Raw genomic sequence first — 57,671 nt, 5'->3', positions numbered from 1 at the left:
ATTGCAACCGGGTTCAGTTCAGCTGGGATGGATCATATCTTCCGGCTTCACCCAGGCGTCGAACTCCGCCTCGGTCAGGAAACCGAGCGCCAGGCCGGCGGCCTTCAGGGTGGTGCCTTCGGCGTGGGCCTTCTTGGCGATCTTGGCGGCCTTGTCGTAGCCGATGTGGGGGTTCAGCGCCGTCACCAGCATCAGGCTGTCGTGCAGTGACTTGGCGATGCGGTCCTCGTTCGCCGTGATGCCCACCACGCAATTGTCGGTGAAGCTGACGGCGGCATCGGCCAGCAGGCGGATGGACTGGGCCACGTTGTAGATGATGACAGGCTTGAAGACGTTCAGCTCGAAATGGCCCGTCGCACCCGCGATGGTGACGGTGGTGTGGTTGCCCATCACCTGGGCGCACACCATGGTCATGGCCTCGGACTGCGTCGGGTTGACCTTGCCCGGCATGATGGAACTGCCCGGCTCATTCTCCGGCAGGCTCAGTTCCCCGATGCCGCAGCGCGGGCCGGAGCCCAGCAGGCGGATGTCGTTGGCGATCTTCATCAACGACGCGGCCAGCGTGTTCAGCACGCCCGACACCTCCACCAGGCTGTCGTGGGTCGCCAGCGCCTCGAACTTGTTGGGGGCGGTGACGAAGGGCAGGCCGGTCAGGGCCGCCACCTCGGCCGCGAAGGCGACGTCGAAGCCCTTCCTGGCGTTCAGGCCGGTGCCCACCGCCGTGCCGCCTTGGGCCAGGCGCAGCAAGGCCGGCAGGGCCGCCTTCACCCGTTCCACCCCGTAGGCCAGCTGCTGGGCATAGCCGGAGAATTCCTGGCCCAGGGTCAGCGGTGTGGCGTCCTGCAGATGGGTCCGGCCGATCTTGACGATGCTCTTGAACGCGTCGGCCTTGGCCGCCAGGGCGTCGCGCAGATGTTCTAGCGCCGGAACCAGGGTGCCGTGCAGTTCCACCGCCGCCGCGATGTGCATGGCGGTGGGGAAGCTGTCGTTGGACGATTGGCCCCGGTTCACATGGTCGTTGGGATGGACGGGCTTCTTGCTGCCCATCTCCCCGCCCAGCAGCTCGATGGCGCGGTTGGAAATGACCTCGTTGGCGTTCATGTTGGTCTGGGTGCCAGAACCGGTCTGCCACACCACCAGGGGGAAGTGGTCGTCCAACTTGCCGGCCGCCACCTCCGCCGCAGCCTGGATGATGGCCCGGCCCAGGGCCTCATCCAATTCGCCCAGCTTCACATTGGCCTGGGCCGCCGCCTGCTTCTGGATGCCCAGCGCATGGACCAGGGCCGGCGGCATGCGCTCCCCCCCGATCTTGAAGTTGCCCAGCGATCGCTGGGTCTGGGCGCCCCAGTAGCGGCCGGCTGGCACCTCCAACGGGCCGAAGCTGTCGGTTTCGGTACGGGTTGCGGTCATGGCACATGCTCTCCAGGCTGGTGAGGGGCGGATGGTACCCCGCCCCCTTATGTCAGCGCTTGTCGAGGATGTTGCCTATGGCGCCGAACACACCCCCATCCTCCCGCGTTCCCACCAGCGAGGAGGCCAGCATGCGGCCGGCGAGGCGCGAGAACGGCAGGCTTTGCAGCCACACCTTGCCGGGGCCGCGCAGCCGGGCGAAGAACAGGCCTTCGCCGCCGAACAGCATGGATTTGATGCCGCCCACCTGTTCCACGTCGAAGTCGATGTCGGCGGTCATGGCGGCCAGGCAACCGGTGTCCACGTGCAGAACTTCCCCCGGCGCCAGGGTGCGTTCCACCAGGGTCCCGCCCATGTGGATGAAGACGGTGCCGTCGCCTTCCAGCTTCTGCATGATGAAGCCGTCGCCGCCGAACAGGCCGGTCAGGATGCGCCGCTGGAAATAGATGCCGATGGCCACACCCCGCGCCGCCGCCAGGAAGCTGTCCTTGTGGCAGATCAGGCGCCCGCCATAGTCCGCCAGCTTCAGGGCCGAGATGGTGCCGGGATAGGGGGCGGAGAAGGCCACCGTGCCGGGACCGGCGCCGCGCTGGGTGAAAACGGTGGTGAACAGGGTGGAACCGGAGAGCACACGCTTGCCCGCCCCCCACAGCTGGTCCAGCACGCTGCCACCATCGCGGACGGAGCCGTCACCGAAGATGGTGTTCATGTCGACGCTGGCATCCTTGTAGAGCAGGGCGCCCGCCTCGGCGATGGTGCTGTCGCCGGGGGCCAGCCTGACCTCCACATACTGCATCTCATGGCCGTGGATGGTGTATTCCAGGGGATTGGCCGGGCCCGGCGGCGGTGCCGCGGTGAAGGCCCCCCAGATACCCCCGCCGCCCGGCGGCGGGGGCGGCGGCGGGGGCGAAGAAGCGGCGCCGCCATAGAGATCGGCCACCTGCCCCACCGGCAGCCAGTCGGTAAAGCCTTCCCGCCAGCAATGCGCGCCCGGATTGGCGCGGGCGAAGTTCCGCGCCGCCGCGTCATCCAAGGGTCCCGCCTGCTGCTGACCATTGTGGAAGAACCATTCCGTCATAACCCCACCCTTCCCAATTCGGTTTCTTGCATTCCCTTTTGCCAAAGCCCTTTTATCAAAATCGCCTGCGCCGCGACAGTCCGGCCGGACTGGCACCCGCTCAGGTGGCACCTTCCGGACGGCGGGCCACGGGCATTGGCGAGCGCGGGCCGGGCCGCTATGGTGCCGTCCAGCCTTCCTTTTTTAAACGCCGGCTGCTGCCGAGGTGGGGGACGATGAGCATCTGGGGCAAGATCGTGGGCGGTGTCGCGGGTTTCGCCGTGGGCGGCCCGCTGGGCGCGCTGCTGGGCGTGGCGGCCGGACATGCCGCGGATTCCTGGGCCTCCCAGGCCACGACCGCGCCCCCCGGCCCCGATGGCCAGCCAGACCAGACCCGCACCATGGCCTTCACCATCGGTGTCATCATCCTGGGCGCCAAGATGGCCAAGGCCGATGGCGTGGTCGAGCGGGCGGAGGTCGACGCCTTCAAGCGGGTGTTCCACATCCCGCCGGAGGAGGCGCGCAACGTCGGCCGCATCTTCGATCTGGCCAAGCGCGACAGCGGCGGGTTCGAGCCGTATGCCCGCCAGCTGGCCGGCATGTTCCGCGACCGGCCGACGGTGCTGGAGGATCTGCTGGGCTGCCTGTTCCACATCGCGGCGTCCGATGGCCAGCTGCACCCGGCGGAGGTGGCCTACCTGGCCGGGGTAGCCCGGATCTTCGGCATTTCCGAGGCCACGTTCGAGGGCATCCGCCGCATCCACGGCGGCCATGCCGCCGGGTATGAGGACCCGCTGGACGACCCCTACGCCGTTCTGGGCGTGGCGCGTACCGCCAGCGATGCCGAAATCAAGCTGGCATGGCGCCAGGCCTTGCGCGACAACCATCCCGACACCGTCATGGCCCAGGGCCTGCCGGCGGAATTCGTGGACATCGCCACGGCCAAGACGGCGGCGCTCAACGCCGCCTATGACAAAATCCAAAGCCAGCGGGCCGTTCCGTCCGGCCCGTAACCCCTGCTCATCGCACTCATACCGCCGAGTTCATCGCTTCCATGGCACCCACCCCGCCTATCGTCGCCCTCAAGGGCGCCCAGATCACTCTCGGCGCCACCACCCTGTTCGAGAACGTGGACATCGCCATCGGCCGCGGCGACAAGGTCTGCCTGGTCGGTCGCAACGGCAGCGGCAAGTCCACCCTGCTGAAGGCCCTGGCCGGATTGGTCGACCTGGACAAGGGTGAGCGCTACATCCAGCCCGGCGCCCGCATCGGCTATCTGCACCAGGAACCGGACTTCAGCGGTCACGCCACGGTGGCGGACTTCGTCCGCGCCGGGCAGGTGGAGGACGCGCCCTACCGGGTGGAGGCCGTGCTGGATGAGTTGAGCCTGCCCGGCGACCGCGCCGCCGCCACCCTGTCGGGCGGCGAGGCCCGCCGCGCCGCCATCGCCCAGGCCCTGGTCAGCGACCCCGACGTCCTGCTGATGGACGAACCGACCAACCATCTGGACCTGCCCACCATCGAGTATCTGGAAAAGGCGCTGCAATCCTTCCGGGGCGGGCTGCTGCTGATCAGCCACGACCGCGCCTTCCTCAACACGCTGGCCCGCCGCACCCTGTGGCTGGACCGGGGCAGCATGCGGGAAACGGAACGGCCCTTCGCCGAGTACGAGGCGTGGCGGGATGAGGTGTTCGCCGCCGAGGACCTGGCTTTTTCCAAGCTGGACCGCAAGATCGCGGTGGAGATGAAGTGGCTGCGCGAGGGCATCAGCGCCCGGCGCACCCGCAACATGGGCCGCGTCCGCGCCCTGCACGGCCTGCGCAAGGAACGGTCGGACCGCAACCGCCAGGGCCAGGTGAAGCTGGCGGTGTCGGAGGCTGAAAGCTCCGGCCGTCTGGTGATCGAGGCGACGCACATCGCCAAGAGCTTCGCCAATCCGGAAGGGGGCCCGGAGGGGACGCGCAGCATCGTCCGCGACTTCTCCACCCGCATCCTGCGCGGCGACCGGGTGGGCCTGATCGGCCCCAATGGCGCCGGCAAGACCACCATCCTGAAGATGCTGATGGGCGAGATGGCGCCCGACAGCGGCACCATCCGCCTGGGCACCAACCTGGAAACGGTGGTGTTCGACCAGCGCCGGGCGCAGCTGGACCCCAACCAGAGCATCCGACAGGTGCTGCTGCCCTTCGGCGGTGACAGCGTGGTGGTGGGCGGCACGCCGCGCCATGTCGCCTCCTACATGCGCGACTTCCTGTTCGACCCCGGCATGCTGGAACAACCGACCCGCGCCCTGTCGGGTGGGGAGCGCAATCGCCTGCTGCTGGCCAAACTGTTCGCCCAGCCCAGCAACCTGATGGTGCTGGACGAACCGACCAACGATCTGGACATGGACACGCTGGACCTGCTGGAGGAGGTCCTGAGCGACTATCCCGGCACCCTGCTGCTGGTCAGCCACGACCGTGACTTCCTGGACCGGCTGGTCACCTCCACCATCGCGGTGGAAGGCGACGGCGTGGTGGAGGAGTACGCGGGCGGCTACAGCGACTATCTGGTCCAGCGTCCGGCCCGCGCGCCGGCCACCGCTCCGAAAGGCGATGCCGCCAGGGCGGCGGAAGTGCCCCAGGGGGGGAACAAGCCCAAGCGCAAGCTGGGCTACAAGGAACAGCGGGAACTGGACCAGCTGCCGGCGCTGATGGACAAGCTGGGCGACCAGGCGAAGAAGTTGGAGGCCAAACTGGCCGATGCCACGCTGTACACCCGCGATCCCGCCGCCTTCCAGAAGGCGTCCGCCGACCTGGACAAGGCCCACCAGGACCTGGCCGTCGCCGAAGAGCGCTGGCTGGAGCTGGAGGCCCTGAAAGAGGAACTGGAGAGTGGGGCTTGAGACCCCTTGATGTCCTGCGCGCCCTGATCGTCGTGGCCATCTGGGGCATCAATTTCTCCGTCTCCAAATTCGCGCTGCGGCAGTTCCATCCCGTCACCGCCATGGCCATCCGCTTCGCCTTGGTGGCCCTGGTGCTGGTGCCCTGGCGGCGGCTGCCCCGTACGCACGTGCGGCCGGTGCTGGCCTATTCCTTCGTGCTGGGCGGCCTGCACTTCCCCCTGGTGTTCAGCGGTTTGATGGGGTGCAGCGCGGCGGCGGCCTCCGTCGCCATCCAGTTGCAGGTGCCGTTCGCCTCGCTCATGGCGGCGGTGTTCTTCAAGGATAGGCTGGGCTGGCGCCGGGCGGCCGGCATGGCGGCAGCCATCGCCGGCGTCGGCATCATCGCCTATCACCCCGGCGGCGCGGACGATCCGGCGCATCTGGGCCTGGTGGTATTGGCGGCGGCGGCCTTCGCCTTTTCCAGCATCCAGCTGAAATGGATGCCGCCCATGGACCCCTACACCCTGAACGGCTACATGGCCCTGTTCGCCGTGCCGCAGTTGGTGGTGATGTCCGCCCTGCTGGAACAGGGGCAGTGGGCGGCCATCCTGTCGGCACCGCCGGCCGCCTGGGCCTCGATCCTGTTCATGGGCCTGGTCTCCACCATCCTGGCCTATGTGCTGTGGTTTCCGCTGGTCCAGCGCTATGCCGTCAACCAGACCATGCCCTTCATGCTGCTGGTGCCGGTGTTCGGCGTCGCCGGCGGCGTCATCCTGCTGGGCGAGACCTTGTCCTGGCACCTGATGGCGGGCACCCTGGTGACCATCGCCGGCGTGGGCGTGGTGCTGCTGCGCCGGCCCCGCCTGGTGACCGCCCGCACCGCCAGCTGATACCCCATGCCCCTGACCGTCCATCATCGCCCCTCGCCCAACCATGGCCCCCGTCCGGCGGGCGCCACCGTGGACATCCTGGTGCTGCACTACACCGGCATGGCGACGGCCCAGGCGGCGCTGGACCGCCTGTGCGACGAGGCCGCCCAGGTCAGCGCCCATTACCTGGTGGAGGAGGATGGCGCCGTCTGGCGGCTGGTGGATGAGCGGCGGCGCGCCTGGCATGCCGGCAGGGGCGCCTGGGGGGCCGCCCACGATGTCAACAGCCGCTCCATCGGCGTTGAGATCGTCAACCCTGGCCACGAGTTCGGCTACCACCCCTTCCCCGACGCGCAGATGCGCGCGGTGACGGAGCTATGCCAGGGCATCCTCCGCCGCTGGCCCATTCCGCCCGGCAACGTCATCGCCCATTCCGACCTGGCGCCTGATCGCAAACAGGACCCGGGGGAACTGTTCGACTGGCGCGGCTTGGCCATGGCGGGCGTGGGGCTCTGGCCCCGCGCCGCGGATGGTCCATCAGCCGACGGTCCGCCCGTAATGGCGTCGATGGTGACGGACTCGATGGTGGCAGCCTTGCTGTCCCGTCTTGGCTATAGCCTCGACGGGATGGATTTGGCCCTGCCTTTGAGGGCGTTCCAGCGCCATTGGCACCCTCAAGCCTTGGGGGAACCGGCGGATGGGGAGACCATCCGTCGGTTACGCGACCTGGTGGCGCAAGTCTCCGCTCCAAATCCCAGCGGTACACTTGCCCAGCCCGCCGAATAAAGCGACTGTAAGCGATGGCGGAGGTGAGGAAGGCCACGGATCAAGGCCCTTCCGCCCCTTGGAAATAGTGGGAGCCTAAAAGGCATGCCTGGCGTTAATCTCGACGGAGCCCCGCCGGCCGGGCCGACCCAGCCCAGGATGATTGGTCCGCGCGCGCTGTTGGCCGTGGCGCTGGTACTGACCTTGCTGGCCACGGGCGCTGCCGTCTGGCTGACCCACCTGCGCAATCTTGAACACGTCACGTCGCGGATGGCCGATGAGACATCCGAGCTGACCGGCGACCTGGGCCAACGGCTGACCACCTATCAATACGGTTTGCGAGGCGCGCGGGGCGCAGTCATCGTCGGTGGCGTGGACGACATGACACTGGCGTCCTTCCGCCGGTACATGGCCACCCGCGATCTTGAGCGGGAATTCCGCGGAGCGCTGGGCTTCGGCTTCATCCGCCGCGTGTCGCCGGCGGATGAGCAGGCGTTCGTCGCCGGCATGCGGCGGGACGGGCGCCCCGAATTCCAGGTCCGGCAACTGTCGCCCCACGATGATGAGCGCGCCATCATACAGTTCATCGAGCCAGAGGCCCCCAACGCGCAGGCGGTGGGCTTGGACATCGCCTCCGAAACGCATCGGCGCGCGGCGGCGGAAGCGGCGATGCGCACCGGCGAGCCCACCCTCACCGCCCCGTTGTCCCTGGTGCAGGCGACCGGCAGGCCGGCCAAGGGCTTCCTGCTGCTCATGCCCATCTACCGCCCCGAAATGCCTACCGGCACGCCGGAGGAACGGACCGTCGCGGCCATCGGCTGGTCCTACGCGCCGCTGATCATCGATGACGTTTTGGAAGACCTTGATCCGCTGGAGGCTGACTTGGCTTTCAGCATTCGCGACGTGACCGACACGCCCGACGGGCCGGCCTTCTATAACACCGGGGGTGACGTCGCTGACAGCGACCTAGCCCAGCCGATGGACCAACGGCTCAGCCTGTATGGCCGCCGATGGGTGGTGACGTTCCAGGCGCGCGAGTCGTTTCTTGAGAAGTCGAACCTGACCCCTCCCTGGTTGACCGGCATGGTGGTCGGCACCGTGGGCCTGCTTCTCTCCATCCTGCTGCATCTGTTCGTCGGGCACATCGGCCGGCGGCTGCAGGCGGGACAGGAAAAGGCCCGCCAGGCGGCGATGCTGGAAACCGAGGTGGCGCTCCGGACGGCCGAATTGCGGGAGCGGGAGGAACGGTTCAAGGCCCTGACCGAACTATCCAGCGACTGGTACTGGGAGGCCGACCGGGACGGGCGCTTCACCGCCATGTCCCAGGGGGTCACCCGCATCGGCCTGGCCCCCAAATCGCTCATCGGCAAAAGCCGGCGCGACTTGGCCGCCGACCCGGCCGACCCGGGTCTGCATGAGTATGAGGCCATGATCCGGCAGGGGCGGGCATTCCGCGATTTCGGCTATGAATTGATGGGCGATGACGGCCACCTTCGCCAGATCGTGGTCAGCGGCGTTCCCATCCAGGATGAGGCGGGGCGCTGTGTCGGTTTCCGCGGAACCGGCCGGGACGTTACCGAGCAGCTGCGGGCGGAACGCGCCCTGGTGGCCAGCCAGCGCTTCCTGAACACGGTGGCCGACAACATTCCCGGCATGGTCGCCTATTGGGACAAGGATCTGCGCTGCCGCTTCGCCAATCGGTATCACCTGGAATGGTTTGGCAAACGGCCGGACGAGATCATCGGCCACGGCATGCGTGAGATGATGGGCGAGGAGCTGTATGCCCTGGAAGAGGATGGGTTGCGCGGGGTCTTTCAAGGAAAGGCTCGGCAAATCCACCGCCGCCTGCTGAAGGCGGACGGGGAGGTGGGCCACGCCTGGGTGCACCAGATACCCGACATCGACGCCAACGGCGAGGTGATCGGCATGTTCGTGCTGGTGACCGATGTGACCCCCCTGAAACGGGTTGAGGAGGAATTGCGCACCTCCGCCACCCGCCTCGCCCTGGCGACCAAGGCCAGCGGCGTGGGCATCTGGGAATTTGACCTGGCCACCCGGCGGATGACCTGGGATGACCGGATGTACGAATTGTTCGACCTCCCCTCCTCAAACGGCGACATCCAGGCGGGTTGGCGGGCCCGTTGCCTGGAAGAGGACAGGGCCAAGGTCGAGGCCGCGTTCGCCCGGACCTTGCAGGATCACGTCGACCTGGATCTGGAATTCCGCATCCTCGATTCCCAGGGGGGCCTGCGCCACTTCAAGGGCGTGTCCGTGACCGACCGTGACCCCCAGGGCCAACCCGTCCGGATCATCGGCGTCGACTGGGACATCACCGCGACCCGTGACCGGGAGGCGGCCCTGGTGGCGGCCCAGGCCGCGGCCGAAAGCGCCAGCCGGGCCAAAAGCGATTTCCTGGCCAACATGAGCCATGAAATCCGCACCCCCATGAACGCCATCCTGGGGCTGACCCATCTGCTGCGACGGACGTCGCTGACGACCGAACAGCAAGATTTCGCCGCGAAGATCGCGCAATCGGGGCAAGGGCTGTTGGCCCTCATCAACGATATCCTGGACTTCTCCAAGGTGGAGGCCGGGCGGCTGGAGATCGAAGCCACCCCCTTCCAACTACCCGACCTGTTGAATTCCCTGGCGACCATCATGGCAGTCAACGCCGGCGACAAGAGCCTGGAACTGGTGATCAATCAGACGCCGGAAACGCCCAATTCCCTCGTCGGGGATCGCTTGCGCCTGCAACAGGTCCTGATCAACCTCACGGGCAACGCCATCAAGTTCACCGCCGCCGGCACCGTGACGTTGACGGTCGAACAGGCGGGAAGCACGCCGGAGGGCGTGCTGCTGCGCTTCACCGTCAAGGACAGCGGCATCGGCATCGCCCCCGAAATCCTGCCTTCCCTGTTCACCGCCTTCACCCAGGCCGACACCTCCACCACCCGGCGGTTCGGCGGCTCCGGATTGGGATTGGCCATCAGCAAACGCCTGGTGGAACTGATGGGCGGCCAGATCGGCGTGGACAGCGTGCCGGGAAAGGGCAGCACCTTCTGGTTCACCATCCCGTTCGGGCTGGGACCGGAGCCGCGCGCCGCCCGGTTGCCCAGCCTGCCGCTGGACATCCTGATCGCCGACGACAACGCCATCGCGCGCCAGGTCCTGGCCTCCATCGCCACGTCGCTGGGCTGGAGCGTCGAGGCGGTGACCGACGGGCGGGAAGCGCTGGAACGGGTCCGGCATCACAATGTGACGCACGTGCCGTTCGATGTGCTGCTGCTGGATTGGAAGATGCCGGACACGGACGGCCTGGCGGTGGCGCGGGCGGTGCGCCATCTGGAAACGGCGCCGCAGCCGCCCATCATCATCATGGTCACGGCCCATGACCAGGACGAGTTGCACCGTACCGCCAGCAAGACGTCGGTTGATGCCATTCTGGTGAAGCCGGTCACCGCCTCCACCCTTCATGACGCCGTCATGGAGGCGCGCGCCCGCCGCGCCCAGCCCCTGCCCCCGCTTGAGACCCCACGCCCGTCCCCCGCCGTTTCGGATCGGGGCAGGCTGCGGAACGTCCGGCTGCTGGTGGTGGAGGACAACCCCGTCAATCAGCAGGTGGCGCGCCTGACACTGCAGGCCGAGGGCGCGACCGTGACCCTGGCGGGCAATGGGCAAGAGGCGCTGGACATGCTGGCGACCGATGGCCGCGCCTTCGATCTGGTGCTCATGGACGTGCAGATGCCGGTGATGGACGGCTATGAGGCCACCACCCGCCTGCGCCAGGACCTGGGCCTGACCAGCCTGCCGGTGTTGGCCCTTACCGCCGGCGTGATGGCGGAGGAGCGGGTCCGGGCGCTGGCGGCGGGGATGAGCGACTTCATCGCCAAGCCTTTCGATTTGGATCAGATGCTGGAGACCATCCAGCGCCACCTGCCCGGCGGGGGCGGGGCGCGCTGACCGCGCCGATAATCCACGCCCATGCCCCATGCCAGGCTTGCATCACGGCGACCATGCGCCTAGGGTCGCCGCCTGCCAGACGGTCGGATGGCCGCCTTCCGGCAATGGTGAAAGCCGCCGGGGGGAGGAAAGTCCGGGCTCCACGGAAGAACGGTGCCAGGTAACGCCTGGCGGGGGCGACCCTAGGGAAAGTGCCACAGAAAGCAAACCGCCCGCCGCCCGCCTCTTCGGGGGATCGGGGGGCCGGCAAGGGTGAAAGGGTGCGGTAAGAGCGCACCGCGCCCCTGGCAACAGGGGCGGCATGGTAAACCCCACCGGGAGCAAGACCGAATAGGGGCGGCACGGCCGGGAAACCGGCCAAAGCATCTTCCGAGCCGCCGCCCGGGTAGGTCGCGCGAGGCGCCTGGCGACAGGCGTCCCAGATGAATGGCCATCCCACGGCCGCCGCCCCTTCACGGGGGGACGGGCCGCAGGACAGAACCCGGCTTACAGACCGTCTGGCAGATTTCCCGCCTGCGTCAGTGAAACTGATAAGCGGCACGAGATTTTGACTCGTGCCGCTATAGCCCGCGACTGCGGGCGCCGGAGCTTTCCGGGGAGCGGAGCGGACTGGAAAGCGAGGAAGCCAAGCGACCGGATGGTCGCGCCCGGCGATTGAGGGACGGCATTTGACCGGTCACGATCAAATGCCGTTGGTGTGAGGCGGCTCCGCCGTCACCGCCTTCAGGAAAAGCGGCACCAGCAGGGGGTCGAAATGCTGGCCCGCCTGATCCTCGAGATAGTCGACCACCTCATCCCGTGACCAGGGTCGCTTGTACGGGCGGGGGGACAGCAGCGCGTCATAGACGTCGGCCAGGGCGACGATGCGCCCCTCGATGGGAATGGCGGTCCCCGTCAGGCCACGGGGGTATCCCGTGCCATCCCATTTCTCGTGGTGGCAAAGGGCGATGCTGGCCGCCAGACGCATGAGGGAGGACCCGTTGGTACCGATGATGGCGGCACCGCGTTCCGGATGGGTCCGCATCAGCGCCATCTCCTCGGCGTCCAGCCGCCCGGGTTTCAACAGGACACGGTCGGGAATGCCGATCTTGCCGATGTCGTGCATCGGCGCCGCCAGCCCCATGGCACGGCAGGCATCGTCGCCCCAGCCCAACGCCCGGGCCAGCATTTCGGAGTAGTGGCCGATGCGGCGCACATGATCGCCGGTTTCCTGGTCCTTGTATTCGCCGGCGACACACAGCCGGTCCAGGATGGCGGCCTGGTCGACCAAGGCGATGTGGGTCCGCACCCGGGCCCGCAGCAACGGAGCCGAAACCGGCTTGGCGACGTAGTCGACCGCCCCCGCCTCGAAGCCCCTGGCCTCGTCATCAACGGCCCCCATGGCGGAGACGAAGATGACCGGGATATGGCCCAGTTCGGTATCCGCCTTCAGCCGCCGGCAAAGCTCATACCCGTCCATGTCCGGCATCATGATGTCCAGCAGGATGAGATCGGGCCGATGCCGCCGGGCCGCGGCCAGGGCCTCCTGCCCGTTCTTGGCGTAAACCAGCGCGTAGGTGTCGGACAGGATGTCGCGGAGGACCTGCAGGTTCACCGCCTCGTCATCCACCACCAGTATTTTCCACAACTTATGCATGACCAGGGCATCCTTGATCGGCGGCCGCCGCCTCGGTCCAGCGCGTGGCCAGTGTTTGGTCGAGGGTGGCGGCCACCGCGCGCGCCTGCGCGAATTCAAATTCCCCCACCAGCCGCCGAAAGCACCGCACGGCCAACTGATCCAGCCCGGCGGCGCCCAGCCGATCCAGTACCGGCTCGATGATGTCGGGATCGTCACTTTCCAGCGCGGTGCGCAGGGCGGCCAATTCTTGACGCACCGGCGCCGGAACCGTGACGGCGGTGGATAGGGGCTCGGGCGCCGCCATGGCCATCGGCGGCGACCCTGCCTTGTCGGGCACCAGCCGCAGCATCAGTTTGGCCAGCGTGTCGAAATTGATCGGCTTGGTGACATACGCGGTCATGCCGGCGGCAAGGCAGGCGTTGCGCTCGGCCGGTCCCTCGTCGGCGCTGAGCCCGATGATGGGCAGCCGGCTGCCGCCGCCCCCTTCCAAGTCGCGGATGCGGCGAGTCGCCTCCTTGCCATTCATCCGCGGCATCTGCACGTCCATGAGGACAAGGTCGAACCGTTGCCGGCGCACCAAGTCCACCGCGGCGGCGCCATCGACCGCGGTGGTGACCGCATGGCCCCGCCCCGTGAGATGGATGTTGGCCAATTCCCGATTTTCCGGCACGTCGTCCACAAGCAGGACGCTCAGCGGGTGGCATGCCGGGCCGGGGAGAGGCGCGGCACTGTCCGCCAGCTCCCGATATTCCTCCTCCCCGGCCAAGGATTGAAGGCTGTCGGCCGCGGCCGGCAGCCAAAGCTGGACACGGAAGGTGCTGCCCTGACCCAGCTGGCTTTCGACACGGACCGTGCCACCCATCAGTTCGGCCAATTCCTTGCAGATGGACACGCCCAGGCCGCTGCCGCTGAAACGACGGGTACGGCCACCATCCACCTGGAAGAAGCGGTCAAAAATGCGTTCCGCCTGATCAGCGGCCATGCCGATGCCCGTGTCCGCGACCACCAGTTCGACCATGCAGGCACCATCCACCGCGCCGGCGGACAGGATGACGCGCCCCGCCTCCGTGAACTTGATGGCGTTGCTCAGCAGGTTCTGGACGATCTGCCGTACGCGGGCGGGATCGCCGATGCGCGCCGGGGGAAGGTCGGGACCGAAATGTAGTTCCAGCGTCAGGCCCCTCTCCAACGCCTTGTCCCGCACCTGGTCCAGGCAGGCGCGCAACAGGTTGCGGAGATCGAAGACGACAGGCTCCAGCAGCAGGCTGCCGCTCTGCAGCCGGGACAGGTCCAGGATATCGTTCATCAACGCCAGCAGCGATGTCGCGGCCTTGTGCGCCATCCGCAGCTGTCGCCGAATATCCGCCGGGATATCGCGTTCCAGCACCAGCCCGACAAAGCCCAGGATCGCGTTCATGGGCGTGCGGATCTCATGGCTCATGTTGGCCAAGAAGCGGCTTTTGGCCTGGTTGGCCTCGTTGGCCTCCTTCAACGCCGCTTCCAACCGGCTATTGGCCGCCGCGATTTCCCGCGTGCGTTCCACGACCTGCGCCTCCAGGCTGCGGCGGTATCGCTGCAATTCATCCACGGCGCGTTTGCGGTCGCTGATGTCCCGGGCGATTTTCGAGGCGCCGACGACCCGCCCCGTGGCATCGCGTATGGGCGACACGGTCACGGAAACGTCGATATCGTGACCATCCTTGTGACGGCGCATCGTATCGAAATGGCCCACCGTCTCGCCACGGCGGATGCGCTCAAGAATGACGGCCTCATCGCCCCGCAACTCCGGCGGAAAGAGGGAAATGACGGGCAAGCCGATGACCTCGCTGGCCGTGTAACCGAACAGGTGCTCCGCCCCGGGGTTCCAGCTGGTGATGACCCCGTCCAGTGTCTTGCTGATGATGGCATCGTTGGAGGAGGTGACGATGGCCGCCAGGATGGCGCCGGCCCGTTGCGCCTCCTCCAGTTCGGCGACGCGGCGGCGTCCCTCTTCCGCCGACGCGGTGGCGGCGACGGCGGACCGCGTCGCCCGTTCCCGCGCCCGGTGGAGGCGGACAACGTATAAGGTGAGGGTGACGAGGAACCCCAGGAGCAGCAGGACGGCGGCCGTCGTCGCCGGCGCCCATATCTCCGCCAGGATCGCCGCCGCCGCCAGCAGGCCGGCGAAGGTCGGAAGCAAGGCCAGGGAACGGCATCGGGCCACGCGGCGCAGCATGCCGTCCAGGGCGGCAAGGAAGGTTTCTGCGTTCAATGAGACGGTCCGCCGCAATAGTCCAGGGTCGGGTCGGTTTCCCCCGCCCCGTCATACAGCGCCACTGCTTAATTTTATCTTGCGGCGCCGGCCCTGGGCGCCCGCCGATACTGGCGCAATGGAATAGGTCTGCTTCTCCCGTGGAACAACGGACGCTCAGGGGAAGGAGGCAGGCGGACGCGGCGGACCAGAACGGGACCCTGCGGCGCACACCGCGCAAGGCCTGGCCGCCACCGCGTCACCCGAGGCCGCCCCGGGATGGGATGGCATGGGAAAACGCGCCCCGAACGGCGTGACTCCGGCCCCTCCTGGGTGGGCATGGGATTCCCGGGCGGTTTTGGGCGGGCCATGGGAAATCATGGGAAAGTTCCGATAATCGCCCGCTTGCCGCTATATATGGCGGCCTATGACCTTTTGATCACCATATTTGGTGCCACTGCCTAGCCTGGCGAGTACTTGGGCATAAAACCGCAACCGAATAACAAGAATGGCATACCCAAAAGATTTCGCCGTCTTTTAACTAACGGTTGCCCCCACCCCACCCTTATCCACAGGATAGGTACCCCCTGCCCAAAGGCTATTAGATTCCGCAGGAATCCACGAATATATGGCCAGGGCACCTACCCGTTCGATTTAGACCGGGGCGAAAGAAGAAGCGTTGTCCACAACTGTGGAAAAGCGCCCTGTGGACAAGCATTGGCCCGTCGTCCCATTGACGCCCATACCATCCCATGTTACCCCATATGAACCCAAAAACAGGGCGCGCACGCCTGTCCGGTCTTACCCGGAGGTGCCGCGCATTCTGAGTTGGGGCTGGTGCCGGATCGGTGGGGCGCGGAGGCGCTGGAGACGCGGGGATCGATGGGCTTGTTCCTGTCCACATATGTGAACAAGGTCGACAAGAAGGGTCGGGTTTCAGTCCCGTCTTCCTTCCGCGGCGTCCTTGGTGGACAGACGGAACTGATCGTCTTCCGGTCCCTGCAGGCCAACGCCATTGACGCATGCAGCGTCGACTACATGGACCGCCTCTCCGAGGCGCTGGACAACCCCAACATGCCGGATGACATGCGTGACCTTATCGAGACCACGGTGTTCGGCGGCTCCGTCCGCCTTGCACTGGACCCGGAGGGTCGCATCGTCCTGCCGGAGGCGTTCATCGCCTTCGCCGGGATCACGGAGGGGGCCGCCTTCGTCGGGCGCCGCCACACCTTCCAGATCTGGGATCCCGACGCGTTGAGCGCCCATGAGGCCGCCAGCCGCGACCGCAGCCGCGCGCAGAACATCTCGCTCTCCACCATCCTGGCCCGCACCAATTCGGTGTTGGCGGCCGGTTCCAACGGCGGGGGGGCGCAATGAGCGACACGGATACCGCGACCAGCGCCCCGATCCACATCCCCGTCCTGCTGGCCGAAGTGCTGGACGCGCTGGCCGTGCGCGCCGGCGGCGTTTATGTCGACGGCACCTTCGGCGCCGGCGGCTACAGCCGCGCCATCCTCGAGGCGGCGGACTGCCAGGTGGTGGGTATCGACCGCGACCCCGCGGCGATCCAGCGGGCGGCGCCGCTGCTGGCCCGCTTCCCCGGTCGCCTGCGCATCATTGAGGGGCGGTTCGGCGACATGGCCGAGCTGCTGGCCGCCAACGGCATCGGCCCGGTGGACGGCGTGGCCCTGGACATCGGCGTCTCCTCCCCCCAGATCGACGACCCGTCGCGCGGCTTCTCCTTCCGCTTCGACGGCCCCCTGGACATGCGCATGAGCCTGAGCGGCCCCACCGCCGCCGACGTCGTCAATGAATATGCCGAGGCCGACATCGCCACCATCCTGTGGCGCCTGGGCGAGGAGCGCATGTCCCGCCGCGTGGCCCGCGCCATCGTCGCCGCCCGCGCCACCGCCCGAATCGAGACCACGGCGCAACTGGCCGACATCATCCGCAGCGTCGTGCCCCGGTCGAAGAAGGATGGCATCGACCCCGCCACCCGCAGCTTCCAGGGCCTGCGGCTGCATGTGAATGATGAGCTGGGCGAACTGGACCGGGGCTTGGCGGGTGCCGAGCGGGTGCTGGCGCCCGGCGGGCGGCTGGCTGTCGTCTCCTTCCATTCCCTGGAGGATCGGCGGGTCAAGGACTTCCTGCGCCAGCGCAGCGGATCGGAAGGCGCGCCCTCGCGCCACATGCCGGCGGCGCACGCCGGCCCGGCCCCCAGCCTGCGCCTTCTGGGTCGCGGGGGGGTCACCCCCGGCGAACCCGAACTTCGCCATAATCCGCGCGCCCGATCAGCCCGGTTGCGCGCCGCCGAACGCACCACCGCCCCCGCCTGGCCCATAGGAGAAGCAGCATGATAGGCAAGTCCACGCTCGTCTGGCTGTGCCTCGCCACCGTCGCCAGCGGCATCCTCTATCACACCAGCTACCGCGTTCAGGAAGAGCAGGAGCATCTGTCCTCGCTCAACCGCCAGATCCAGCAGGAGCGTCAGTCCATCCAGGTGCTGCGCGCCGAATGGGCCTACTTGAACGATCCCACCCGGCTGGAGCGGCTGGCGACCGAGCATTCCACCCTGCGCCCCACCAAGGCGGCACAGATGGTGGCGCTGGCGGCCATCCCGGACAGGCCCGAGGCGCCCGCCCAGGCGGTGCCTACTCCGGCGCCGTCCACACCGACGCCCGCGGCACCCGCCAGCCAGCCCGCGACCAAGCCGGCCCCGGCGCCTGAATCCACCTACGTGGCCAGCGCCGCCCCGGCGCGACCCCAAACCATGGTCGTGGCGCTGAAGGCGCCGGACGTGCAGACGGCCACCCCGGTCAAGGCCGGCGGCGGCAAGCCCGCCGCCACGCCAAAGGCGACCAAGCCGGTGGAGCGGCCGGCGGACCGGGTGGACAGCATCGGCGCCCTGATGGCCAGCCTGGACGCGGCCCCGCCGGTCAAGGGCAAGGTGACATTGGCATCCGTTGGCGCGTCCGCCACCGCCGGCCAGAAGAAGGCGCAGCCCATCCTGGTGGCGGAGCAGACCTTGAGCGCCAAGCTGGGAGCGGCCCGATGAGTGACGCGCCCTTTTCCCTGACCGGGTTCGACATCGCGGGCATGGAGCGCATCCAGGCCCCCCGATCGGAGGGCCGGGTGCGCCTGAACAACCCGGCCACGCACGCGCTGGAACAGGGTCGGTCGCGCCTTCTGGTGACGGCCGCCCTTTTCGCCTTGGCGCTGGGGGCCATCGGCGTCCGCCTGGCGGACACCATGGTGTTCCGCCGCGAGGTGGAAGCGCCGACCGCGGACAGCGCCACCGCCCGGCCGGCGCCCATCACCCGCGCCGAAATCACCGACCGCAACGGGGTGCTGCTGGCGACATCGCTGGCGACCGCGTCGGCCTACGCCGATCCCAAGCTGATGATCGACGTCGAGGACGCGGCGCGCAAGCTGGTGGCCACCCTGCCCGACCTGGACTACCGCCAAGTCCTGAAGGACCTGAAGGGTGACAAGCGCTTCGTCTGGATCAAGCGCAACCTGACGCCGCGGCAGGAGTTCGAGGTCAACAAGCTGGGCATCCCCGGCGTGTTCTTCCAGCAGGAGGAGCACCGCATCTATCCGCAGGGCAGCCTGACCGCCCACCTGATCGGCCTGACCGGCATCGACAACAACGGCCTGATGGGCATCGAACAGTCGTTCGACAAGCGGCTGCGCGAGAAGCCGGAACCGCTGCGCCTGTCCATCGACGTGCGCCTGCAGCACATCATGCGCAAGGAGATCACGCAGGCCATCCAGGACTTCAACGCCATCGGCGGCGCCGGCCTGATCATGGACGTGAAGACGGGCGAGCTGCTGTCCATGGTCAGCCTGCCCGACTTCGACCCCCAGAACCCCGGCGAGATGAACGACGAGTCGAAGTTCAACCGCGCCACGCTGGGCGTCTATGAGATGGGTTCCTGCTTCAAGATCCTGAACACCGCCATCGCGCTGGAATCCGGGACCGTGAAGCTGCACGAGAGCTTCGACACCAGCCATCCGCTGAAGATCGGCCGCTTCACCATCCATGATGACGAGCCGGTGAATTACTGGATGGACGTGGCCGACATCTTCCGCAAGTCGTCCAACATCGGCTCCGCCAAGATGGCGGAAAAATTCGGCATCGACGTCCAGCGCGAATATATGGGCCGTTTCGGCATGCTGAAGGCCCCGTCGCTGGAGATCCCCGAGGTGGGTGGCCCGCTGGTGCCCAACCCGTGGCGGCCCACCACCTTGCTGACCGTGGCGTTCGGCCATGGCCTGTCCGTGAGCCCGATACAGATGGCCACCAGCGTGGCCGCCGTGGTCGACGGCGGCATCATGCGCCCCGCCACCCTGCTGAAGCGCGACCCGGGCGCCGACATCCCCGAGACACGCGTGATCTCCCCCCAGACCTCCGCCACCCTGCGCAAGCTGATGCGCCTGGTGGTGACGGAGGGCACGGGCAAGACGGCGTTCGGCACCGGCGAACTGAAGGCCGCGGACACCCTGGACTATCTGGTGGGCGGCAAGACCGGTACCGCCGAAAAGGTCAGCGGCAAGGGATACGCGCGCAAGTCGCTGCGCTCCTCCTTCGTCGGCGCCTTCCCGATGACGGATCCCCGCTATGTGGTTTTCGTCATGGTGGATGAGCCGCATGGGAATAAGAAGAGCTTCGGCTTCGCCACCGCCGGGTGGGTCGCCGCCCCGGCGGTGCAACGCATCGTCTGGCAGGCCGCCCCCTTGCTGGGGGTGAAGCCGGTGGTTCGCAACGACCCCGAGGTGTTGCAGGCCATGGCCATCAATTAACCGCCCCCTTCCTTATCCATCCCAGAGATGGGGCACCTGACAAGGGTGGGGGTCGACCGATGCCGGAGCGCGCGCTATCAACGCCGCCCCGGCATCCCGTGTGAGAGGGACCCTTGCGTCTTACCGATCTGATGGCATCGCGCACCGAAATCGCCGTATCGGCGCTGGCCCTGGAACGGGACCCCGAGATCACCGGCCTGACCGCGGACAGCCGCGCCGTCAGGCCGGGCATGCTGTTCGCTGCCTTGCCGGGCAGCGCCCGCGACGGGCGCGACTTCATTGCCCAGGCAGTGGCCGCGGGCGCCGTGGCCATCCTGGCGCCCAAGGGCACCGCCCTGCCCCAAAGCTTGCCGCATCCCGTCACCCTGATCGAGGACGCCAATCCCCGGCGGCGCTTCGCCCTGTTGGCGGCGGCCTTCTACAAGCGGCAGCCGGCGACCATCGCCGCCGTCACCGGCACCAACGGCAAGACCTCCACCGCCCAGTTCACCCGCCAGATGTGGTCGCTGCAGGGGCACCAGGCCGGCGCCATGGGCACGCTGGGCCTGATCGCCCCTGGCTTCCCGCGTGAGGACAGCCTGACCACGCCCGACCCCGTGGCCCTGCACGGCACGCTGTCGCGCCTGGCCGACGGCGGCGTCACCCACCTGGCGATGGAAGCCAGCAGCCACGGCCTGGACCAGTTCCGCCTGGATGGCGTGCTGGTCACCGTGGGCGGCTTCACCAACCTGACCCGCGACCACCTGGACTACCACGGCACCATGGAGGCCTATTTCAAGGCCAAGGCCATGCTGTTCGACCGGGTGATGCCGCGCGGGGCCACGGCCGTGGTCAACGCCGACATCCCGGAATTCCAGGCCCTGGCCGACCTGGTGCGCGCCCGCAAGCAGACGCTGATCGGCTTTGGCGAGCAGGGACGCGACCTGGGCGTCAAGGCGCTGCGCCCCCTGCCCCACGGCCAGGCGCTGACGCTGGAGGTCATGGGTACCACCCATGACATCGTCCTGCCCCTGGTCGGCCGCTTCCAGGTGTGGAACGCGCTGTGCGCGCTGGGCATGGTCATCGGCAGCGGTGCCGAGCCGCAGGCCGCCTCCGGACTGCTGTCGCAGCTGGACGGGGTGCGCGGCCGGCTGGAACTGGTCGCCACCCTGGACAACGGCGCCGCCATCTATGTCGACTACGCCCACACCCCCGACGGGCTGGAGACGGTGCTGAACAGCCTGCGTCCCCATGCCGAGGGCCGCCTGTCCGTCGTCTTCGGCTGCGGCGGCGACCGTGACCGGGGCAAGCGCCCCATGATGGGTGCCATCGCCGCCCGCCTGGCCGACAGCGTCATCGTCACCGACGACAACCCCCGCACCGAGATCCCGGGCGCCATCCGGGCCGAGGTGATGGCCGGTTGCCCCGATGCCACGGAGGTGGACGACCGCGCCGCCGCCATCGCGCAGGCCATTGGCGCGCTGAAGGCCGGCGACGTGCTGGTCATCGCCGGCAAGGGCCATGAGCAGGGCCAGATCATTGGCAAGGAGGTGCGGCCCTTCGATGACGCCGCCGTCGCCCGCGGGGTGCTGGGCCTGCCCGGGGGAACATCATGACCGCGCCGATTCCCGAAAGGAAAGTGCTGTGGACGGCGGCCGATGCCGCCGCCGCCGCCAACGCCCGGACCCAGGGCCCCGACTGGGTCGCGACCGGCGTGTCCATCGACAGCCGCACGCTCAGCCCCGGCGACCTGTTCGTCGCCATCAAGGGCCCGAGCTTCGACGGCCACGGCTTCGTCGTCGGCGCGCTGGAGCGGGGGGCGGCCGCCTGCCTGGTGAGCCGAGTGCCGGACGGGGTGGGAACCGACGCCCCCCTGCTGATCGCCGACGACACGCTGGCCGGACTGGAGGATCTGGGCCGCGTGGCCCGGGTGAACACCGCCGCCAAGATCATCGCCGTCACCGGATCCGTCGGCAAGACCAGCACCAAGGAAATGCTGCGCGCCTGCCTGGCCGCCCAAGCCCCCACCTTCGCCACCGAAGGCAACCTGAACAACCACTGGGGCGTGCCCCTGTCGCTGTCGCGCATGCCGGCCGACGTGCGCTATGGCGTGTTCGAACTGGGCATGAACCACGCGGGCGAGATCGGCCCGCTGTCGCGCATGACGCGCCCGGACATCGCCATCATCACCACGGTGGAAGCCGTTCACCTGGAGTTCTTCGCCTCCGTCGAGGCCATCGCAGACGCCAAGGCCGAGATTTTCGAGGGCATGTCCCGCCAGGGCACGGCGGTGCTGAACCGCGACAATCCCCAATACGCCCGCCTGCTGGCGGCGGCCCGCACCCGGGGCATCGGCCATGTGCTGAGCTTCGGCGCCACCGCCGGGACCGATGCCCGGCTGATCGACCTGGACCTCTCCGACACCGGCTGCGACATCACCGCCGAGATCCAGGGCCAAGTGGTGCGCTACACCCTGGCCCTGCCTGGCCGGCACCAGGCCATGAACAGCCTGGCCGTGCTGCTGGCCGTCTCCGCCGCCGGCGGCGACGTCCAGGCCGCCGCCGTGACGCTGGCCACCCTGACCCCGGTCAAGGGCCGGGGCGTGCGCCAGGTGGTGGATTTGCCACCCAACGGCGCTCATGCCGGCGGCGGCGTCACCCTGATCGACGAAAGCTATAATGCCAGCCCCGTCTCGGTGGCCGCCTCCGCCGCCGTGCTGGGCCATACCCAGCCGGGTCCCGGCGGTCGCCGCGTGGCGGCCCTGGGCGACATGCTGGAGCTGGGCGCCGATTCCCCCAAGCTGCACGCCGGCTTGGCCGATGCGCTCATCGCCGCGCAGGTGGATCTGGTCTTCACCTGCGGCCCCAACATGCGCCACCTGTTCGACCAGTTGCCGGCCGCGCGCCGCGGCGCCCACGCCGCCACCAGCGCCGACCTGGCGCCGCTGGTGGCCGGGTCCGTGCGCGCCGGCGACGTCATCATGATCAAGGGGTCCGCCGGCAGCCGCATGGCCAAGGTGGTGGACGCCCTGCAGGCCCTGTCCCACCCGTCCCCCTCTACCCCCGCCGTCTCCGGGAGCTAAGATCCGTCTCATGCTGTTCAACCTGCTGTTCCCGCTGGCCGACGAATTCCAGCTGTTCAACCTGTTCCGGTACATCACCTTCCGGACGGGCGGAGCCATGCTGACGGCGCTGATCATCAGCTTCCTGATCGGCCCCGGCGTCATCCGCTGGCTGAAGTCCATGCAGGGGTCGGGGCAACCCATCCGCACCGACGGGCCGGAGACGCACCTGAAGAAGAAGGGCACGCCCACCATGGGCGGCCTGATGATCATGATCTCGGTCCTGATCTCCACCGTGCTGTGGGTGGACGTCACCAACGCTTACACCTGGATCGTCCTGCTGGTCACCGTTGGCTTCGGTCTGGTGGGCTTCGGCGACGACTTCCTGAAGCTGACCAAGCGCAACACCAAGGGCCTGTCCGGCCGCGGCAAGATGGTGGCCATGATCGCGGTCGCCGGCGTCGCCACCGCCTGGTACCTGCAGGTGGCGCAGAGCCCGCTGGACACCGGCCTGACCGTGCCCTTCCTGAAGGACGTGCTGATCCCCCTGGGCTACCTGTTCGGGCCCTGGGCCGTGTTCGTCATCGTCGGATCCAGCCATTCGGTCAACCTGACCGACGGCCTGGACGGCCTGGCCATCGTGCCCATCATGATCGCCGCCGCCAGCTTCGGCCTGATCGCCTATCTCTCGGGCAACGCCGTCTTCGCCAACTACCTGCAAATCCACCATGTGCCGGGCACGGGCGAACTCGCGGTGTTCTGCGGCGCGCTCGTGGGCGCCGGCCTGGGCTTCCTGTGGTTCAACGCGCCGCCGGCCATGGTGTTCATGGGCGACACCGGCTCGCTGGCCATGGGTGGCGCGCTGGGCACCGTCGCCGTGATCACCAAGCATGAGCTGGTGCTGGCCATCATCGGCGGCCTGTTCGTGCTGGAGACCGTGTCCGTCATCGTGCAGGTCGCCAGCTTCAAGATGACGGGCAAACGGGTGTTCCGCATGGCGCCCCTGCACCATCATTTCGAGAAGAAGGGCTGGTCGGAGCCGACCGTCGTCATCCGTTTCTGGATCATCGCCGTCATCCTGGCGCTGGCCGGCCTGTCCACCTTGAAGCTGCGTTAACCCCATGACCGCGCCCCGGCCCCTCCTCATCCCCCCCTACCAAGGCCGCCGCGTGGCGGTGATGGGCTTGGCGCGCTCAGGCCTGGCGGCGGCGCGCGTGCTGACCGCCAGCGGGGCGCAGGTCCTGGCCTGGGACGACGGCACCGGCGGGCAAAAGGCGGCGGAGGCCGCCGGCATCCCCCTGACCAACCTGCATGAGGCGGATTTGAGCGGCGTCGCCGCCCTGGTGCTGTCGCCCGGCATTCCCCACACCTTCCCCCGGGCCCATCCGGTGGCGGCGCGGGCCAAGGCCGCCGGCATCCCCATCATCGGCGACGTGGAATTGCTGCGCCAGGCCCGGCCGGACGCCGCCTACATCGGCATCACCGGCACCAACGGCAAGTCCACCACCACCGCCCTGACCGGGCACATCCTGGCCCATGCCGGCCGCACCATCGCCGTGGGCGGCAATCTGGGCATCCCGGTCCTGACCTTCCCGGCCTTGGGGGAGGGCGACGTCTATGTGCTGGAGATGTCCAGCTATCAGTTGGAACTGACGCCGTCCCTGGGTTTCGATGCCGCGGTGCTGCTGAACATCACCCCCGACCATCTGGACCGCCATGGCGGCATGGACGGCTACATCGCCGCCAAGCGCCTGATCTTCCAGCCCGGCGCCCGCGACGCTTCCAAACCCTTGCCCGTCGCCATCCTGGGCGTGGACGAACCCAACACCGCCGCCATGGCCGATAGCCTGGAGGCGCCAGCGGGGGACAGTATCGCACGCCGTGTCGTGCGCATCTCCGCCGAGCGCGCGGTGCCCGGCGGCATCCACGCCGCCGATGGCGTGCTGGTGGACGACACCGATGGACGGGCCCTGGCCGTGGTCGATCTGCGCGACTGCGCCGCCCTGCCGGGTCGCCACAACTGGCAGAACGCCTGCGCCGCCTACGCCGCCACCCGCGCGGTGGGCGTGGCGCCCGAGGTGATCGCCGAGGCGATGCGCACCTTCCCCGGCCTGGTTCATCGCCAGCAGACCATCGCCACCATCAACGGCATCCGCTTCGTCAACGACAGCAAGGCCACCAACGCCGACGCCGCGTCCAAGGCCCTGGGCTGCTACCAGGACATGTACTGGATCGTGGGCGGCAAGGCCAAGGAGGGCGGCCTCTCCGGACTGGAGCCCTTCATGGGTCGGGTGCACCACGCCTTCCTGATCGGGGAGGCGTCGGAGGAATTCGCCCCGTGGCTTGAGGGCAAGGTCAGCTACGGCCGCTATGGCACGTTGGACCAGGCGGTTCCCGCCGCCTACGCCATGGCGCAAGAAGCGGGTGGCGGCACGGTGCTGCTGTCGCCCGCCTGCGCCAGCTTTGACCAGTATCCCAACTTCGAGGTGCGCGGCGACGCCTTCGTCGGCATCGTCAGGGCCTTGCAGGAAAAGGACGGGACGCCATGATCACGCTGTCGCGTACCGACCAATCCGTGATCGGCCGCTGGTGGTGGACCGTCGACCGCTGGACCCTGGCCACCGTCTTCCTCATCGCCACCATCGGCGTGGTGCTGATCCAGGCGGCCAGCCCGCCGGTGGCCGAGCGCATCGGCCTGGATAACTTCCACTTCATCCAGCATCACGTGATGATGCTGATCCCCACCCTGATCATCATGGTGGGGGTGTCGCTGCTGTCGCCCAAGGGTGTCAGGCGCATGGCCATGATCATGTTCCTGCTGTCCCTGGCGGGGGTCGCGCTGACCCTGGTGTCGGGTGTGCAGATCAAGGGCGCCACCCGCTGGATCCATCTGCCGGGCCTGTCGGTGCAGCCGTCGGAATTCATCAAGCCCGCCTTCGCCGTAGTGGCCGCCTGGCTGTTCGCCCAGGCCCGGCACACCAGCAACGTCATCTATTTCGGCGTCTGCATCGTCTTCTACCTGATGATCGTGGCCCTGCTGCTGATGCAGCCCGACCTGGGCATGACCTTCGTGGTCAGCGCCGTGTGGTTCGGCCAGTTCTTCATCGCCGGCCTGCCCATCCTGCTGGTGGCGGTGCTGGTGGTCTGCGGCCTGTCAGGCCTGGTGGGGGCCTATCTGCTGTTCCCGCACGTGCAAAGCCGCGTCAACCGCTTCCTGGACCCGGCCGCCGGCGACAACTACCAGGTCCAGCGCGCGCTGGACGCCTTCCAGCACGGCGGCTTGTGGGGTACCGGCCCCGGCCAGGGCACGGTCAAGATGACCATCCCCGACGCCCATGCCGACTTCATCTTCGCCGTGGCGGGGGAAGAACTGGGCATGCTGTGGTGCCTGTTCATCGTGCTGCTGTTCGGCGTCGTGGTCATGCGCAGCTTCGCCCGCGCCTATGGGGAGCAGAGCCTGTTCGTCATGCTGGGCGCCGCCGGCCTGGCCATGCAGTTCGGCCTGCAGGCCTGCATCAACATGGCGTCCAGCCTGCACATGATGCCGACCAAGGGCATGACCCTGCCCTTCATCTCCTACGGCGGTTCGTCGCTCATCGCGCTGGGCATCGGCGTCGGCATGCTGCTGGCCCTGACCCGCAAGCGCTTCGGCCAGGGGGATCTGCCATGAGCCGCTCCGCGCAAGGAACCATCGTCCTGGCGGCCGGCGGCACCGGCGGCCATCTTTTCCCGGCGGAGGCGCTGGCCCGCGCGCTGCGCGCCCGGGACCTGCCGGTGGCGCTGGTGACCGACACCCGGGGCCAGGCCTTCGGCGAGGGCCTGACCGACATCCCCGTGCATCGGGTCAGCGCCGGCACGCCCGGCCGCAGCCTCATTTCCAAGGCCCGCACGGTGCTGACACTGCTGGCTGGATCCATGCAGGCCCGCCGCATCCTGAAGGACATGAAGCCCGCCGTGGTGGTGGGATTCGGCGGCTACCCTTCCGTGCCCACCGTGTTCGCGGCCCAGCGCCTGGGTATTCCCGTGGTGTTGCATGAGCAGAACGCGGTGATGGGCCGGGCCAACAAGCTGTTGGCGGGCGGCGCCCGGCTGATCGCGACCTCCTTCCCCGCTGTCGCCGGCCTGCCCCGCCACGTGGCGAGTGTGCGCACGGGCAACCCCGTCCGCCCCGCCATCCTGGCCCTGGCCGACCGTCCCTACACCCCGCCCGGCGGCACTCTGTCCATCCTGGTGACCGGCGGCAGCCAGGGCGCCTCCGTCTTCAGCACCATCCTGCCCGCCGCCGTCGCCCGCCTGTCGCCGGAACACCGCCTGCGCCTGCGCATCAAACAGCAGGCCCGGCCCGAAACGATGGAGCAGGCGCGCGAAGGCTATGCCGGCCTGGGCGTGGAGGTGGAACTGGCCCCCTTCTTCCGTGACATGGCCGGCCGGCTGGACGCTTGCCACCTGGCGATTTGTCGTTCCGGTGCCGGAACGGTGGCGGAATTGGCCGTGGCCGGCCGTCCCGCCATCCTGGTGCCCTATCCCCAGGCCATGGACGACCACCAAACCGCCAACGCCAAGGCGCTGGTGGACGCGGGCGGCGCGTGGCTGATGCCCCACGCCCAATTCACCGCCGAGGCCCTGGCGGAGCGACTGGCCGCCTTCCTGGAGGACCCCGCCCCGCTGGCCCTGGCGGCGGCCGGCGCCCGGTCCTTCGCCATCCCCGACGCGGCCGAGCGCCTGGCCGACGCCGTGCTGGACGCCGCGAGCGGTGCCGTCCCCTTGGGGAGGGCCGCATGAGCCACATGTCTTGGCCCCGTATGACGAGCTTCCCAGACGCCCTGACCTTCCCCTATGGTCCGGCCGCCGCGGACGGGGTCCGCGCGCAATCCCCCTATCGCAGCGGAGACGGCCAATGAGGGCGATGCCCCTGTCCATCGGCACCATTCATTTCGTGGGCATCGGCGGCATCGGCATGTCCGGCATCGCCGAGGTGCTGCATAACCTGGGATACTCCGTCCAGGGCAGCGACCTGGCGGACAATTACAACGTCAAGCGCCTGCGCGATCTGGGCATTCCCGTGTCCATCGGCCAGCGGGCGGAAAACCTGGGCGAGGCGGCGGTCGTCTGCATCTCCTCCGCCGTGAAGCGCGACAACCCCGAGGTCATGGCCGCCCGCGCGGCGCTGGTGCCGGTGGTGCGGCGCGCCGAAATGCTGGCGGAACTGATGCGCCTGAAATGGTCGGTGGCCATCGCCGGCACCCACGGCAAGACCACCACCACCTCGCTGGTCTCGGCCTTGCTGGACGGCGCCGGCTTCGACCCCACCATCATCAACGGCGGCATCATCAACGCGCTCGGCACCAACGCCAAGCTGGGCTCCGGCGACTGGATGGTGGTCGAGGCGGATGAAAGCGACGGCACCTTCACCAAGCTGCCGGCCACCATCGCCGTCGTCACCAACATCGATCCCGAGCATCTGGATTTCTACGGCACCTTCGACCGGGCGCGCGAGGCTTTCGACCAGTTCGTGCAGAACATCCCGTTCTACGGCTTCGCCGCCCTGTGCATCGACCATCCCGAGGTCCAGGCCCTGATCAGCCGGGTGGACCGCCGCATCGTCACCTACGGCTTCAACCCCCAGGCCGATTTGCGCGCCACCAACCTGCAGACCACGGTGCAGGGCGCCTTCTACGACGTGGTCGTGTCCGACCGCGTGGTGGGGGAGGAACGGACCATCACCGGCCTGCACCTGCCCATGTATGGGCTGCACAATGTCCAGAACTCGCTGGCCGCCATCGCCGTCGCCCTCAACATGGGCATCAACGATGAGAGCATCCGCCAGAGCCTGGCCAAGTTCAGCGGCGTGAAGCGGCGCTTCACCAAGACGGGCGAGTCCAACGGCATCGCCGTCATCGACGACTATGGCCACCACCCGGTGGAGATCGCGGCCGTGCTGAGTGCGGCCCGCACCGCCGGAACCGGCCGCACCATCGCCGTGGTGCAGCCCCATCGCTACACCCGGTTGCAGAGCCTGTTCGAGGAGTTCTGCACCTGCTTCAACGACGCCGACGCCGTCATCGTCGCCGACGTCTATGCCGCCGGTGAAACACCGATCGCCGGCGTCAGCAAGGAGGCGCTGGTGGATGGCCTGCGCACCCACGGCCACCGCCACGCGCTGCCCCTGCCCTCGCCCGAGGCGCTGCCCTCCATGATCCGCGACATGGCGCGGCCGGGTGACTTGGTGGTCTGCCTAGGCGCCGGCAACATCACCACCTGGGCCAACGCCCTGCCGGCGGAGCTGGACCGCCTGTTCGGCACCGCCAATCCGGGAGGGAACGCCCGATGATGGCGGAGCGGCGCCGGCATGAGGGGACGGAGGGCCCGGGCGAGACCCGGGGCGCCGCCCTGCTGCGCCGCCTGCCGGAGGTACGCGGCCGGCTGACTCCGGACGCCGCCCTGGGGCCCCTGACCTGGTTTCGCGTGGGCGGCCCCGCCGACGTGCTGTTCCGCCCGGCCGACGAGGATGACCTGGCCCGGTTCCTGGCCGCCTGCCCCGCCGATGTGCCGGTGACCGTCATCGGTGTCGCCAGCAACCTGCTGGTCCGCGATGGCGGCGTGCGCGGCGTCGTCGTCCGCCTGGGTGGTGCTTTCGCCCAGGTGGCGGTGGAGGGTGAGCGGGTCCGCGCCGGCGCCGGCGCCCTGGACCTGACCGTGGCCCAAACGGCGCAGGCCGCCGGCCTGTCGGGCCTGGAGTTCCTGTCCGGCATCCCCGGCACCATCGGCGGCGCCATCCGCATGAACGGCGGCGCCTATGGCGGGGAGACGGTGGAGGTGATCGAGGACGCCGTGGGTATCGACCGCCAGGGCCGTCGCCGCACCTACAGCCGGGATGATCTGCACCTGACCTATCGCCACTGCGGCGTGCCGGAAGATGTGATCTTCACCACGGCCACCCTGGTGGGCCGGCCGGGCGACAAGGCCGCCATCCAGGCCCGCATGGACGAGATCGCGGCCGCCCGGGCGGCCAGCCAGCCGGTGCGGGCCCGCACCGGGGGGTCCACCTTCGCCAACCCGCCGGGCGAGAAGGCCTGGGCCCTGGTGGACAAGGCCGGCTGCCGCGGCCTGGTGGTCGGCGGCGCCCAGATGTCCGAGAAGCACGCCAATTTCATGCTGAACCTGGGCGACGCCACCGCCGCCGACATCGAGGCGTTGGGCGAGGAAGTGCGCCGCCGGGTTTTTGAGATGTCCGGCATCCCGTTGCGCTGGGAAATCCGCCGCATCGGGGAGCCGGTTTGAGTGAGTCGGGGTACCCGCGAATCAGTCCTGGCGCGACACCGCGACCACCCGGACGCCGAGTCGTTTTCCGACCCGTCCGGACGACATAGGGAAGGACTATGGGTAGTTATACCCTGGTTGCAGCGGCCTGGACATTTCAACGCTATAGCTAGCGGTTTTTAAAAAGAGGCGCCTGAAAACTTACAAAATCTTGCGTTTCCCAGCGGTTCTGCAAAGGTGGGCTATCCTCTAGGGATTGTGTCACCATGGCTGGAACCGATTCAGCCAATAGGGAGCGGTTTGATGAGTGGTCACCAGCCTAAGCATGTCACCGTCCTGATGGGCGGGTGGTCTGCCGAGCGCGAGGTGTCGCTTGTCAGCGGCGCGTCCATCGTGACCGCGCTGGAGTCCAAAGGCTATGTCGTGCGCGCGGTGGATGTGCAGCGCGACCTGGCCGGCCTGCTCGCGGCGCTGACGCCCAAGCCCGACGTCATTTTCAACGCCCTGCACGGCCGCGGCGGCGAGGACGGCCTGATCCAGGGCGTCCTGGAATATCTGGGCGTGCCCTACACCCATTCCGGGGTCATGGCCTCCGCCGTGGCCATGGACAAGGCCATGACCAAGCGGGTGCTGAGCACCGTGGGCATGCCCATCGCCGACGGCGTCATCGCGACGCGCGAGCAGGTTCTGGCCGGCCACGTCATGGAACCGCCCTACGTCATCAAGCCGGTGGACGAGGGCTCCAGCGTCGGCGTCCGCATCGTGCGCCCCGGGGCCAACGGCCCGGCCATCGCCGCCGAGCATTGGGTCTATGGCGACACCGTGATGGTGGAAAAGTTTATCCCCGGCCGCGAGCTGACCGTGGGCGTGGTGGGCGACCGCGCCCTGACCGTGACCGAGATCGTGGCCAGCACGGAATTCTTCGACTACACGGCCAAGTACACCGAAGGCCACGCGGTACACGTCTGCCCGGCCCGGATTCCGGCCGAGGTGGCGGAGGAAGCCAAGCGCCTGGCCCTGCTGGCCCATCAGACGCTGGGCTGCAGCGGCGTCAGCCGCAGCGACTTCCGCTGGGACGACAGCAAGCACGGCAGCGCCGGCCTCTGCTTCCTGGAGACCAACACCCAGCCCGGCTTCACCCCCCTGTCGTTGCTGCCGGAACAGGCGGCCCATGTGGGTCTCAGTTATGCCGACCTGTGCGGCTGGATCGTGGAGCACGCCGCATGCCACGGGTGACCCATCCCTCCAGCCCCGGGCTATTCCCCGAGGGCGACACCCCGCGTAGCCGCATCGCGTATGAGACGCGGCGGACGACGCAGCGTGCCGCCCAGGCGGCCAACCGCCGCCGCGCCACCCCGCGGTGGCTGCGGTTCCTGGGCCGCCGGGCCACCATCCTCGCGCCGCTGGCCCTGGTCGGCGGCCTTGTGCTTTGGGGTTGGGCCAGCGGCAAGCTGACGGCCGCCGGCAACGCGATGAACGCCGCTTTCCTGGACGTCACATCCCGGGGCGGCCTGCAGATCCAGGAAGTGCTGGTCAAGGGCCGCAAGGAGACGGACGGCGCCCAGGTGCTGGCAGCCCTTGGCGTGGAGCGCGGGTCGCCCATCCTGGGCTTCGACCCACACGCCGCCCGCAAGCAGCTGGAGCAGATCCCCTGGATCGCCAACGCCCGGATCGAGCGCCGCCTGCCGGACACGCTGTACGTCGTGCTGACCGAACGCCAGCCCATCGCCATCTGGCAGCATGAGCAGAAGCTGGCGCTGGTGGATGCCGAGGGCACGGTGCTGACCGACCATAACCTGGACCACTTCCCCAACCTGCCCATCCTGGTGGGCGACGGGGCGCCGAAGCAAGGCCACACCCTGCTGGCGGCGTTGGCGGCCGAACCCACCATCCAGGCGCGCGTCGACGCCGCCGTGCTGGTCGGCGGCCGCCGCTGGGACCTGCATCTGAAGGGCGGCACCGAAGTGCGCCTGCCGGAATTGAATTTCGAGGCGGCCCTGCATCAGCTGGCCGCCCTGGAGGCATCGGACAAGGTGCTGGACCGCGACGTGGTCGCCATCGACCTGCGCGTGCCGGACCGGCTGGTGGTCCAGACCTCGGCCACCGCGGCGGCGGCTCGGGCGGACAAGGGCAAACGCCCGCCGGCGAAGAAGAACTGAGGGCGGACCAGACCATGGCATTCACCGTAACCGGCCGGTCCAAGCCCAAGCGCGTCGCGCGTGGCGGAACCATCGCCGCCCTGGACGTGGGCAGCAGCAAGGTCGTCTGCTTCATCGCCCGGGTGGAGGAGCCCGGCTCCATCCGCGTGGTGGGCATCGGCCACCAGGTGTCGCGCGGCGTGCGCGCCGGCGCCATCGTGGACATGGAGGCGGCGGAGACCGCCATCGGCACCGCCGTGCACGCGGCCGAGACCATGGCGGGCGAGCAGATCCGCGAGGTGCTGGTGGGCCTGTCCGGCGGCCAGCCGGAAAGCCAGACCCTGACGGTGGAGACGGGCATCTCAGGCTCGGAGATCACCGACGCCGATTTGCGCCGGGCGCTGGCCCATGCCCGCAACCTGAACGTCTCCGCCGATGCCGAACTGATCCATTCCATCCCCGTGGGCTACACGGTGGATGGATCCAGCGGCATCCGCGACCCCCGCGGCATGGTGGGCGAGAAGCTGGGCGTGCGCCTGCATGTGGTGACGGCCGCGGCCGGCCCGGTGCGCAACCTGAATTCCTGCGTCGGCCGCTGCCATCTAGGTGTGGAAGGCTTCGTCATGTCCCCCTTCGCCGCGGGCCTGTCCTGCCTGGTGGAGGACGAAATGGATCTGGGCGTCACCCTGATCGACATGGGCGGCGGCACCACCAGCATATCCGTCTTCTTCGACGGCAAGATGGTGTGGACCGACAGCGTGCCCATCGGCGGCAGCCACGTCACCAGCGACATCGCCCGTGGCCTGACCACGCCCTTGGCGCATGCGGAGCGGCTGAAAACCTTGTACGGCAGCGCCCTGCCCGCCCCCTCCGATGAGCGTGAGATCATCGACGTGCCGCAAATCGGGGAGGAGGATCGGGCCCAGGCCCACCATGTGCCCAAGTCCCTGCTGGTCGGCATCATCCAGCCCCGGTTGGAAGAGGTGTTCGAGTTCGTGCGCGGCCGCCTGGACGCATCGGGCTTCGCCAAGCTGGCGGGCCGCCGCGTGGTGCTGACCGGCGGCGCCAGCCAGCTTCCCGGCATGCGCGAGCTGGCCCAGCAGGTGCTGGACAAGCAGATCCGCCTGGGCCGGCCGCTGCGCATCGGCGGCCTGGCGGAATCCGTGGGCGGTCCGGCCTTCTCCGCCGCCGCCGGCCTGCTGGCCTATGCCGTGCAGCAACACGCCGAGGCCCCCGCCTTGGCCCCCCTGATCGAACCCGCCGGCTCCGGCTGGTGGGGCCGCATGGGCAACTGGCTGAGGGACAACCTATGACCCCCGACCACGCCCCGGCCACGCGACAGAATTTCCGGCCACCGCCATCCGGCACCCCCGACAGGGGCCGATGTACCGGCCACCGAAGTATTGGCTCAAGACCGCCGAAACCGACCCACGACCTAACCGCACCGTATTCCGGACGCTCCGCAGAGGGGACAACGCCATGACCATCAAAGTCACCATTCCGCCGGTGGAAGTGCTGACCCGCCCGCGCATCACCGTGTTCGGTGTCGGCGGCGCCGGCGGCAACGCCGTCAACAACATGATCCGCTCCAACCTGGAAGGGGTGGAGTTCGTGGTCGCCAACACCGACGCGCAGGCGTTGACCGGCAGCGAGGCCACCAAGCGCCTGCAGCTGGGCAGCACCATCACCCGCGGCCTGGGCGCCGGTTCGCGCCCCGACGTGGGCCGCGCCGCCGCCGAGGAGCAGCTGGAGGAGATCCTCTCCCACCTCGAAGGCACCAACATGTGCTTCATCACCGCCGGCATGGGCGGTGGCACGGGCACGGGCGCGGCCCCGGTGATCGCGCGCGCCGCGCGGGAACAGGGCATCCTGACCGTGGGCGTGGTGACCAAGCCCTTCCACTTCGAAGGCGCGCACCGCATGCGCATCGCGGAGCAGGGCATCAACGAGTTGGCCAGCTACGTCGACACGCTGATCATCATCCCCAACCAGAACCTGTTCCGGGTGGCGAATGAGAAGACCACGTTCGCCGACGCCTTCAAGATGGCCGACGACGTGCTGCATTCCGGCGTGCGCGGCGTCACCGACCTCATGGTCATGCCGGGCCTGATCAACCTGGACTTCGCCGACATCCGCACCGTGATGACGGAGATGGGCAAGGCCATGATGGGCACGGGCGAGGCCACGGGCGACCGCCGGGCCGTGGAGGCCGCCGAGGCCGCCATCAGCAACCCGCTGCTGGACGACGTGTCGATGAAGGGCGCCCGCGGCGTCCTGATCAACATCACCGGCGGCTACGACATGACCCTGTTCGAGGTCGATGAGGCGGCCAACCGTATCCGCGACGAGGTCGACCCGGACGCCAACATCATCTTCGGCTCCACCTTCGATGCCCAGCTGGACGGCAAGATGCGGGTGTCCGTGGTCGCCACTGGCATCGAGACCCTGGCCGGCCAGCAGCCGCGCCAGCCGGTCGCCCCCCAGCTGCAAGTGGTCAGCGGCACCGCCGTCCGCCGCGCGGCCGCGCCAGCCACCCCGTCGGTCAGCACGCCGGTGCGTCCCGCCGCGGGCGCCAGCTACCACGCGGCGCTGACGCCCGCCCCCATGGCGCCGGCCCCCACCGCGACGGCGCATGCCGCGCCGGTTCCGGCCGTGACCACGCCGGCACCAGCCCCCATGGCGGCCCCGCAAATGGCGGTGCCGACGCCTGCGGCCTTCACCCCGGTGGCGGAGCACGCCCCGGCGGCCCCAGCGGTTGAGGCGACGCATGAGCACGCCCCCGAGCCCGCGCCGCGGACCGAGGTGCCGATGCGCGCGCCGGCCCCGGGCACCCTGCGTGGCGAGCGTGGCGGTGCCGGCTTCATCCCACCGCGTCCCGCCGATGGCGGCCCGCGTCTGGGCGCGCCCAATCCGGATCGCTACACGCCGCCGCAGGCTGAGCCGCGCAAGAAGGGCATCTTCCAGCGCATGTTCGGTTTCGGCGGTGAGGACCAGGCGCCGGCCCCCCAGCCGCAGATGGCCCCGCGTCAACCGGCCCCGACGGCGCATTACGCCCCGCAGCCCGCCCCGCAAGTCTCCCAGCCGGTGCAGCAGCATGCCGCCCCGGCGGTGACGCCACAGGGCGCGCAGCACCAGGCACCGCGTCAGCCCACCCCGTCGGTGCATCCGGAGCCCGGCCTGGGCCGTGCCCCGGGCGAGGACAGCTCGCTGGATATCCCCGCCTTCCTCCGCCGCCAGGCGAACTGATGGGCGCGAATTGATGCACCCCATGTGACCCGCGTCACTGCATCGCATCATGTGAAGGGCCGCTTCCCGCAGGAAAGCGGCCCTTTTCATTTGCGGCGGCATCAAGGCGAAATTGCATTTGTGCTCAAGTAGATACGCATAGCGTGACGTAACATTCCGTAACAAAGAGTGATTTGAAGGCTGGGCGTCCACTTGTTACTTAGGCAGCATGACGTTTGGCTTTGGATGCACCGCAACACGCGGTTGACATCCCGGGACGGAGGTCGGAACCGAGGCGACAAGGCGGCAGGGTCAAAATTGACCGCAAGCCGAACCGGTCGCCGGACGTGGATGGCAAGGCCTGTGGTCGTCAAAGACCGCTTCCCCGACACCCGCCCCGTCCGAACCCAAAGTCCCCAGGTGGCCCACCCCTGGGGCGCACGTGATGCAGGAAGGGCCCGCGCCTGACCGTATCACGGCAGAATAAGGAAGTTGGACCCGTGTACGCCGATCGTGAACCCACCACCGCCGCCCGCCAGCAGACGCTGAAGGCCCCCATCAATTGCACCGGTGTCGGCCTGCATTCCGGCCTGCCCGTTGCCATGACGATGCGCCCGGCCCCGGTGAACAGCGGCATCATCTTCCGGCGGCTGGATCTGCTGCGCGGTGGGGCCACGGAGGCCCAGGCGGCCGTTCCGGCCCGCTGGGACGCGGTGGTTGACACCCGGCTGTGCACGGTGGTGTCCAACGCCACCGGCGCCACGGTGGGGACGGTGGAACATGTGATGTCGGCGCTGCGCGGTTGCGGCATCGACAACCTGTTCATCGACCTGGACGGTGCCGAGGTTCCCATCATGGACGGGAGCGCCGCCCCCTTCGTGTTCCTGATCGAATGCGCCGGCATCGCCCAGCAGGACGCCGCCCGCCGGGTCATCCGGGTGCTGCGTCCCGTGTCGGTGGTGGAGGGCGAGAAGGTCGCCACCCTGACGCCGTCGTCGGGCTCCAGCTTCGCCTTCGAGATCGACTTCGCCAGCGCCGCCGTGCGCCGCCAGGAAGGTTTCGTCCGCCTGGAAGCCGACAGCTTCAAGGATGAGGTGGCCGAGGCCCGCACCTTCGGTTTCCTGCAGGAAGTGGACATGCTGCGCCGGGCCGGCCTGGCGCGCGGCGGTTCCATGGATAACGCCATCGTCATCGACGGCGACCGTGTCCTGAACGAGGGCGGCCTGCGCTTCGACGACGAATTCGTGCGCCACAAGATCCTGGACGCCGTGGGCGACCTGTACATGGCGGGCCTCGCCATCGTCGGCCACTACTCGGGCATCCGCTCCGGCCACGCCCTCAACAACAAGCTGCTGCACGCCCTGTTCGCCGACCCCTCCGCCTATGAGATTGTCGAGGAAGTGGACGCCGCCTTCGTCCCCCAGGCTTGGGGACGGCCCCGGTTGGTCGCCACCGCCTGAGGCATCTTATTGACCCAACACCGCCGCATCCGTCCGGCCAACAAGCACAAAAGACCGAACACAACACGAATAACTGAGCCTCAAACGAAAAGGCCTTCTTCCCCATCCGGGAAGAAGGCCTTTTCCGTCTCCGGGCGTGGCGTCCGGCGGACTTGTCCGGCAGGGCCGGCACCTCACAGCATGGCGTTCAGGCACAGTGCCACGATGGCGGCGACGGACAACATGCCAGCCGTCTCGACCAGGGCCGAAAGACGGGCGGTGAAGCTGAAGGACATGGCGGTCTGGGTGGCGGTGGTCATGATGGTTCCCCTTGGTCGGATTGGATGATCGCTGGTCAGGCGATGGTCGGTGGATTGGATGCGCGGGTCGGTTCGCGGGAGGGTCACAGCATGGCGTTGACGCTGGCGGCGATCAGCAGGGCCACAGCCAGCATGGCCCCCGTTTCGACGGCGGCGATGGACGGCAACAGCTTGAAAAAGCGGAACGACGCGGTGCGAGTGGAAGCGGCGAAGGCGGTCATTTTCATCTCCGTCAGGATGATTGGTCGGTGTTGCCCCCTTATCAGCAAGGCCCGTGCCAACCGCTGAAACGGCGGAAATCCTGGGGTTCCAACCGAAGCCATCTGCCCGCACATGCTCCTCGCACCATGAAATCGCCATTTTTGTCATTCAGTATAAAAACTGGCGATTCTTGTTCGTGCGCTTCCGGACACTGTTCGTTTTTGAACAGCCAGCCGTCCATTCCCGGACGCCCGGCATCACGCACCGCAGGCTGGAAAAGCGAAAGGCCTTCCGCCCAGATGGGGGGAAGGCCTTTTCCGTTGCGCCGGAGGGCTGATCAGCGCGCCGGTTCCGGGCCGGGCGCGCGCCGTCTTCGGACATCCTCACAGCATGGCGTTGATGCACAGGGCCACGACGGCGGCGACACCCAGCATGCCGGCGGTCTCGACCAAGGCGGTGACGCGGGCCAACAGGTTGGGGGTCGTGGTCCGGGTGGCGGTTACGGTGGTCATGGTTGCTGTCCCTGGTTTCTGAAATGGATCGTTGGTCGGGCGGTGGTCTTGGGCGCGCAGGGCGCGACTTTAGAACATGGCGCCGATGCTGATCGCGATCAGCAGGGCGACGGCCACCATGGCACAGGCCTCAACCGTGTCGGTGCTGGGCAAGCCCTTGAAGAAACGGAAGGAAGCGGTACGGGGGGCGGCGGTGTAGGCGGTCATTCGCATCTCCATCGGAAGGTGGTTGGTTGTCGTGCCCCCTATCAGCAAGGGGTGTGCCAACCGCCCAAAGCCGCGGAAATCGACCGGTCCCCGTCACGGGCTCATGAGTCGTTGACGAAATCACGCCACTAAATGACCCGATCCACCACAATTGGCGAATATGGCGACCGCTTGGGCGTTCGACATCGCCCACTGTCCGTTTACGGACAGTGACCCCGTTCATAGGCGATCGGCGCGGATCAGCCGCCGAACCAGACCTTGGTGTCGAGGTAACGCGACGCCAGGAAGCGATAGAGGCGGCTGACCTCGAACATCGCCTCATCCTTGGCCGGGTCGAGGGATTTCCACCGCTGGGGAATGTCCTCCCAGGCCATGGTCTCGAAATGCAGGGCGTCGCGGTGCCGGCGCAGCATGGCCACGGTGCCGTCGAACTGCTTCAGGGCGGCCACCGCCTCGCCCGTTCCCGCCTCCACCTCATCGAACCAGCTGCGGTACTTGTCCACCGGCACCTTCAGCAGGGACTGGATGCGGCGGAGCTGATGATCCAGTTCCCGATCGCCCCGCGCCAGTTTCTGCATTTCCCGCAGCTTGCGGCCGATATCGAACACCGGCTTGAAGTACTCCCGCAGCGCCTCAAGGAAGGCCAGCTCGTTGGCCAGCATCTCGACGCGGTCCACCACCTCATGCTTGCGCTCGGTCGGCAGCCCCACGATGGCCGCGATCTCCGCCGCCTGTTCGCGCATGCGGCGCTTGGCGTCCTCGCTTTCATCCAGGGAGGAGGCGTCGCCACGCGCGCCGGCGATGGCCTTCAGCAAGGAACCGCCGATCTTGAGGAATGCCATGTCGCGATGGCGGGACTCGATGGACCATGACGCCGTGCCGTCCAGGATTTCAGACGGGATGCGGTCACCATTCCTGATGATGCGCACGAACTTCAGGCTCTGCGCGATCATCCCCAACAACTGCCCATCGCCGCTGTCCGGGGGGACGGAGAACATCTGCGACACCTGGCGCAAGGGGATGGCGCCCCGCGCGTCACCCAGGTCGATCTGCAACACGGCCTCGCCATGGCTGAGCGTGAAAAAGGAATTGGGCAAGCACAACGCCGGATGCGTGAAGCTGAATTCGGTGATATTGGGCTTGGCCGTCTTGTCGAGCATGGCGATGGGGTTGATAAGCGTTCTGTCGCAGGGGGCGTCCCAAGCTAGCGGTCAGCCTATGGCACATCCACCCCGAACGCGGTCGCCTGTCGATGCAAAAATGCCCCGCCAGGCCGCACCCTATCCCCCCGTGTAGGGTGGGGACACGGGGGCACTGATCGCCCCATGGTACCGCATTTCAAAATATTTCGCTGTTTGATCGACAATGTGCCGCTTGGCGATGGGCGGCATGACCGTGCTATAACACGCCGTCGCGCATCCCGCCGCCTATTCCGCCCCGAGAAGATGCCCTTGTCCTTCCCCCGCATTGCCTTGTCGCCCCGCCGCCTCCGCATCCTGGCCCCGCTCGCGCTTGTCGCGGTAGCGGCTTGCTCCAGCGATGAGAAGGAAGCGCCTTACATCGAACGCCCGGTGGAGCAGATCTACTCCGAGGCTGGCAACGCCATCGATCGCGGCGAATACCAGAAAGCGGCCCTGCTGTTTGGCGCCGTGGAGCAGCAGCACCCCTACTCCACCTGGGCCATGCGCGCCGAGCTGATGGCCGCCTACGCCTATTACCAGGCCAACAAGTATGATGAGGCCGTCGGTTCGCTGGACCGCTTCATCAGCCTGCACCCCGGCAACCCCAACGTCGCCTACGCCTATTATCTGAAGGGCCTCTGCTATTATGAGCAGATCTCCGACGTGCGGCGCGACCAGACCCCGACGGTGCAGTCGCTGAAGGCCCTGGAAGAGGTCATCCGCCGCTTCCCCGCCAGCCCCTACGCCCGTGACGCCAAGCTGAAGATCGACCTGACCCGCGACCATCTGGCGGGCAAGGAAATGGACATCGGCCGCTATTACCAGAGCGTGGGCCTGAACCTGGCGGCCATGAAGCGCTTCCGCCAGGTGGTGGACCAGTATCAGAGCACCAGCCATACGCCCGAGGCCCTGCACCGCCTGGTGGAGGTCTATCTGTCGCTGGGCATGCTGGAAGAGGCGCGCAAGGCCGCCGCCGTGCTGGGTTACAACTACCCGGGCAGCGACTGGTACCAGAACACCTACGACCTGATGAAGGACGCGCCCAAGCCGCGCGTCATTCCGGTGAACCTGTCCGCCAAGGCCCCGGCCGACGCGGCAGCACCCGCCCCCGGGACCGCCACCGGAGCCCCGACCACGCCCGCCGACGGCCAGCCCACCGGCGCCAAGCCCGCCGACCAGAAGCCGGCGGACCAGAAAGCCGAGAAGCCGCGCCAGGAAGGCAAGGACCGTGGCTTCTTGGGTTGGCTTTTCGGTGATTAAGCCCTAGAAAATCCTATCCCGACAGCGGGGCTCCGGATCGGTGACAGACCAGTCCGGGGCCCTTCTTGTCTGACAGTTCCGTCTGAAGGCTCGCAAACCGGGTGAGTGCCATGCTGGCGTCCCTCTCGATCCGTGACGTGGTCCTGATCGAACGGCTGAATCTGTCGTTCGGCCCAGGCTTGTGCGTGCTGACCGGCGAAACCGGCGCCGGCAAGTCCATCCTGCTCGACGCGCTGGGGTTGGCCCTGGGCGGTCGGGGCGACAGCGGCCTGGTGCGCCACGGCGCCGACCAGGCGACCGTGGTGGCTGAATTCGATCTGGGCGGGTTCGGTGGCGCCAAGGGCGGCGCCTCCCACCCCGCCCTGGCCCTCCTGCGGGAGCAGGACCTGGACGCCGACACCACGCTGGTCCTGCGCCGCACCGTCACCGCCGATGGCCGCTCCCGCGCCTTCATCAACGATCAGCCGGTGGGCGTGGCCCTGCTGCGCCGCGTCGGCGAGACGCTGGTGGAGGTGCATGGCCAATTCGACACCCACGGCCTGCTGAATCCCCTGACCCACCGCGACCTGCTGGACGGCTACGCCGGCCTGGCGGCGAAGCGCGCCCATGTCGCCGGGCTCTACCGCGCCTGGCAGTCGGCGGAAACGGCCAGGCGGGATGCTGATCGCGAGGCCGCCCGAGCCCGCGAGGAAGAGGACTATGTCCGCCACGCGCTGTCCGAACTGGACGTGCTGGACCCCAAGGACGATGAGGAAGAGGCGCTGGCCGAGCGCCGCGCCGTCATGATGCACCGGGAGAAGCTGGTGGAGGCCTTGACCGGCGCCGCCGGCGAGATCGCGGGTGAGCGCGGGGCCGAGCGCGCCCTGGCCAACGCCCTGCGCCATCTGACCCGGGTGGCGGACAAGGCCGCCGGCCAGTTGGACCCGCTGATCGCCACCCTGGACCAGGCCGCCGCCGAGATCGGCGAGGCCGCCCGCGCCCTGCAGATCATGGCCGGCGACATGGACCATGACGGCGCCACCCTGGAAAAGCTGGAGGAGCGGCTGTTCGCGCTGCGCGCCTGCGCGCGCAAGCATGGCATCAGCGTGGCCGGCCTCGCCACCCTGCGCGCCGACTTCGCCCGCCGCCTGTCGCTGATCGAGGACCAGGGCGATCTGCTGACCCGCCTGGCCAAAGAGGCGCTGGAGGCAAAACAGGCATACGCCTCGGCGGCCAGCGCCCTCACCCAGGATCGCCGCGCGGCGGCCGGCAAGCTGGACAAGGCGGTCATGGCGGAACTGGCGCCGCTGAAGCTGGAAAAGGCCCGCTTCGTCACCGCCGTCGATGGCGTGGCCGAGGCTGACTGGGGCCCCAGCGGCAGCGACCGCGTCGCCTTCACCGTCGCCACCAACCCCGGCGCCCCGCCGGGCCCGCTGGCCAAGATCGCGTCGGGCGGTGAACTCGCCCGCTTCATGCTGGCGCTGAAGGTCATCCTCGCCCAGGTCGGCACCGTGCCCACCCTGGTGTTCGACGAGGTCGACACCGGCATCGGCGGCGCCGTGGCCGACGCGGTGGGCGAACGCCTGGCCCGCCTGGGCGCCGGCCTGCAGGTGCTGGTGGTCACCCACAGCCCGCAGGTGGCGGCCCGCGGCCGGCATCACCTGAACGTGCGCAAGCGCGTGGCCGCCGGCAAGACCACCACCGACGTGGTCATCCTGTCGCCCGAGGAACGGCGGGAGGAGATCGCCCGCATGCTGTCCGGCGCCGAGATCACCGCCGCCGCCCGTGCCGCCGCGTCCGAACTGATGGCCGCCGGCTGAACGCCGGCGCGCTTGTCCCCTTCCCGTCTTCCCCCGAGTCCCTCCCCATGGCATCCCCCACGGCTATCGACGCCCTGACCCTCGAAGACGCGCGGACGGAACACGCCCGCCTGGTGGCCGAGATCACCCACCACCGCGCCCTCTATTATCAGAAGGACGCGCCGGAGATTTCCGACGCCGACTACGACGCGCTGGAAAAGCGCCTGTTGGCCATAGAGGGTCGTTTCCCGGATCTGGCCAGCGCCGCCAGCCCCACCGCCACGGTGGGGGCGGCACCGGCGGCGGGCTTCGGCAAGGTGACCCACAAGGTGCCCATGCTGTCGCTGGGCAACGCCTTCGAAGACGAGGATGTGACCGACTTCGTCGCCAGCATCCGCCGTTTCCTGCTGTTGGACGAGGCGGCGCCGCTGGACTTCGTGGCCGAGCCCAAGATCGATGGCCTGTCCCTGTCCATCCGCTATGAAGCCGGCCACCTGGTGCAGGCGGCCACCCGTGGCGATGGCGCGGAGGGCGAGGATGTGACGGCCAACATCCGCACCATCCGGGACATCCCCAACACCTTGACCGGGACGGCCCCCGCCGTGCTGGAGGTGCGGGGCGAGGTCTATATGCGCCGCGAGGATTTCCTGGCCCTGAACAAGGCCCAGGCGGAGAAGGGCGAGAAGGTCTTCGCCAACCCGCGCAACGCCGCCGCCGGCAGCTTGCGCCAGCTGGACGCCAGCATCACGGCCGGCCGGCCGCTGCGCTTCTTCGCCTATACCTGGGGGGAGTTGTCGGAACCGCTGGGCGCCACCCAGTCGGAAAGCCGACAGCGCCTGGCCGAACTGGGCTTCACCCTCAGTGAGCCGTCGCGCCTGTGCCACACGGCTGAGGATTTGCTGGAGTTTTACCGCGACATTGGCGCCCAGCGGGCCACCCTGCCCTTCGACATCGACGGCGTGGTCTACAAGGTCGACCGGCTGGATTTGCAGGAGCGCCTGGGTTTCCGCACCCGCACGCCGCGCTGGGCCACGGCGCACAAATATCCGGCCGAACAGGCCCAGACCATCCTGAAGGCCATCAGCATCCAGGTGGGCCGCACCGGCGCCCTGACGCCGGTGGCGGAGCTGGAGCCCATCACCGTGGGCGGCGTGGTCGTCTCCCGCGCCACCCTGCATAACGAAGACGAGATCCGGCGCAAGGACGTGCGGGTGGGCGACACCGTCATCGTCCAGCGCGCCGGCGACGTCATCCCGCAGATCGTGACCTCGGTGGCGGCCTTGCGCCCGGCCGACGCCCTGCCCTTCGAATTCCCCACCCACTGCCCCGCCTGCGGCAGCCTGGCGGTGCGCTCAACCGCCGAGAAGGCCGATTTGGCGGCGGAGACCGCCGCCGTGGAAGGGGCGCCGGACGGCACGGCCGACGGCGAGGCGGCCCCGGCAGCGTCAACGGATGCCGAACCCGATGGCGTGGTGCGGCGCTGCACCGGCGGCCTGATCTGCCCGGCCCAGGCGGTGGAACGCCTGATCCATTTCGCCAGCCGCCTGGCCTTCGACATCGAGGGCCTGGGCATCGAGCGCATGCAGCTGTTCTTCCGCCAGGGGCGTATCCGCGAACCCGCCGACATCTTCACCCTGGAGAAGCGCGAGGCCGAGCGGCTGGACCGCATCGTCACCATGACCGGTTTCGGCAAGAAGTCGGTGGAGAAGCTGTTCGCCGCCATCGAGGCCCGGCGCACCATCGGGCTGGACCGCCTGATCTACGCCCTCGGCATCCGTCAGGTGGGGGAGGCCACGGCCAAGCTGCTGGCCCGCCACTATCTGACGGTCGGGCACTGGCGCGACGCCATGGCCAAGGCGGCGGAAGAACGCGCCGCCCAGCCGGCGGAGCGGAAGCCCGACCTGGTGGGCGAGGCCTATGCGGAGCTGTGCGCCATCGAACAGATCGGCGTGGGCGTGGCCGACGACATGATGGCCTTCTTCCGGGAGGAGCATAACCGCGCCGTGCTGGACCGCCTGCTGGCCCAGATCACCGTGGAAACCTATCAGCGGCCCACCACCACCGGCTCCCCCGTCGTCGGCAAGACGGTGGTCTTCACCGGCACGCTGGAAACCATGGGCCGCAGCGAGGCCAAGGCCAAGGCGGAGAGCCTGGGCGCCAAGGTCGCGGGCTCCGTCAGCGCCAAGACCGACTATGTCGTCATCGGTGCCGACGCCGGCTCCAAGGCGACCAAGGCGCGCGAGCTGGGCGTCACCATCCTGACGGAACAGGAATGGGTGGACCTGATCAGCGGCAAAGCCCCGGCCCAGGAAGGATGGTCAAATCACCCACCCAATGGCGTTAACGGCGATTAAATCGCGGACGCTGTTGGATGCCTCAGGGCCCGGTCCAGGGTTTCCGCGGCCCTTGGAACTGGCACATCCCTTGCGATAGCGGCGGCAACCGGTCCGGCGTCAACGGACCGGAGCTTCCCGGACCGTCGTCAGCGTCGGTCCCCGCCTCATCGTCAGGGAGACCCCCGCCCATGCTCCGCCTGCCCCACCGTCTGGCAACCTTGTCCGTCGCTCCGCTGGCCACGGCGCCACTGGCCGCCGCCTTCATCGCCATGTTCTCGCTCCCCCTGGCCGCCACCCCGGCCCATGCCGCCACCGTCGGCCCGCAGACCCTGCACGGCCGCACGCTGGAGTTGGAGGGTCTGGTGGCCAATGTCGAGATCACGGTCTCGTCCTCGGCCAAGGAAATCACCGTCTCCGCCAATGGCACCGACGATCAGGTGAACCGCCTGTCCTTCCATACCGAAGGCGACAAGGCCAAGGTGGAACAGGAACATCGCCACCACGAGCATTACAGCGACCGGGACTTCATGACGGTCACGATCACCTTGCCCGCCGGCACTGGCCTGGCGGTGAGCGACTTCGTCGGTGACTTGACCGCGGGCGACCTGAACGCCGACCTGGCGGTGGACGATCTGCACTCCGGCTCCATCACCGTGGGCCGGGTGCAGGCGGCGTCCCTGGACGTGACCGGCAGCGGCAACATCGCTGTGGGCGACATCGCCAAGGCGACGTCGGTGGAAATCAATGGCTCTGGCAAGGTGCGCACCGGCAAGACCACCGGCGAGGTGTCGCTGGAAATCAGCGGGTCCGGCAACGTCGACATGGCCTCGGTCAACGGCTCCGTCTCGGCTGAAATCCACGGCAGCGGCAACGTCACCATCCATGCCGGCAAGGCCGACCCGCTGTCGGTGGACATCTCCGGTTCGGGCGACTTCACCATGGATGGAGTCGCCGCCAACCAATCCATCAGCCAGCACGGCTCCGGCCAGGTGCACGTTCGCAACCCCGGCCACTGAGCCCCCGGAAGAAAGGTGGAAGCGGCGCGGGGGCCGCCCCCGCCTTCAGAAGGCCCGCCGGTCATCCGGCGGGCTTTCGTCTTCGGCGCCAAGGGCATAAGGTCGGAGCCCGAACACGACACCACCCGGGAATGTGCTGATGAAATACCTTCACACCATGGTCCGCGTCACCGACCTGGACGCCTCGCTGGACTTCTATGTCAACAAGCTGGGGCTGGAACTGGTGCGCCGGCGCGACTATGAGAAGGGTCGCTTCACCCTGGTCTACCTGGCCGCCCCCGGCAGCCCGGAAGCGGAGGTGGAGCTGACCTGGAACTGGGATCCGGAGGTTTATACCGGGGGCCGTAACTTCGGCCACCTGGCCTTCGCCGTGGACGACATCTACGCCACGTGTCAGCGGCTGATGGACGCCGGCGTGACCATCAACCGGCCACCGCGCGACGGGCACATGGCCTTCGTCCGCTCCCCCGATCAGATCTCCATCGAGCTGCTGCAGGCGGGCGACGCCCTGCCCCCGAAGGAGCCCTGGGCCTCCATGCCCAATACCGGTAGCTGGTGACGGGACGGCGGCATGGGATCAATCCCGTGCCGCCACCAGCCCCAAGCGGCGTCGCCGGACCTTTCCGGCGAACACCGTGGAAGGGCACACATACGGTTGCGGGCCCAGCCAGTTCATTCTATCCCTACCCCATGCTGCTGCTGATCGTCCTGGCTGTGATGGGGGGTGGCCTGGTCCTGGCGCTGGTCGCCTGGCTGGCCACGCGCGGCCCATCGGAACACGAAATATTCCGGCGATTCGACGCGCTGGAAGGCTTCACCATCACGGAACGCCACGCTTACGAGGGGTCGGGTATCGCCGCCGACGAGGCGCGCGGCCGGGTGGCCGTCATCGGCAAGGGCCTGGAGAAGCACCCCCCCGTGCTGCTGGCGGCCAAGGATCTGGTGGCCTGGCGCTACCAGGCCAAGGACCAGCGCTTCGAAATGACCGTGAAGTCGCGCCGCCACGCCCAACCTTTCCTCATCCTCTTTCGCAAGCGGGCCACGGCCGATGAATGGCTCAAGATTTTCCGCAACATCGTGGAAGGGCGCTGACCGGCGCCCCCTCCTCCTGCGCCCAGGCCGCCTCTACGGAAGTGCGAGACTCCGGCCCCCCATACGTCTTAAGGTCACTATTGGCGTCTTCGGATGCCGCTGACTTGAACTGCCCGTGACTTGAAGGTTGGCATGACGCCCCCACCATCCTCCGAGGCACCCACGTCCCCCCGGACCCTGGCACAATTGGGGGCGGCATCCCCATACGCGGGCGGCGGCGCCCCGACTGCCTCAGGCGGGCAGGCGACCGACACCGGCGCGGCCCCCGGCGGGCCCGGGGAGGACAAGACACCGGCGGCGAAAAAGGTGCAGCTGCCGCTGCGCAAGCGCCTGTCCTACAAACAGGCGCGCAACACCGCCCTACTGACCCTGGCGCTGGGACTGATCCTCAACACCGCCCAGATCACCTATGACCTGTTCAACGTCGAACAGCAGACCGACCAGCTGGTGCGGCAGGTGCTGAGCACGGCGCGGCAGCCGGCGGCGGAGGCCGCCTACGCCTTCGATCAGGCGCTGGCCGAACGGGTGCTCACCGGGCTGTTCGAATACCGTCCCCTGTACCATGCCGTGATCTACGAGGATTTCGGCAACCAGCTGGCCGCCAAGGACAGACCCGAAACGGAAGGCGGCCTGAAATGGCTGGCGGAGATCCTGCTGCCGCAGGAAAAGACCTTCGCCATCCAGCTGGTCATCGAACGCCATCACCAGAACGTGGGCATGCTGAAGGTCAGCGTCGACCGCTACCTGATCGCGCTGGATTTCTTCCGCCGCTCCGCCATCGTCCTGGGCGTGGGCCTGGTGTGGACGGTGGCGTTGGCCTTGATCCTGGTGGTGGTCTTCTACATCTCCCTGTCCAAGCCCTTCCTGCGACTGACGCGCGGCATCGCGGCGGTGGACGCCCGACGCCCGGCGGAGTTGCTGCTGAGCGTGCCGCCCCAGCACGCGGGGGACGAGCTGGGCCTGCTGGCCAGCACCACCAACGACCTGCTGCTGGAATTCGACCGCGCCCTGGTGGAGCGCGAACGGGTTGAGGCCCGCCTGCGTGAACGCGAGGCCCACCTGTCCGGCATCATGGACAACGTGGCCGACGGCATCATCACCTTGGATGAGGATCTGCGCGTCGCCACCATGAACCGCGCCGCCCATCAACTGTTCGGCTATGAGCCCGGGCAGGCGGCGGGCCAGCCCTTCGTCAGCTTCATCGCCGACAACGACTGGCCGCGGGTCTCGACCGAGCTGATGGCCAGCCTGCGCCGCCAGGGCGGCACCTACGGCGGGGAGCAACGGTCGGAAGTACAGGGCCGGCGGCGCGACGGTACCGGCTTCGCCATCGCCTTCGGTGTCAGTCAAATGCGCCTGGGCACACGCCGCACCGCCATTTGCGTCATCCAGGACATCACCCAACGCAAACGGGCGGAACGCGCCGTGCGGGAGAGCGAGGAGCGGCTGAAACAGGCCGTCAGCGCCACGCGCTCGGGCGTGTTCGACAGCGACTTCGTTACCGGGCTGACGTGGTGGAGCCCGGAATTCCTGGAGATGCTGGGCTATCCCGGGGGCGCCAGCCCCTGGCATGACAAGCCGCTGGAGGCCCTGCTGCATCCCGACGATGCCGCCGCCACCCTGGGCACCATCGAGCGCTATCTGTCCGGCGACACCGGCGACTATCTGAGCATGTTCCGCCTGCGCAAAAGCGACGGCAGCTGGTTGTGGATCGAGGCGCGCGGCCTGGCCATCCGGGACGAGCGGGGCCGACCCTCGCGCTTCACCGGCACCATGACCGACGTGACGGACCGCAAGCGCTTCGAGGAGCAGCTGCTGTACGTCAGTACCCATGATCCGCTGACCGGCCTCGCGAACCGCACCCTGCTGCAGGACCGCCTGCAGCATGCCGTCGCCCACGGCGCCCGCAAAGGCACCTCGGTCGCCGTTCTGGTCATGGATCTGGATCGGTTCAAGCTGGTGAACGACAGCCTGGGCAGCCAGGTGGGTGACAAACTGCTGCGCGCCCTGGGCCAGCGCCTGGTGTCCTGCGTGCGCGCCGCCGACACGGTGGGCCGCATGGGGGCGGACGAGTTCATGGTGATCGCGGAGGACCTGCCGGAGCCCCAGGTGGCCGCCCGCATCGCCGAGGCCATCCTGGTGGGCCTGACCCGGCCCTTCGCCATCGACGGTCAGCAGCTGTTCATCACCACCTCCATCGGCATCAGCCTGTTCCCCGGCGACGCCAGCGACACCGACGCCCTGCTGCGCGACGCGGCCACCGCCATGGACAATGCCAAGGCCGCGGGCGGCAACAGCTACCAGTTCTTCACGCCCCGCATGAACGAGGAGGCGGTGGCGCGGCTGTCGATGGAGCACGCGCTGCGCGAGGCGCTGGATCTTAACCAGTTCACCCTGCACTACCAGCCCAAGATCGACCTGGTGACCCTGGAACCGGTGGGCACGGAAGCCCTGATCCGTTGGCAGCATCCGGAAATGGGGCCCGTCTCCCCTGCCAGCTTTATCCCGATGGCGGAGGAAAACGGCCTGATCGTGCCCATCGGGGAATGGGTGATGCGCACGGCGCTGGCGCAGATCCGCAGCTGGCAGGAGCAAGGGCTGCAACCCCTGCCGGTGGCCGTCAACGTCTCCGTCCGGCAGGTCTCTTCCGGCCAATTCGCCGAGCGGGTGCGCCAGCTGTTGCAGGAGTACGGCGTGGGGCCGGAGTTCCTGGAGCTGGAGATCACCGAGACGGCGATGATGTCCAACCTGGCCTACATCGCCGACACCCTGGCCGAACTGCGGGCCCAGGGCATTTCCATCGCCATCGACGATTTCGGCACGGGCTATTCGTCGCTGTCCTACCTGCGGCGCCTGCCCATCACCACGCTGAAGATCGACCGGTCCTTCGTGGCGGAGGCGACTTCCAACACCGACACCGCCGCCATCGCCGCCACCATCATCGCCATGGGGCGGCAGTTGGGCTTGACCGTCGTGGCCGAGGGAATCGAGACACAGGAGCAGTTGGACTTCCTGCGTCGACACCAGTGCGACCAGCTTCAGGGGTTCTTCTTCTCAAAACCGCGACCGGCGGATGATTTTTGCAAAACTTTTTTGAAGCCCGCGGAGATGCGCGCAGCGGTGTCCTGAACCCCGCTTGACGCCTACTGGCAACGCCCGATCACACCCCCGCACACCCCCGAAATCCGAGTTGAATGGCGTTGCAGATTTGCCCTATTCCCCGCGGAATCCCTTGATCCTGCACATCAATAGCTTGACGGCAACGTTCGGAAAACCGAGGCTTTCCCCAGAGACGCTGGACACGAGTCCCAGGCATTAATGCCAGGAACGACTCGGGGCCTAAAAATAACGTACAGGGAGGAAAGACGCATGGTGGCGAACGTCTTTGGGAAGTCGTGCCTTAAATCTCGTATTTTGGCGGGCGTGAGCGTCGCGGCGCTCGGCACGTCGCTGTTCGCTTCGGTGCCGGCGCGCGCCCTGGACTTCAGCAGCGGCGATCTTCAAGGCAGCTTCAACACCACGCTGACCTTCGGCGGCCTGATCCGTGTGCAGGAGCGCGACAAGAACCTGGTGGGCAAGGCCAACGGTGGCAACGCCTCCTCCATCAACCAGGACAACGGCGACCTGAACTACGGCACCGGTCTCGTGTCCACCGGCGCGCGCATGACCAACGAATTGAAGCTGGACTACCACGACGTCGGCTTCTTCAGCCGCGCGACCTTCTTCTACGACCCCATCAACAACGACGCCAACAGCACGTCGGCCGCCCGTACCGGCGCCTTCACGCTGAGCTCGACCGCCCGCGACCAGTCCGCCGCCTACGCCCGCCTGCTGGACGCCTACGCCTACGGCAACTTCAACCTGGGTGGCGGCACCACGCTGAGCCTGCGCGCCGGCAACCAGGTGCTGAGCTGGGGCGAAAGCACCTTCATCCCCAACGGCATCAACGCCATCAACCCGGTGGACGTGTCGGCCCTGCACCAGCCGGGCACGGAACTGAAGGAAGTGTTCCTGCCGGTGCCGATGATCAGCGCCAACCTGGGCCTGACCAACAACCTCAGCATCGAGGCCTTCTACCAGTTCAAGTGGCAAAAGACGCTGCTGGATCCGGCCGGCACCTACTTCAGCAGCGACGACGCCCTGTCGCCGGGCGCCCGCTACCTGTCCCTGCCGTTCGGCAACCCGCTGGCGGCCGACAGCCCCCTGCAGCACGCCATCGAGACCAACGGCACCGTCAAGAACCCCATTCTTGGGCAGGTCACCCCCATCGCGCCCTTTGGCACCAACGTGCCGCGCCTGAACGACCACAACGGTCGCGATGACGGCCAGTTCGGCTTCGCCATGCACTATTCCGTGCCGGCCCTGGGCGACACCGACTTCGGCCTGTTCTTCATGAAGTACAACAACCGCGTGCCGGATCTGTCGGTCAAGGTGGGCAGCTTCGGGGACTTCGCGTCCAATCCGGAGACGTTCAGCAACCACAGCGGCTACTACGCCGACTACGTCAACGACATCAAGATGTACGGCGTCAGCTTCAACACCTCCATTGAAGGCGTCGCCATCCAGGGCGAATACTCGTATCGCCAGGGCCAGCCGCTGCAATATGACGCTGTCGACGTGCTGCAGGCCATGCTGGCCGCGCCGTCCGTCTTCGGCTTCATTTCCACCGGCGCCACCCAGGGCGCCGCCGCCGGCACGGCCGCCGCCACCGCCTCCTACCAGGCGGCGGTTAACAAGGTGCTGGCCGTGGCCGCCCCGTCATTGGTTGGCACCTCCTACACCTCGCTACCGAGCGGCCTGCAGACGGCGGTGCGGAACGCCATCGCCGCCGCCGGCGGGCCGGCCTCGCTGGCCGCCGCCCAGGCTTTGGGCGCCAGCGCGGGTTCCACCGCCGGCGCCCAGCAGGCCGCCACCGCCGCCGCCCACATCTTCAACACCAACGCCCTGATCAAGCGCCTGGGCGGTATCCAGGGCACGACAACGGCGGAAATCGAAAGCAGCGCGTCGCGTCTGTTCGGCAGCACCATCCAGGGCTATGGCCGCTATGACATCAGCCAGGTGCAGATGACCTTCACCAAGGATCTGCCGCCGATGCTGGGCGCCAGCCAGGTCATCCTGCTGGGCGAAGTGGGCGCGGATTTCGTCCACAACATGCCCGACGGCGTGCATTTCAGCGGCACCGGCACCAATGTGGGCGGCAACGCCAACTTCCTGGGGCTGGGCGGGATGGAAAGCGTCGCCACCAACGGCTTCGGTACGGAGTTCTCGTGGGGCTACCGCATCGTCGCCCGCTTCGATTACCTGAACGCCATCGGCGGTATCAACCTGATGCCGCGGATCGTCTGGGAACAGGACGTGCACGGCACCACGCCGCTGCCGGTCGGCACCTTCATCGATGGCCGCAAGGCCGTGTCGGTGGGCCTGACCGCGACGTTCCTGGAGAAGTGGTCGGCGGATGTGAACTACACCAACTTCTTCGGGGGCGGTGATTTCAACCTGATCAACGACCGTGATTTCGTCAGCTTCAACGTGAAGTATTCCTTCTAATCCCCGCCGCCCCCGCCGCGGGGCGGCTTCCCTTTCCTGGTTTTATGGGCGCCGGCCGCCGAGAGGCGGCTGGCGACTTGAATGATGAAATTCCGCTTCCTCGCCGCCCGGCTGACCGCCGGCGCACTGTCCCTGGCCCTGGCCTCCAGCCTCGCCCCCGGGGGCAACCTAAAGGCGAGGGAGATGGCGGCGGGCGACAGCCGCACGTCGTCCACCTCCGCGGAAGGGGCTGGTCCGGGCGCCGCCGCCGCGGGTGACGCCGCGAAGGCCGCGGCGTCTCCTGTCGCCCCCATCCCGGCCCTGATCGCCCCGTTGGCCGCCCGTTCCCTGCTGCTGGCGGCCACGCTGGCGGGCAACCGCCTGGTGGCGGTGGGGGAGCGCGGCCACATCCTGCTGTCCGACGACAACGGCCGCAGCTGGCGCCAGGCGCCGGCGCCAGCCAACGCCACCCTGACCGGTGTGCGCTTCATCGACGCCCTGCGGGGCTGGGCCGTTGGCCACGACGCCACCATCCTGCACACCAATGATGGCGGCGAGACCTGGGCCCTGCAGAACTTCGCGCCCGACTGGGAACAGCCGTTGATGGACGTGCTGTTCGACGACGCCAGCCATGGCATCGCGGTGGGCGCCTACGGCCTGTTCCTGGAAACGACCGACGGCGGCAAGACCTGGACCAGGCGCCGCATCACCGATGACGATCTGCACCTGAACGCCATCTTCGCCACCGGGGGCGACACCCGCATGGTGGTGGGCGAAGCCGGCGGCGTCTATGTCAGCACGGACAAGGGCCGTACCTGGACCAAGCGGCCCCTGCCCTACGAGGGCTCGCTGTTCAGCGGCGTGGCCGTGGATGACAGGACGGTCGTCGTCTTCGGCCTGCAGGGCCACGCCTTCCGCTCCACCGACGCCGGGCAGAGCTGGCAGGCGATCGACACCGGCACCAAGGCAGGGCTGATGGGTGGCGTCGCCACCCCGGACGGCCATGTCGTCGTCGTGGGCGCCCTGGGCACCATGCTGACCAGCGGCGACGGCGGCGCCAGCTTCACGTTGACCTACCGGCCCGACCGCCTGGCCCTGGCCGACGCGGTGCGTGGCGCCGACGGCAGCCTGATCCTGTTCGGGGATGAGGGCCCCAAGCTGGCGGGCACGCTCCCGTAACACCCGGCCTTCACGCCCGCCCCATCCCGCGTTCCCCCGTTCCCCCCCGAGTGCCCCCATGCTGACGTCCCTGCCCCGCTTCCTCGACGCCCTGATCTTCCGCCACCGGCAGGTGGTGCTGGTGCTGTTCGCGCTGGCCACGGCCTTCTTCGCCTGGCAGGCCAGCCACTTGGCGGTCGACACGGCCTATGAGAAGCAGCTGCCGCAAGAACACCCCTATATGAAGACCTTCCTGCAGTATCAGAAGGAATTCGGCGGGGCCAACCGGGTGATGGTGGCGCTGAGCGTCGACAAGGGCGACATCTACACCCCGGAGTTCTTCACCAAGCTGAAGCAGGTGACGGACGAGGTGTTCTTCATCCCCGGCGTTGACCGGGCCAGCGTCACCTCGCTGTTCACCCCCAACGTCCGCTTCATCGAGATCGTCGAGGACGGGTTCAGTGGCGGCAACGTCATCCCGGCGGAGTTCAAGGCCACACCGGACTGGCTGAACGTGGTGCGCGGCAATGTGCTGAAATCCGGCCAGGTGGGACGCCTGGTGGCGGAGGATTTCACCGCGGCCCTGGTCAGCATCCAGCTGCTGGACCGTGACCCCAGGACCGGCGCCAAGCTGAACTACATGGAGGTGGCCAAGAAGCTGGAGGCCATCCGCACCAAATACGCCGGCGGCGGCGTGGATATCCACATCATCGGCTTCGCCAAGGCCATGGGCGACGTGGCCGACGGCACGGTGGGGGTCATCGGCTTCTTCGGCGTCGCCTTCGTCATCACCGCCTTGCTGGTCTATGTCTACGGCCGGTCGGCGCGCATGACGGCGGTGCTGCTGGCCCTGTCGGTCGTCACCGTCATCTGGCAGCTGGGCCTGCTGGTGCTGATGGGCTTGGCCATGGACCCCATGTCCATCCTGGTGCCCTTCCTGGTGTTCGCCATCGCCATCAGCCACGGTGTGCAGAACGTCGGCACCATGACGCAGGAGATCGGCAAGGGGGCCGACGCCTTCTCAGCCGCCCGCATCAGCTTCCAGCGCCTGCTGGTGCCCGGCGCCTCGGCCCTGGTGGCCGATGCCGTCGCCTTCCTGACCATCCGGATCGTCAAGATCCAGATGATCCAGGAATTGGCGCTGTCGGCCTCAGTGGGCATGGTCATCATCGTCATCACCCACCTGATGATCCTGCCCGTCGCCCTGTCCTTCCTGACGCTGGGCGATGGCTATCGCCGCCGCGTTTCCGGCCAGGTGGACCGTTTCGACCGGGTGTGGAAGGTGTTCACCGTCTTCGCCCGGCCCAAGGGCGCCATCCCCGCCCTGATGATCGGCCTGGCCGTCTTCGCCTGGGCCCACCACGAGTCCGGCCGCCGCGTCATCGGCGATGCCGAGGCCGGCGTGCCCGAGCTGTGGCCGGACAGCCGATACAACAAGGACGCCGACTATATCGCCGGCCATTTCGCGATCGGCGTGGACATCATCCAGGTCATCGCCGAGGGGCCGGCCAACGGCTGCATCGACTATCAGGTCGCGTCCCAAGTGGATGATTTCGCCTGGCGGATCCGCAATGTGGAAGGCGTGCAGTCCACCCTGTCCCTGCCCCAGGTGATGAAGACCGTCAACATGGGCTGGAACGAGGGCAACCTGAACTGGCGGGTGCTGCCCCGCAACAGCCAGGTGCTGGTGCGCGCGGTTTCCCCGGTCGAGACATCCACCGGCCTGTTGAACGCCGACTGCTCCGTCATGCCCATCATGATCTTCACCAAGGACCACAGGGCGGAAACCATCGACCGCGTGGTCAAGGCGGTGGAGACCTACAACAAGGCGCACAGCACCGACGCGGGGGACAAGAGCCCGATCCACTTCCGCCTGGCCACCGGCAATGTCGGCGTCATGGCCGCCACCAACCAGGCGGTGACGGCGGCGGAGACGCCCATGCTGCTGTGGGTCTACGCCACCGTGCTGGTGTTCTGCGCCATCACCTTCCGTTCCGTCGTCGGCACCATCGCCACCGTGCTGCCGCTGATCGTGGTGTCGGTGCTGTGCGACGCGCTGATGGCCGAGCTGATGATCGGCCTGAAGACCAGCACCCTGCCGGTCACGGCGCTGGGCGTGGGCATCGGCGTGGACTACGGCCTCTACATCTTCAACCGCCTGCAATCCTACCTGAAGCACGGCCTGTGCTTCGCCGATGCCTATTACAAGACCCTGCAGGAAACCGGCAGCTCCATCCTGTTCACGGCCCTGACCCTGGCCGTGGGTGTCGCCACCTGGTCCTTCTCCGCCCTCAAGTTCCAGGCCAACATGGGCGAGTTGCTGACCTTCGTCTTCATCGCCAACATGCTGGGCGCCATCATCCTGCTGCCCGCCATCGCTGCCATGCTGTACCGCCTGTTCCCCAGCCTGTTCGAGGGCGAGGTCAAGCGGGCGCAGAAGCGGACGTTCGCCGCGCATTGAGTCGTTTTCCTCGGGCGCCGGCGGGGGCTTTTTCTTTGGCCTGACGCTACTGCGCCTTCTCTTGCCCCGCCTCCCATTCCGGGTCCGTGGTGCCGCCATCGAGGATGAAGCGCCACTGGCCATCCTTCTGACGCCGCCAGACGGTGACGTACCGCACCGGCGGGCGTTCCACCACGGCGCCATCCGGCTTCCTGAGGCGGGAGCGGGCCTTGCCCCAGCTGTAGCCGAGGGTGCCGTCGGATGAGATGGCCGCATCCTCCGGCGCCCATTCCAGTTCCAGACCGGCGGGGAACAGGCCGGCCAACGCCGCGCGGTCGACCCTGGGCTGGGCGCGATTCAGCAGGGTCACCTCCTCGGCGGCGTAGGCCTGGAAGGCCGCGCCCACGCCCGCCTCCCGCGCCTTGGCGGCAAAGGCGCGATCGGCGTCCAGGATGGATTGCGCGGGGTTGCCGGGACCGGGAACCCCCGGCGCGGGCAGCGGCCCAGCGCCCCCCTGGCCGATGAGGGGAACCGCGAGGGCGCAGGCGGCGGCCAGGCCCAAGGGAATGACAAAACGCCAGCGGGACATGGATGCCCCCTTCCTGAGCATAGATTCTCTGGCCGCCAGGGTAGCAATAAAAGGGCCGCGGGAATATCCCGCGGCCCCAGTCAATCAAACGCTGTTTATTGCGTCTCAGAACCCGACGCGCAGATGGCCCATGACGGCATGGTCGGTGCGGTCGCCATTGTCGAACGTCCCTTGGTAGGACACGGCGAAGCTGACGGTGTTGCCCTGGATGGCAAGACCGCCGCCGCCCACGAAGGCGGTGCGCTTGCCGGCACCGGCGTTGGTCTCCGCCACCTGGCCACCGGCCAAGGTCGCCTGGAAGACGCGGCCGGAGTTCAGGAACTCATGCTGCAAACCCACCTGCACCTGCGGCGCCACCACCACGTCGCCGACGACGAAGGGCACCGCGGCCTGGGCGCCCACCTGGCCCCGGAGACTTTCGGCATCGAAATCAGGAACGGTCAGCGCCAGGGCGCCGGCGTCCTTTTCCGTATAGCCGTGGATGCTGGCCCGGGCGTAGCGGAAGCCGGCCGTGGGCCCGAAGGACAGGCCGCCCAGGTTGACGGTGTAGCCGCCCGACAGGCTGGCGCCATAGGTGTTGCCGCTGGGGGCGGCATTGCCCCACGGCTGCGGCGCGAAGCCCGTCTGGCGCCGCATCTGGGTGAACTCGTCATACCCATAGCTCAGCATGCCATCGGCGTAGAACGCCCCCATCTGGGCCGTGGCGTAGGCCATCAGGTTGTAGGCGTGCAGCTCGTCCTTGCCGAAGCCGTTCTGGAAGTTCAGGCGGTTGTCGCCATAGCCCAGGGCCAAGCCGGTGGTGACGGTGTCGCTGACCTTGTAATCGATGCCGGCGGCGCCGGTGTAGCTGTTGTAGCTGTAGCCCATCTGGCCGGTGATGGCGTCGCGGTCACCGGTGCCGTAATTGCCGTAGAGGAAGATGCCGACGCGGCCGTCGCGGCCGGTTTCCGTGCCCGTGCCCATGCCGCCGCCCACGCCGGCCACCGGCGTGCCGGAACGGATGCCGTTCAGGCGGGCGCGGACGGAACCGGTGATGCCGTCATCGGCGATGAAACCAAGCTGCGTCGCGGCCACCGCCGCCTGCGGCGCCTGCAGCACCGTGGTCAGCGTGCCCGCCACATATTCCGCCACCAGGGTATGGCCGGTGGTGGTGGGGTGCACGTCGTCCCAGAACAGCATGGTGTTGATGTTGGACGCTGTGCAATAGCCCGTGGCCTTGCCGCCCAGCAGGCAGGAGTGGGTGGCATCGGTGATGCCGTAGGCCGACGGGTTGGCCTGGATCATGCTGAAGATGGTGTTGACGTCCACCAGGATGACCCGGGCGCCACTGGTGCCGTTGAGGCTCTTGGTCAGGGCCAGCACGTCGGCGTTGTGGATG

At 68.1% G+C, this 57,671-nt stretch carries 43 protein-coding genes and 1 other RNA gene (1 of these 44 only partly in view); 33 read left to right on the top strand and 11 right to left on the bottom strand.

Translation table 11 applies throughout. The features are described from left to right. Positions 1–18 precede the first annotated feature (18 nt). On the bottom strand, positions 19–1,410 hold the full coding sequence (fumC, locus tag FHS74_RS01935; RefSeq protein WP_184796930.1) for a class II fumarate hydratase: 1,392 nt from the start codon (positions 1,408–1,410) through the stop codon (positions 19–21). A 52-nt stretch (positions 1,411–1,462) separates the two neighbouring features. Next, positions 1,463–2,488 (bottom strand): TIGR00266 family protein, encoded by a 1,026-nt coding sequence (locus FHS74_RS01930; RefSeq protein ID WP_184796928.1) that lies wholly within the window; start codon positions 2,486–2,488, stop codon positions 1,463–1,465. Positions 2,489–2,703: 215 nt separating this feature from the next. On the opposite strand from FHS74_RS01930, the gene FHS74_RS01925 reads away from it, so the two are divergent. The 6 genes from FHS74_RS01925 (at position 2,704) to rnpB (ending at position 11,429) form a co-directional block, all read left to right on the top strand. Beyond that, positions 2,704–3,480 (top strand): TerB family tellurite resistance protein, encoded by a 777-nt coding sequence (locus tag FHS74_RS01925; protein ID WP_184796926.1) that lies wholly within the window; start codon positions 2,704–2,706, stop codon positions 3,478–3,480. Between the two features lie 41 nt (positions 3,481–3,521). After that, on the top strand, positions 3,522–5,351 hold the full coding sequence (locus FHS74_RS01920; protein ID WP_184796924.1) for an ATP-binding cassette domain-containing protein: 1,830 nt from the start codon (positions 3,522–3,524) through the stop codon (positions 5,349–5,351). Further along, positions 5,348–6,220: a DMT family transporter gene (locus FHS74_RS01915; RefSeq protein ID WP_184796922.1), complete on the top strand. Its 873-nt coding sequence runs from the start codon at positions 5,348–5,350 to the stop codon at positions 6,218–6,220. The genes FHS74_RS01920 and FHS74_RS01915 overlap by 4 nt, the downstream gene beginning before the upstream one ends. Before the next feature lie 6 nt (positions 6,221–6,226). Beyond that, positions 6,227–6,985, top strand: a complete 759-nt coding sequence (locus tag FHS74_RS01910; protein WP_184796920.1) for an N-acetylmuramoyl-L-alanine amidase — start codon at positions 6,227–6,229, stop codon at positions 6,983–6,985. An 84-nt stretch (positions 6,986–7,069) separates the two neighbouring features. Continuing rightward, positions 7,070–10,924, top strand: a complete 3,855-nt coding sequence (locus FHS74_RS01905; protein ID WP_211106033.1) for a CHASE domain-containing protein — start codon at positions 7,070–7,072, stop codon at positions 10,922–10,924. A 75-nt stretch (positions 10,925–10,999) separates the two neighbouring features. Next, positions 11,000–11,429: RNase P RNA component class A (rnpB, locus tag FHS74_RS01900), an RNA gene on the top strand. Positions 11,430–11,606: 177 nt separating this feature from the next. Here the strand turns inward: rnpB and FHS74_RS01895 are convergent. Both FHS74_RS01895 and FHS74_RS01890 read right to left on the bottom strand, forming a co-directional pair. Beyond that, the gene (locus tag FHS74_RS01895; RefSeq protein WP_184796916.1) at positions 11,607–12,560 is read right to left on the bottom strand and encodes an HD-GYP domain-containing protein; all 954 of its coding nucleotides are present in this window, start codon (positions 12,558–12,560) and stop codon (positions 11,607–11,609) included. After that, positions 12,553–14,793 (bottom strand): PAS domain-containing hybrid sensor histidine kinase/response regulator, encoded by a 2,241-nt coding sequence (locus FHS74_RS01890; RefSeq protein ID WP_184796914.1) that lies wholly within the window; start codon positions 14,791–14,793, stop codon positions 12,553–12,555. Before FHS74_RS01890 ends, FHS74_RS01895 begins: the two co-directional genes overlap by 8 nt. A gap of 816 nt (positions 14,794–15,609) precedes the next feature. On the opposite strand from FHS74_RS01890, the gene FHS74_RS01885 reads away from it, so the two are divergent. The 17 genes from FHS74_RS01885 to lpxC all read left to right on the top strand — a co-directional run bounded on the left by FHS74_RS01885 (position 15,610) and on the right by lpxC (position 36,698). After that, the gene (locus tag FHS74_RS01885; RefSeq protein ID WP_343066831.1) at positions 15,610–16,149 is read left to right on the top strand and encodes a division/cell wall cluster transcriptional repressor MraZ; all 540 of its coding nucleotides are present in this window, start codon (positions 15,610–15,612) and stop codon (positions 16,147–16,149) included. Beyond that, positions 16,146–17,129 (top strand): 16S rRNA (cytosine(1402)-N(4))-methyltransferase RsmH, encoded by a 984-nt coding sequence (rsmH, locus tag FHS74_RS01880; RefSeq protein WP_184796912.1) that lies wholly within the window; start codon positions 16,146–16,148, stop codon positions 17,127–17,129. The genes FHS74_RS01885 and rsmH overlap by 4 nt, the downstream gene beginning before the upstream one ends. Then, positions 17,126–17,827 (top strand): cell division protein FtsL, encoded by a 702-nt coding sequence (ftsL, locus tag FHS74_RS01875; RefSeq protein ID WP_184796910.1) that lies wholly within the window; start codon positions 17,126–17,128, stop codon positions 17,825–17,827. The genes rsmH and ftsL overlap by 4 nt, the downstream gene beginning before the upstream one ends. Further along, positions 17,824–19,575 carry a peptidoglycan D,D-transpeptidase FtsI family protein gene (locus FHS74_RS01870; protein WP_184796908.1) on the top strand — a complete coding sequence of 584 codons (1,752 nt, stop codon included), beginning with the start codon at positions 17,824–17,826 and terminating at the stop codon, positions 19,573–19,575. The genes ftsL and FHS74_RS01870 overlap by 4 nt, the downstream gene beginning before the upstream one ends. Positions 19,576–19,688: 113 nt before the next feature. Continuing rightward, a complete protein-coding gene (locus FHS74_RS01865; protein WP_343066830.1) occupies positions 19,689–21,170 on the top strand; it encodes a UDP-N-acetylmuramoyl-L-alanyl-D-glutamate--2,6-diaminopimelate ligase in 1,482 nt (493 codons plus the stop codon). After that, the gene (locus tag FHS74_RS01860) at positions 21,167–22,636 is read left to right on the top strand and encodes a UDP-N-acetylmuramoylalanyl-D-glutamyl-2,6-diaminopimelate--D-alanyl-D-alanine ligase (RefSeq protein ID WP_184796907.1); all 1,470 of its coding nucleotides are present in this window, start codon (positions 21,167–21,169) and stop codon (positions 22,634–22,636) included. Before FHS74_RS01865 ends, FHS74_RS01860 begins: the two co-directional genes overlap by 4 nt. A gap of 10 nt (positions 22,637–22,646) precedes the next feature. Further along, on the top strand, positions 22,647–23,732 hold the full coding sequence (mraY, locus tag FHS74_RS01855) for a phospho-N-acetylmuramoyl-pentapeptide-transferase (protein ID WP_184796905.1): 1,086 nt from the start codon (positions 22,647–22,649) through the stop codon (positions 23,730–23,732). A gap of 4 nt (positions 23,733–23,736) precedes the next feature. After that, positions 23,737–25,164 carry a UDP-N-acetylmuramoyl-L-alanine--D-glutamate ligase gene (murD, locus tag FHS74_RS01850; protein ID WP_184796903.1) on the top strand — a complete coding sequence of 476 codons (1,428 nt, stop codon included), beginning with the start codon at positions 23,737–23,739 and terminating at the stop codon, positions 25,162–25,164. Next, a complete protein-coding gene (locus tag FHS74_RS01845; protein ID WP_184796901.1) occupies positions 25,161–26,285 on the top strand; it encodes an FtsW/RodA/SpoVE family cell cycle protein in 1,125 nt (374 codons plus the stop codon). The genes murD and FHS74_RS01845 overlap by 4 nt, the downstream gene beginning before the upstream one ends. Then, a complete protein-coding gene (murG, locus tag FHS74_RS01840; RefSeq protein ID WP_184796899.1) occupies positions 26,282–27,397 on the top strand; it encodes an undecaprenyldiphospho-muramoylpentapeptide beta-N-acetylglucosaminyltransferase in 1,116 nt (371 codons plus the stop codon). The genes FHS74_RS01845 and murG overlap by 4 nt, the downstream gene beginning before the upstream one ends. Before the next feature lie 115 nt (positions 27,398–27,512). Further along, the gene (gene murC / locus FHS74_RS01835) at positions 27,513–28,946 is read left to right on the top strand and encodes a UDP-N-acetylmuramate--L-alanine ligase (protein ID WP_184796897.1); all 1,434 of its coding nucleotides are present in this window, start codon (positions 27,513–27,515) and stop codon (positions 28,944–28,946) included. Further along, on the top strand, positions 28,946–29,896 hold the full coding sequence (gene murB / locus FHS74_RS01830) for a UDP-N-acetylmuramate dehydrogenase (protein WP_184797309.1): 951 nt from the start codon (positions 28,946–28,948) through the stop codon (positions 29,894–29,896). Before murC ends, murB begins: the two co-directional genes overlap by 1 nt. A gap of 282 nt (positions 29,897–30,178) precedes the next feature. Beyond that, complete coding sequence (locus FHS74_RS01825) at positions 30,179–31,111, top strand: D-alanine--D-alanine ligase (protein WP_184796895.1); 933 nt, start codon at positions 30,179–30,181, stop codon at positions 31,109–31,111. After that, positions 31,099–32,034, top strand: a complete 936-nt coding sequence (locus FHS74_RS01820) for a cell division protein FtsQ/DivIB (RefSeq protein WP_184796893.1) — start codon at positions 31,099–31,101, stop codon at positions 32,032–32,034. Before FHS74_RS01825 ends, FHS74_RS01820 begins: the two co-directional genes overlap by 13 nt. 14 nt (positions 32,035–32,048) lie before the next feature. Then, positions 32,049–33,326 carry a cell division protein FtsA gene (gene ftsA, locus FHS74_RS01815; protein ID WP_184796891.1) on the top strand — a complete coding sequence of 426 codons (1,278 nt, stop codon included), beginning with the start codon at positions 32,049–32,051 and terminating at the stop codon, positions 33,324–33,326. A 166-nt stretch (positions 33,327–33,492) separates the two neighbouring features. Further along, a complete protein-coding gene (gene ftsZ, locus FHS74_RS01810; RefSeq protein WP_184796889.1) occupies positions 33,493–35,259 on the top strand; it encodes a cell division protein FtsZ in 1,767 nt (588 codons plus the stop codon). A gap of 479 nt (positions 35,260–35,738) precedes the next feature. Then, complete coding sequence (gene lpxC, locus FHS74_RS01805; protein ID WP_184796887.1) at positions 35,739–36,698, top strand: UDP-3-O-acyl-N-acetylglucosamine deacetylase; 960 nt, start codon at positions 35,739–35,741, stop codon at positions 36,696–36,698. Between the two features lie 173 nt (positions 36,699–36,871). Here the strand turns inward: lpxC and FHS74_RS30840 are convergent, their stop codons facing one another. The 5 genes from FHS74_RS30840 to FHS74_RS01790 form a co-directional block, all read right to left on the bottom strand. Continuing rightward, positions 36,872–36,997, bottom strand: coding sequence for a hypothetical protein (locus FHS74_RS30840; RefSeq protein ID WP_281384595.1), 126 nt, complete (start codon positions 36,995–36,997; stop codon positions 36,872–36,874). Between the two features lie 83 nt (positions 36,998–37,080). Beyond that, positions 37,081–37,218, bottom strand: coding sequence for a hypothetical protein (locus FHS74_RS01800; RefSeq protein WP_184796885.1), 138 nt, complete (start codon positions 37,216–37,218; stop codon positions 37,081–37,083). A 363-nt stretch (positions 37,219–37,581) separates the two neighbouring features. Beyond that, a complete protein-coding gene (locus tag FHS74_RS30835; protein ID WP_281384594.1) occupies positions 37,582–37,710 on the bottom strand; it encodes a hypothetical protein in 129 nt (42 codons plus the stop codon). A 69-nt stretch (positions 37,711–37,779) separates the two neighbouring features. Then, on the bottom strand, positions 37,780–37,917 hold the full coding sequence (locus FHS74_RS01795) for a hypothetical protein (RefSeq protein ID WP_184796883.1): 138 nt from the start codon (positions 37,915–37,917) through the stop codon (positions 37,780–37,782). Between the two features lie 239 nt (positions 37,918–38,156). Continuing rightward, complete coding sequence (locus tag FHS74_RS01790) at positions 38,157–39,077, bottom strand: hypothetical protein (RefSeq protein ID WP_184796881.1); 921 nt, start codon at positions 39,075–39,077, stop codon at positions 38,157–38,159. A 291-nt stretch (positions 39,078–39,368) separates the two neighbouring features. Here FHS74_RS01790 and FHS74_RS01785 point away from each other — a divergent pair, with 291 nt between their 5' ends. The 10 genes from FHS74_RS01785 (at position 39,369) to FHS74_RS01740 (ending at position 55,725) form a co-directional block, all read left to right on the top strand. After that, positions 39,369–40,358, top strand: coding sequence for an outer membrane protein assembly factor BamD (locus FHS74_RS01785; protein WP_343066829.1), 990 nt, complete (start codon positions 39,369–39,371; stop codon positions 40,356–40,358). Between the two features lie 110 nt (positions 40,359–40,468). Then, entirely contained in the window at positions 40,469–42,157 is a 1,689-nt protein-coding gene (recN, locus tag FHS74_RS01780; protein ID WP_184796877.1) for a DNA repair protein RecN, read from the top strand. Positions 42,158–42,204: 47 nt separating this feature from the next. Beyond that, positions 42,205–44,490: an NAD-dependent DNA ligase LigA gene (gene ligA / locus FHS74_RS01775; RefSeq protein WP_184796875.1), complete on the top strand. Its 2,286-nt coding sequence runs from the start codon at positions 42,205–42,207 to the stop codon at positions 44,488–44,490. 170 nt (positions 44,491–44,660) lie between these two features. Continuing rightward, entirely contained in the window at positions 44,661–45,488 is an 828-nt protein-coding gene (locus tag FHS74_RS01770; protein WP_184796873.1) for a GIN domain-containing protein, read from the top strand. Positions 45,489–45,627: 139 nt separating this feature from the next. Then, positions 45,628–46,047 (top strand): VOC family protein, encoded by a 420-nt coding sequence (locus FHS74_RS01765; protein ID WP_184796871.1) that lies wholly within the window; start codon positions 45,628–45,630, stop codon positions 46,045–46,047. A gap of 131 nt (positions 46,048–46,178) precedes the next feature. Beyond that, complete coding sequence (locus tag FHS74_RS01760) at positions 46,179–46,580, top strand: hypothetical protein (RefSeq protein ID WP_184796869.1); 402 nt, start codon at positions 46,179–46,181, stop codon at positions 46,578–46,580. Positions 46,581–46,886: 306 nt separating this feature from the next. Beyond that, a complete protein-coding gene (locus FHS74_RS01755; protein WP_343066828.1) occupies positions 46,887–49,709 on the top strand; it encodes an EAL domain-containing protein in 2,823 nt (940 codons plus the stop codon). A 294-nt stretch (positions 49,710–50,003) separates the two neighbouring features. After that, positions 50,004–52,127 carry a DUF1302 family protein gene (locus tag FHS74_RS01750; RefSeq protein ID WP_184796865.1) on the top strand — a complete coding sequence of 708 codons (2,124 nt, stop codon included), beginning with the start codon at positions 50,004–50,006 and terminating at the stop codon, positions 52,125–52,127. A gap of 81 nt (positions 52,128–52,208) precedes the next feature. After that, on the top strand, positions 52,209–53,285 hold the full coding sequence (locus FHS74_RS01745) for a WD40/YVTN/BNR-like repeat-containing protein (protein ID WP_184796863.1): 1,077 nt from the start codon (positions 52,209–52,211) through the stop codon (positions 53,283–53,285). A 58-nt stretch (positions 53,286–53,343) separates the two neighbouring features. After that, entirely contained in the window at positions 53,344–55,725 is a 2,382-nt protein-coding gene (locus FHS74_RS01740; protein ID WP_184796862.1) for an efflux RND transporter permease subunit, read from the top strand. Positions 55,726–55,771: 46 nt separating this feature from the next. Here the strand turns inward: FHS74_RS01740 and FHS74_RS01735 are convergent, their stop codons facing one another. Further along, the gene (locus FHS74_RS01735; protein WP_184796860.1) at positions 55,772–56,293 is read right to left on the bottom strand and encodes a YybH family protein; all 522 of its coding nucleotides are present in this window, start codon (positions 56,291–56,293) and stop codon (positions 55,772–55,774) included. A 105-nt stretch (positions 56,294–56,398) separates the two neighbouring features. Continuing rightward, positions 56,399–57,671: the 3' portion of an autotransporter domain-containing protein gene (locus FHS74_RS01730; RefSeq protein ID WP_184796858.1), read on the bottom strand. The gene runs 581 nt beyond the window's last position; 1,273 of the gene's 1,854 nt are visible here — the last part of the coding sequence; its start codon lies off the right edge, out of view; the stop codon is at positions 56,399–56,401.

This window comes from Nitrospirillum iridis (genome assembly GCF_014205765.1).
GTDB classification, from domain to species: Bacteria; Pseudomonadota; Alphaproteobacteria; order Azospirillales; family Azospirillaceae; genus Nitrospirillum; species Nitrospirillum iridis.
Note: the sequence above shows the minus strand (reverse complement) of the source record. Positions and strands in the feature narration are given on the sequence as shown.

Coding starts and splice junctions, on each gene's coding strand:
- fumC (WP_184796930.1), bottom strand. CDS start 1,410: ATGACCGCAACCCGTACCGAAACCGACAGCTTCGGCCCGTTGGAGGTG.
- FHS74_RS01930 (WP_184796928.1), bottom strand. CDS start 2,488: ATGACGGAATGGTTCTTCCACAATGGTCAGCAGCAGGCGGGACCCTTG.
- FHS74_RS01925 (WP_184796926.1), top strand. CDS start 2,704: ATGAGCATCTGGGGCAAGATCGTGGGCGGTGTCGCGGGTTTCGCCGTG.
- FHS74_RS01920 (WP_184796924.1), top strand. CDS start 3,522: ATGGCACCCACCCCGCCTATCGTCGCCCTCAAGGGCGCCCAGATCACT.
- FHS74_RS01910 (WP_184796920.1), top strand. CDS start 6,227: ATGCCCCTGACCGTCCATCATCGCCCCTCGCCCAACCATGGCCCCCGT.
- FHS74_RS01905 (WP_211106033.1), top strand. CDS start 7,070: ATGCCTGGCGTTAATCTCGACGGAGCCCCGCCGGCCGGGCCGACCCAG.
- FHS74_RS01895 (WP_184796916.1), bottom strand. CDS start 12,560: ATGCATAAGTTGTGGAAAATACTGGTGGTGGATGACGAGGCGGTGAAC.
- rsmH (WP_184796912.1), top strand. CDS start 16,146: ATGAGCGACACGGATACCGCGACCAGCGCCCCGATCCACATCCCCGTC.
- ftsL (WP_184796910.1), top strand. CDS start 17,126: ATGATAGGCAAGTCCACGCTCGTCTGGCTGTGCCTCGCCACCGTCGCC.
- FHS74_RS01870 (WP_184796908.1), top strand. CDS start 17,824: ATGAGTGACGCGCCCTTTTCCCTGACCGGGTTCGACATCGCGGGCATG.
- FHS74_RS01860 (WP_184796907.1), top strand. CDS start 21,167: ATGACCGCGCCGATTCCCGAAAGGAAAGTGCTGTGGACGGCGGCCGAT.
- mraY (WP_184796905.1), top strand. CDS start 22,647: ATGCTGTTCAACCTGCTGTTCCCGCTGGCCGACGAATTCCAGCTGTTC.
- murD (WP_184796903.1), top strand. CDS start 23,737: ATGACCGCGCCCCGGCCCCTCCTCATCCCCCCCTACCAAGGCCGCCGC.
- FHS74_RS01845 (WP_184796901.1), top strand. CDS start 25,161: ATGATCACGCTGTCGCGTACCGACCAATCCGTGATCGGCCGCTGGTGG.
- murG (WP_184796899.1), top strand. CDS start 26,282: ATGAGCCGCTCCGCGCAAGGAACCATCGTCCTGGCGGCCGGCGGCACC.
- murC (WP_184796897.1), top strand. CDS start 27,513: ATGAGGGCGATGCCCCTGTCCATCGGCACCATTCATTTCGTGGGCATC.
- murB (WP_184797309.1), top strand. CDS start 28,946: ATGGCGGAGCGGCGCCGGCATGAGGGGACGGAGGGCCCGGGCGAGACC.
- FHS74_RS01825 (WP_184796895.1), top strand. CDS start 30,179: ATGAGTGGTCACCAGCCTAAGCATGTCACCGTCCTGATGGGCGGGTGG.
- FHS74_RS01820 (WP_184796893.1), top strand. CDS start 31,099: ATGCCACGGGTGACCCATCCCTCCAGCCCCGGGCTATTCCCCGAGGGC.
- ftsA (WP_184796891.1), top strand. CDS start 32,049: ATGGCATTCACCGTAACCGGCCGGTCCAAGCCCAAGCGCGTCGCGCGT.
- ftsZ (WP_184796889.1), top strand. CDS start 33,493: ATGACCATCAAAGTCACCATTCCGCCGGTGGAAGTGCTGACCCGCCCG.
- FHS74_RS30840 (WP_281384595.1), bottom strand. CDS start 36,997: ATGACCACCGCCACCCAGACCGCCATGTCCTTCAGCTTCACCGCCCGT.
- FHS74_RS01800 (WP_184796885.1), bottom strand. CDS start 37,218: ATGACCGCCTTCGCCGCTTCCACTCGCACCGCGTCGTTCCGCTTTTTC.
- FHS74_RS30835 (WP_281384594.1), bottom strand. CDS start 37,710: ATGACCACCGTAACCGCCACCCGGACCACGACCCCCAACCTGTTGGCC.
- FHS74_RS01795 (WP_184796883.1), bottom strand. CDS start 37,917: ATGACCGCCTACACCGCCGCCCCCCGTACCGCTTCCTTCCGTTTCTTC.
- FHS74_RS01790 (WP_184796881.1), bottom strand. CDS start 39,077: ATGCTCGACAAGACGGCCAAGCCCAATATCACCGAATTCAGCTTCACG.
- recN (WP_184796877.1), top strand. CDS start 40,469: ATGCTGGCGTCCCTCTCGATCCGTGACGTGGTCCTGATCGAACGGCTG.
- ligA (WP_184796875.1), top strand. CDS start 42,205: ATGGCATCCCCCACGGCTATCGACGCCCTGACCCTCGAAGACGCGCGG.
- FHS74_RS01770 (WP_184796873.1), top strand. CDS start 44,661: ATGCTCCGCCTGCCCCACCGTCTGGCAACCTTGTCCGTCGCTCCGCTG.
- FHS74_RS01765 (WP_184796871.1), top strand. CDS start 45,628: ATGAAATACCTTCACACCATGGTCCGCGTCACCGACCTGGACGCCTCG.
- FHS74_RS01760 (WP_184796869.1), top strand. CDS start 46,179: ATGCTGCTGCTGATCGTCCTGGCTGTGATGGGGGGTGGCCTGGTCCTG.
- FHS74_RS01745 (WP_184796863.1), top strand. CDS start 52,209: ATGATGAAATTCCGCTTCCTCGCCGCCCGGCTGACCGCCGGCGCACTG.
- FHS74_RS01740 (WP_184796862.1), top strand. CDS start 53,344: ATGCTGACGTCCCTGCCCCGCTTCCTCGACGCCCTGATCTTCCGCCAC.
- FHS74_RS01735 (WP_184796860.1), bottom strand. CDS start 56,293: ATGTCCCGCTGGCGTTTTGTCATTCCCTTGGGCCTGGCCGCCGCCTGC.